Source organism: Myxacorys sp. (genome assembly GCF_059501405.1).
In genome coordinates this window covers 57,672-115,342 of record NZ_JCACCM010000144.1, presented here as the reverse complement: position 1 = coordinate 115,342, position 57,671 = coordinate 57,672, and the positions used below count along the sequence as shown (strand labels likewise).

Annotated in this window: 46 protein-coding genes (1 of these 46 only partly in view); 14 read left to right on the top strand and 32 right to left on the bottom strand. The window is 48.9% G+C overall.

The genetic code is table 11. The annotated features are described in order from the left end of the window. Positions 1-256 precede the first annotated feature (256 nt). Entirely contained in the window at positions 257-2,332 is a 2,076-nt protein-coding gene (locus AC5I6P_RS19690) for a prolyl oligopeptidase family serine peptidase (protein WP_495695483.1), read from the bottom strand. A 24-nt stretch (positions 2,333-2,356) separates the two neighbouring features. After that, positions 2,357-2,536 carry a hypothetical protein gene (locus AC5I6P_RS19685; protein WP_495695482.1) on the bottom strand — a complete coding sequence of 60 codons (180 nt, stop codon included), beginning with the start codon at positions 2,534-2,536 and terminating at the stop codon, positions 2,357-2,359. Positions 2,537-2,627: 91 nt separating this feature from the next. On the opposite strand from AC5I6P_RS19685, the gene AC5I6P_RS19680 reads away from it, so the two are divergent. Then, complete coding sequence (locus AC5I6P_RS19680; RefSeq protein ID WP_495695481.1) at positions 2,628-4,043, top strand: DUF697 domain-containing protein; 1,416 nt, start codon at positions 2,628-2,630, stop codon at positions 4,041-4,043. 246 nt (positions 4,044-4,289) lie between these two features. Here the strand turns inward: AC5I6P_RS19680 and AC5I6P_RS19675 are convergent, their stop codons facing one another. Continuing rightward, complete coding sequence (locus AC5I6P_RS19675; RefSeq protein WP_495695480.1) at positions 4,290-5,171, bottom strand: DUF2267 domain-containing protein; 882 nt, start codon at positions 5,169-5,171, stop codon at positions 4,290-4,292. Between the two features lie 301 nt (positions 5,172-5,472). On the opposite strand from AC5I6P_RS19675, the gene AC5I6P_RS19670 reads away from it, so the two are divergent. Then, positions 5,473-5,931 carry a YbjN domain-containing protein gene (locus AC5I6P_RS19670; RefSeq protein WP_495695479.1) on the top strand — a complete coding sequence of 153 codons (459 nt, stop codon included), beginning with the start codon at positions 5,473-5,475 and terminating at the stop codon, positions 5,929-5,931. An 86-nt stretch (positions 5,932-6,017) separates the two neighbouring features. On the opposite strand, the gene AC5I6P_RS19665 is transcribed toward AC5I6P_RS19670, so the two are convergent. After that, entirely contained in the window at positions 6,018-6,482 is a 465-nt protein-coding gene (locus AC5I6P_RS19665; RefSeq protein ID WP_495695478.1) for an orange carotenoid protein N-terminal domain-containing protein, read from the bottom strand. A 242-nt stretch (positions 6,483-6,724) separates the two neighbouring features. Here AC5I6P_RS19665 and AC5I6P_RS19660 point away from each other — a divergent pair, with 242 nt between their 5' ends. Beyond that, positions 6,725-7,492 (top strand): lipoate--protein ligase family protein, encoded by a 768-nt coding sequence (locus AC5I6P_RS19660; protein WP_495695477.1) that lies wholly within the window; start codon positions 6,725-6,727, stop codon positions 7,490-7,492. A 73-nt stretch (positions 7,493-7,565) separates the two neighbouring features. Then, positions 7,566-9,575: an amylo-alpha-1,6-glucosidase gene (locus AC5I6P_RS19655; RefSeq protein WP_495695476.1), complete on the top strand. Its 2,010-nt coding sequence runs from the start codon at positions 7,566-7,568 to the stop codon at positions 9,573-9,575. 109 nt (positions 9,576-9,684) lie between these two features. On the opposite strand, the gene AC5I6P_RS19650 is transcribed toward AC5I6P_RS19655, so the two are convergent. Both AC5I6P_RS19650 and AC5I6P_RS19645 read right to left on the bottom strand, forming a co-directional pair. Further along, entirely contained in the window at positions 9,685-10,731 is a 1,047-nt protein-coding gene (locus tag AC5I6P_RS19650) for a DnaJ C-terminal domain-containing protein (protein WP_495695475.1), read from the bottom strand. Between the two features lie 316 nt (positions 10,732-11,047). Then, entirely contained in the window at positions 11,048-11,767 is a 720-nt protein-coding gene (locus AC5I6P_RS19645) for a Coq4 family protein (RefSeq protein WP_495695474.1), read from the bottom strand. A gap of 765 nt (positions 11,768-12,532) precedes the next feature. Between AC5I6P_RS19645 and trxA the strand changes: the two genes are divergently transcribed. Continuing rightward, complete coding sequence (trxA, locus tag AC5I6P_RS19640) at positions 12,533-12,850, top strand: thioredoxin (RefSeq protein ID WP_495695473.1); 318 nt, start codon at positions 12,533-12,535, stop codon at positions 12,848-12,850. A gap of 77 nt (positions 12,851-12,927) precedes the next feature. Here the strand turns inward: trxA and AC5I6P_RS19635 are convergent, their stop codons facing one another. The 3 genes from AC5I6P_RS19635 to AC5I6P_RS19625 all read right to left on the bottom strand — a co-directional run bounded on the left by AC5I6P_RS19635 (position 12,928) and on the right by AC5I6P_RS19625 (position 20,412). Beyond that, a complete protein-coding gene (locus AC5I6P_RS19635; RefSeq protein WP_495695472.1) occupies positions 12,928-17,955 on the bottom strand; it encodes a translocation/assembly module TamB domain-containing protein in 5,028 nt (1,675 codons plus the stop codon). A 244-nt stretch (positions 17,956-18,199) separates the two neighbouring features. Next, positions 18,200-19,195 (bottom strand): pentapeptide repeat-containing protein, encoded by a 996-nt coding sequence (locus AC5I6P_RS19630; RefSeq protein ID WP_495695471.1) that lies wholly within the window; start codon positions 19,193-19,195, stop codon positions 18,200-18,202. After that, positions 19,192-20,412, bottom strand: a complete 1,221-nt coding sequence (locus AC5I6P_RS19625; protein WP_495695470.1) for a hypothetical protein — start codon at positions 20,410-20,412, stop codon at positions 19,192-19,194. The genes AC5I6P_RS19630 and AC5I6P_RS19625 overlap by 4 nt, the downstream gene beginning before the upstream one ends. A 383-nt stretch (positions 20,413-20,795) precedes the next feature. On the opposite strand from AC5I6P_RS19625, the gene AC5I6P_RS19620 reads away from it, so the two are divergent. Beyond that, positions 20,796-21,317: a vitamin K epoxide reductase family protein gene (locus tag AC5I6P_RS19620; RefSeq protein ID WP_495695469.1), complete on the top strand. Its 522-nt coding sequence runs from the start codon at positions 20,796-20,798 to the stop codon at positions 21,315-21,317. Between the two features lie 101 nt (positions 21,318-21,418). Here AC5I6P_RS19620 and ccmO read toward each other — a convergent pair whose 3' ends face one another. The 4 genes from ccmO to AC5I6P_RS19600 all read right to left on the bottom strand — a co-directional run bounded on the left by ccmO (position 21,419) and on the right by AC5I6P_RS19600 (position 25,535). Beyond that, positions 21,419-22,294: a beta-carboxysome assembly protein CcmO gene (gene ccmO, locus AC5I6P_RS19615; RefSeq protein WP_495695468.1), complete on the bottom strand. Its 876-nt coding sequence runs from the start codon at positions 22,292-22,294 to the stop codon at positions 21,419-21,421. A gap of 30 nt (positions 22,295-22,324) precedes the next feature. Further along, a complete protein-coding gene (locus tag AC5I6P_RS19610) occupies positions 22,325-22,510 on the bottom strand; it encodes a hypothetical protein (protein WP_495695467.1) in 186 nt (61 codons plus the stop codon). 175 nt (positions 22,511-22,685) lie between these two features. Continuing rightward, positions 22,686-24,506: a mechanosensitive ion channel family protein gene (locus tag AC5I6P_RS19605; RefSeq protein WP_495695466.1), complete on the bottom strand. Its 1,821-nt coding sequence runs from the start codon at positions 24,504-24,506 to the stop codon at positions 22,686-22,688. Between the two features lie 243 nt (positions 24,507-24,749). Next, positions 24,750-25,535 carry an RNA polymerase sigma factor SigF gene (locus tag AC5I6P_RS19600; RefSeq protein ID WP_495695465.1) on the bottom strand — a complete coding sequence of 262 codons (786 nt, stop codon included), beginning with the start codon at positions 25,533-25,535 and terminating at the stop codon, positions 24,750-24,752. 402 nt (positions 25,536-25,937) lie between these two features. Between AC5I6P_RS19600 and AC5I6P_RS19595 the strand changes: the two genes are divergently transcribed. Continuing rightward, a complete protein-coding gene (locus AC5I6P_RS19595; protein ID WP_495695464.1) occupies positions 25,938-26,393 on the top strand; it encodes a hypothetical protein in 456 nt (151 codons plus the stop codon). 202 nt (positions 26,394-26,595) lie between these two features. On the opposite strand, the gene AC5I6P_RS19590 is transcribed toward AC5I6P_RS19595, so the two are convergent. Together AC5I6P_RS19590 and hisA are read right to left on the bottom strand one after the other, a co-directional pair. Continuing rightward, the gene (locus tag AC5I6P_RS19590; RefSeq protein WP_495695463.1) at positions 26,596-27,831 is read right to left on the bottom strand and encodes an LL-diaminopimelate aminotransferase; all 1,236 of its coding nucleotides are present in this window, start codon (positions 27,829-27,831) and stop codon (positions 26,596-26,598) included. Positions 27,832-27,933: 102 nt separating this feature from the next. Continuing rightward, complete coding sequence (gene hisA, locus AC5I6P_RS19585; protein ID WP_495695462.1) at positions 27,934-28,707, bottom strand: 1-(5-phosphoribosyl)-5-[(5-phosphoribosylamino)methylideneamino]imidazole-4-carboxamide isomerase; 774 nt, start codon at positions 28,705-28,707, stop codon at positions 27,934-27,936. Positions 28,708-28,899: 192 nt separating this feature from the next. Here hisA and AC5I6P_RS19580 point away from each other — a divergent pair, with 192 nt between their 5' ends. Beyond that, positions 28,900-29,715, top strand: coding sequence for a hypothetical protein (locus AC5I6P_RS19580; RefSeq protein WP_495695461.1), 816 nt, complete (start codon positions 28,900-28,902; stop codon positions 29,713-29,715). A 219-nt stretch (positions 29,716-29,934) separates the two neighbouring features. On the opposite strand, the gene AC5I6P_RS19575 is transcribed toward AC5I6P_RS19580, so the two are convergent. After that, positions 29,935-30,918, bottom strand: a complete 984-nt coding sequence (locus AC5I6P_RS19575) for a glutathione S-transferase family protein (protein ID WP_495695460.1) — start codon at positions 30,916-30,918, stop codon at positions 29,935-29,937. 110 nt (positions 30,919-31,028) lie between these two features. Continuing rightward, positions 31,029-31,724 carry a pirin family protein gene (locus AC5I6P_RS19570; RefSeq protein WP_495695459.1) on the bottom strand — a complete coding sequence of 232 codons (696 nt, stop codon included), beginning with the start codon at positions 31,722-31,724 and terminating at the stop codon, positions 31,029-31,031. 652 nt (positions 31,725-32,376) lie between these two features. On the opposite strand from AC5I6P_RS19570, the gene AC5I6P_RS19565 reads away from it, so the two are divergent. Beyond that, positions 32,377-33,021 (top strand): M23 family metallopeptidase, encoded by a 645-nt coding sequence (locus tag AC5I6P_RS19565; RefSeq protein ID WP_495695458.1) that lies wholly within the window; start codon positions 32,377-32,379, stop codon positions 33,019-33,021. Positions 33,022-33,127: 106 nt separating this feature from the next. On the opposite strand, the gene AC5I6P_RS19560 is transcribed toward AC5I6P_RS19565, so the two are convergent. Continuing rightward, positions 33,128-34,879 (bottom strand): FecR domain-containing protein, encoded by a 1,752-nt coding sequence (locus tag AC5I6P_RS19560; protein ID WP_495695457.1) that lies wholly within the window; start codon positions 34,877-34,879, stop codon positions 33,128-33,130. A 307-nt stretch (positions 34,880-35,186) separates the two neighbouring features. Between AC5I6P_RS19560 and AC5I6P_RS19555 the strand changes: the two genes are divergently transcribed. Continuing rightward, positions 35,187-36,833, top strand: a complete 1,647-nt coding sequence (locus AC5I6P_RS19555; protein WP_495695456.1) for a hypothetical protein — start codon at positions 35,187-35,189, stop codon at positions 36,831-36,833. 133 nt (positions 36,834-36,966) lie between these two features. On the opposite strand, the gene AC5I6P_RS19550 is transcribed toward AC5I6P_RS19555, so the two are convergent. Beyond that, on the bottom strand, positions 36,967-37,674 hold the full coding sequence (locus tag AC5I6P_RS19550) for a hypothetical protein (protein WP_495695455.1): 708 nt from the start codon (positions 37,672-37,674) through the stop codon (positions 36,967-36,969). A 460-nt stretch (positions 37,675-38,134) separates the two neighbouring features. On the opposite strand from AC5I6P_RS19550, the gene AC5I6P_RS19545 reads away from it, so the two are divergent. Further along, positions 38,135-41,299: an AAA family ATPase gene (locus tag AC5I6P_RS19545; RefSeq protein WP_495695454.1), complete on the top strand. Its 3,165-nt coding sequence runs from the start codon at positions 38,135-38,137 to the stop codon at positions 41,297-41,299. 256 nt (positions 41,300-41,555) lie between these two features. On the opposite strand, the gene AC5I6P_RS19540 is transcribed toward AC5I6P_RS19545, so the two are convergent. Both AC5I6P_RS19540 and AC5I6P_RS19535 read right to left on the bottom strand, forming a co-directional pair. Beyond that, the gene (locus tag AC5I6P_RS19540) at positions 41,556-41,894 is read right to left on the bottom strand and encodes a P-II family nitrogen regulator (RefSeq protein ID WP_495695453.1); all 339 of its coding nucleotides are present in this window, start codon (positions 41,892-41,894) and stop codon (positions 41,556-41,558) included. A gap of 293 nt (positions 41,895-42,187) precedes the next feature. Then, entirely contained in the window at positions 42,188-42,766 is a 579-nt protein-coding gene (locus AC5I6P_RS19535; protein ID WP_495695452.1) for a hypothetical protein, read from the bottom strand. A gap of 408 nt (positions 42,767-43,174) precedes the next feature. Here AC5I6P_RS19535 and queF point away from each other — a divergent pair, with 408 nt between their 5' ends. Further along, positions 43,175-43,570: a preQ(1) synthase gene (queF, locus tag AC5I6P_RS19530; protein ID WP_495695451.1), complete on the top strand. Its 396-nt coding sequence runs from the start codon at positions 43,175-43,177 to the stop codon at positions 43,568-43,570. Between the two features lie 13 nt (positions 43,571-43,583). Here the strand turns inward: queF and AC5I6P_RS19525 are convergent, their stop codons facing one another. The 4 genes from AC5I6P_RS19525 to AC5I6P_RS19510 all read right to left on the bottom strand — a co-directional run bounded on the left by AC5I6P_RS19525 (position 43,584) and on the right by AC5I6P_RS19510 (position 47,254). After that, positions 43,584-43,973 (bottom strand): ribosomal maturation YjgA family protein, encoded by a 390-nt coding sequence (locus AC5I6P_RS19525; RefSeq protein ID WP_495695450.1) that lies wholly within the window; start codon positions 43,971-43,973, stop codon positions 43,584-43,586. Between the two features lie 105 nt (positions 43,974-44,078). After that, positions 44,079-45,632 carry a circadian clock protein KaiC gene (gene kaiC / locus AC5I6P_RS19520; RefSeq protein WP_495695449.1) on the bottom strand — a complete coding sequence of 518 codons (1,554 nt, stop codon included), beginning with the start codon at positions 45,630-45,632 and terminating at the stop codon, positions 44,079-44,081. 127 nt (positions 45,633-45,759) lie between these two features. Further along, positions 45,760-46,074 carry a circadian clock protein KaiB gene (kaiB, locus tag AC5I6P_RS19515; RefSeq protein ID WP_495695448.1) on the bottom strand — a complete coding sequence of 105 codons (315 nt, stop codon included), beginning with the start codon at positions 46,072-46,074 and terminating at the stop codon, positions 45,760-45,762. Between the two features lie 253 nt (positions 46,075-46,327). Then, positions 46,328-47,254 carry a circadian clock protein KaiA gene (locus AC5I6P_RS19510; RefSeq protein ID WP_495695447.1) on the bottom strand — a complete coding sequence of 309 codons (927 nt, stop codon included), beginning with the start codon at positions 47,252-47,254 and terminating at the stop codon, positions 46,328-46,330. A gap of 495 nt (positions 47,255-47,749) precedes the next feature. Between AC5I6P_RS19510 and AC5I6P_RS19505 the strand changes: the two genes are divergently transcribed. Beyond that, a complete protein-coding gene (locus tag AC5I6P_RS19505) occupies positions 47,750-51,028 on the top strand; it encodes an ATP-binding protein (RefSeq protein ID WP_495695446.1) in 3,279 nt (1,092 codons plus the stop codon). A gap of 90 nt (positions 51,029-51,118) precedes the next feature. On the opposite strand, the gene AC5I6P_RS19500 is transcribed toward AC5I6P_RS19505, so the two are convergent. Beyond that, positions 51,119-51,865: a creatininase family protein gene (locus AC5I6P_RS19500; protein ID WP_495695489.1), complete on the bottom strand. Its 747-nt coding sequence runs from the start codon at positions 51,863-51,865 to the stop codon at positions 51,119-51,121. A gap of 148 nt (positions 51,866-52,013) precedes the next feature. Here AC5I6P_RS19500 and btpA point away from each other — a divergent pair, with 148 nt between their 5' ends. Then, on the top strand, positions 52,014-52,862 hold the full coding sequence (gene btpA / locus AC5I6P_RS19495; protein ID WP_495695445.1) for a photosystem I biogenesis protein BtpA: 849 nt from the start codon (positions 52,014-52,016) through the stop codon (positions 52,860-52,862). 29 nt (positions 52,863-52,891) lie between these two features. Here btpA and AC5I6P_RS19490 read toward each other — a convergent pair whose 3' ends face one another. The 6 genes from AC5I6P_RS19490 to AC5I6P_RS19465 form a co-directional block, all read right to left on the bottom strand. Next, entirely contained in the window at positions 52,892-53,125 is a 234-nt protein-coding gene (locus AC5I6P_RS19490; RefSeq protein ID WP_495695444.1) for an IS66 family transposase, read from the bottom strand. 115 nt (positions 53,126-53,240) lie between these two features. Next, complete coding sequence (locus AC5I6P_RS19485) at positions 53,241-53,411, bottom strand: IS66 family transposase (RefSeq protein ID WP_495695443.1); 171 nt, start codon at positions 53,409-53,411, stop codon at positions 53,241-53,243. Between the two features lie 300 nt (positions 53,412-53,711). Then, positions 53,712-54,611, bottom strand: coding sequence for a glycine betaine ABC transporter substrate-binding protein (locus tag AC5I6P_RS19480; RefSeq protein ID WP_495695442.1), 900 nt, complete (start codon positions 54,609-54,611; stop codon positions 53,712-53,714). Next, positions 54,608-55,234: an ABC transporter permease gene (locus AC5I6P_RS19475; RefSeq protein ID WP_495695441.1), complete on the bottom strand. Its 627-nt coding sequence runs from the start codon at positions 55,232-55,234 to the stop codon at positions 54,608-54,610. The genes AC5I6P_RS19480 and AC5I6P_RS19475 overlap by 4 nt, the downstream gene beginning before the upstream one ends. 45 nt (positions 55,235-55,279) lie before the next feature. Continuing rightward, entirely contained in the window at positions 55,280-56,014 is a 735-nt protein-coding gene (locus AC5I6P_RS19470) for an ABC transporter ATP-binding protein (protein WP_495695440.1), read from the bottom strand. A 107-nt stretch (positions 56,015-56,121) separates the two neighbouring features. Continuing rightward, positions 56,122-57,671, bottom strand: the 3' portion of a protein-coding gene (locus tag AC5I6P_RS19465) for an alpha/beta hydrolase (protein ID WP_495695439.1). The gene runs 88 nt beyond the window's last position; 1,550 of the gene's 1,638 nt are visible here — the last part of the coding sequence; its start codon lies off the right edge, out of view — the gene reads right to left on this strand; the stop codon is at positions 56,122-56,124.

Below are 57,671 nucleotides of genomic sequence, written 5' to 3'. Positions count from 1 at the left end.
AACTGAGCGCGATCGCCTTTCTACGATCGCGCTCATTCACTTATCCCAAACCTTGGCTAAACCGTGAATAGGTTTAACTGAGCGCGATCGCCTTTCTACGATCGCGCTCATTCACTTATCCCAAACCTAGTTTGTGGGTATTTCCCCTAGCTACAACTGGATTGTCTTAAACCGTGCTATCACAGCTAGAGGCTTGTAGTCATCGACTTTAGCATTGCAAAATGTTGGATGAACTTAGACGCTTGTCCTTAATAAATCACCCCAGCGTTTCTCTCAAAAACGCCCATTTATCAGCAATTTCTTCGATGACCTTTGCTGTCGGTTTGCCTGCACCATGTCCCGCTTTCGTCTCAATCCGAATTAGAACAGGATTCGTTCCGGTATGCGCCGCTTGTAATGCCGCCGCAAATTTAAAGCTGTGGGCAGGAACAACGCGATCGTCATGATCTGCCGTCGTGATTAGCGTAGCCGGATAATTAGCAGGCTTTAAATTGTGCAGTGGAGAATAGGCGTACAGTGCCTTAAATTCCTCCGGGTCTTCCGGCGAACCGTACTCAGACATCCACGCCCAGCCAATTGTAAACTTGTGAAAGCGCAACATATCCATCACGCCCACAGCGGGTAGGGCGGCTCCAAATAAGTCCGGGCGTTGCGTCATGCACGCGCCCACGAGCAAACCGCCATTACTGCCACCTGCGATCGCGAGTTTAGCAGAAGACGTATAGTTGTTTTGGATCAGCCATTCTGCCGCCGCAATAAAGTCATCAAACACATTCTGTTTTTTGAGCTTTGTGCCCGCCTGATGCCATTCTTCGCCATACTCGCCGCCGCCCCGTAGATTGGCGACTGCATAGACGCCGCCTAGCTCCATCCAGACGAGATTGCCAACCGAAAAGCTTGGTGTCAGAGAAATGTTAAAGCCGCCATAGGCGTAGAGACAGGTGGGATTGTTTCCATCTAGCACCAGTCCCTTTTTGTGGGTGATAAACATAGGGATCTGCGTGCCGTCTTTGCTGCTGTAGAAGACTTGGTGAGTTTCGTAATCCTCTGGATTGAAATCCACTTGCGGCTGACGAAAGACAGTGCTTTCCCCGGTCTCTAAGTTGTAGCGATAGATTGTGTTTGGAGTGGTGAAACTCGTGAAACTGTAAAAGGTTTCTGTATCTTCGCGTTTTCCATCAAATCCTCCGACAGAGCCAATACCCGGTAGTTCGACTTCTCGCACGAATGCGCCGTTGAGGTCAAAAATTTTGATTTGACTGCGGGCGTCTTTGAGGTAGGAAGCGACGAACTGATGGTTAAGAACGCTAATGCCTTGCAGGGTTTCAGTCGCTTGAGGAATGATTTCTTGCCATTGGGCACGATCGGGAGTGGTGGTTGGAATTGCGATCGCGCGTCCTCGCGGCGCGTCCAAATCGGTTTGAAACCAAAACACACTGCCATCGTTGTCAATAAAGCTGAACTCCGCTTCAAATGTGTTGATCAGTTCAACAACCGGAGCCTCTGGGACAGACAACTCTTTGTAAAACACCAGGTTGCGGGAATCTGTGCCCAGCCACACCGAGACGATGAGATAAAGTCCATCTTCGGTGACCCCGCCGCTAAAGCCCCATTCTTTGTGGTCAGACCGTTCGTAAATCAGCAGATCTTCAGATTGATCTGTGCCTAAGCGGTGGTAGTAGAGCTTCTGAAAATAGTTTGCATCTTCCAACTTCGTGGCAGCGTTGGGTTCGTCGTAGCGCGAGTAGAAAAAGCCTTGACCATCATGTGTCCAGGATGCACCCGAAAATTTAATCCATTTCAAGCAGTCTTTTGCATGACCCGACTCGCGGCTGTCGTCTCCTGTTTCGATGTTGCGAACAAACCATTCTTGCCAGTCTGATCCAGACGTCGATAGACCATACGCCATCTGGTGCCCATCCTCACTGATGGCAAATCCGGATAGAGCAACGGTTCCATCGTCTGATAGTTTGTTTGGATCAAGTAAAACTTTCGGTTCATCGTCTAATGAAGTCAGCGTGTAGAGGACGCTCTGATTTTGCAGGCCATCATTTTTGAAATAGAAATAGCGCTTGCCCTGCTTAAACGGAATGCCGTACTTTTCATAGTCCCATAGTTGGGTGAGACGCTGTTGGATCTGCGATCGCTCCGAAAGATTCTGCAAATAGCCAAACGTCAATTGATTTTGTGCCTCGATCCAAGCTTGGCTTTCGTCTGAATCTGGGTCTTCAAGCCACCGATAGGGATCTGCAACCGAGGTTCCGTGATAGGTGTCGGTTTGGTCGGCGGTACGGGTGACAGGATAACGCAGTGACCCAGCAGGATTCGTCATGGCACATCTTCAACGACTACAAATTTAGTTGTAGCGCAGTCGGAGAATTCTGAACATGAGCAACACTTGCGGTTCTCCGACGCTCAAGATGAACGAAGAACCCGCGATCGCGCTATCAGCCAATGTAAGAGTCGGTGCAAGAATCGCGCCTATGAAATCTACTGTTCTTAATTTAGAACAGGCACGGTCACCATTCAACTTCATATCGCAAAGATGCGCCAACTGATAGAGCGGTAAATTGAAGCATTTTAGATGAGAATAGAAATGTGCAGTGCATTCGTTCTTGTGTTGAGCCTTGAATCAGCCCTCTTCTAAAGCCAATCGGTCTAACCCTCAAGAAACGCATCTCAATCGGGCGCGGGGGAGCTTGCGACAAGCGTTTACAAACTACTCGCAGTATCTGCGATCGACAAAAAATGCTGTTTTGCAAGCTACGCTCAAACGCGAATTAGACATCCTTTCGGCCAATCTAAATAAGCTCGATACGTTTGTCGTGCGCATTGCGGTGTTCGGCTTAGTCAGTCGCGGAAAATCGGCGGTGCTGAATGCGCTGATGGACGACAAGGTATTTGAAACAGGCCCAATTAATGGAGTCACGCAGCAGCCGCGCACAATTCGATGGTCGCCTAGAGGGGGCTGGGTGTCACAGCAGAGCGCGATCGCGCCTCAGCAACTCGGCAACGTTCAAATTGAGCTAATTGATACTCCCGGACTTGATGAAGTAGACGGACAAGTGCGGGCAGAGATGGCACAAGAGGTCGCAGCACGCGCTGATTTAATTCTGTTTGTCGTTGCTGGAGACATCACGCGCACAGAATACAAAGCGCTGTGCGATTTGCGGCAGGCTCAGAAGCCAATCATTATTGTGTTTAACAAGATTGATCTGTATCCTGATCAAAGTCGTCAAGCGGTGTATGCCAATCTGCAAAAGCTAGGTGGCAGAACGGGCAGCAGCGAACGACTAGAACAATTGCTGACGCCAGATGAGATTGTTATGGTCGCGGCAGAACCTGCACTGCTCCAAATGCGAGTGGAATATCCCGATGGTCGGATCGCGACTGAATGGGAAACCCCGCCGCCCGACATTGATCAATTGAGGTATAAAATCTTGACGATCTTGAATCGGGAAGGACGATCGCTCTTGGCGCTCAATGCGCTGTCTCAAGCGCGAACGGCTGAAACTCACATGGCACAGCGGATTGTAGAACTCCGCGACGGCGAAGCAGAGGCGCTGATTTGGAAATTTACGCGCTACAAAGCGCTTGCGATCGCGCTCAACCCGATCGCCGTACTTGACCTCATTGGCGGCGCAATTTCGGATGTGGCAATGATTCGTGCCCTCGCCGATTTATATGGTCTACCGATGACGCGCTACGAAGCTGGAAAACTGCTGCAAACGATTTTAGTCAGTTCTGGCAGTTTGCTGCTGGGAGAACTCGGCAGCGGACTTTTGTTTGGACTCGGCAAAAGCGCGTCGGCACTCGCTACTGGAATCGATGGATCAACCAGTTTGTCGGCAATGGCAGGAGCCGCGATCGCGCAAGCCGGAATCGCAGGATACGGGTCTTACTCGGTTGGTCGGGCCGCACAAGTTTATCTAGAACAGGGCTGCACATGGGGAGCGCAAGGCGCAAATACAGTGATTCGCGAAATCCTCAGTCAAGTCGAACCCAACACGATCATCTACCGACTGCGCCAAGAACTGCTGTAAAACTGCGATCGCACCAACTTCAACAGCACTGATGCGATTAGCGCAAAGCGCAACTCTGCAAGACCGCTCCCCAACCTGCTTGGTTCAGGGATGAAGTAACTTGGTGTAACCCCTACTGCTCTTCAATTGGCAACAAACTCTAGAACTGACGAGATGAACGGCTCTACTCATCTGCTACATTTGCTAAGAAATCCGTTGCCAATGAGACTTACAAACTGAGACTTACAAACGGTCTGCAAACTCCGTTTACGCCGTTTCCCAAATGTGCCGAATCTCATCGGGAAGAAAGCCTGCAATTTCCTGAATTCGTTCTTGGGAAAGTTCCTCTTTGGTGGCTGAGAACACCGCCGCCACTACTTCCTCTGGAGGAATAGCGCGAGATAATCCTCCCTCTTGACGAATCCGGAACAGGAACGTATCTGCCTTGATTTTCAACGGCGGACGCACACGGCTTAGAAAGTGAACAATCGGATTGGTGTCTTCCCACAAGTCGGAAACTTCAGTCGCCAGCGGAGTTGCTGTGTAAAGCGTCTTATCGTCGGTGCCTTCCTCGATCGGCACGTGTAATTCTTCAGAAACCTTGTCTACGGCCTCGTTCGTCATCATGTCGCGCATTGTGCGGAACACAACCTCAGTCAGGTCTCTTGCATCATATAAGTCGGAGAGTTCCGCCTTGATCTTGACTTTTTCTAAGAACGGCGTAGCTTCTGTTGGGATCGGGACTGTCTCGCCCTTCTTCTCCGTTAGTGCTTTTGGCGGATTGGCAATCATATCTGCCAGCATCTCCCGCCCCTTCTCAGTCAATTCTGCTTTTTTAAACTCGATCAAATGTGGCAACGGGCCATCGGGCGCACCATAGGTATTCGCAATTCGCAATCCAGACCGTTCGGCATTGACCAGATCGGGCACGTCATCTTGGTTGGCGTAGGCGTTCCCCGAGAATTCAGCATTAATATATTGACGTTGATTTAAGAAATCTAGATGTCCCAAAAACTGGGCTGGTGTCAGTTCAATGCCCGCAAAGTCACCTTCAGTAAATTTGACCGGATCAGCTCCAGGGCCACGATCGCTCTCGTCGATGCGCTTCAGCATGATGTACACGACATCATCACGAATGGAAATCGGCATATAAATCTCCTATAGAGTGTCTTTTAGTTGAGCCAATAGCCTTGCTATCCCATGACTCTCAAAAACTATTGCGCACTGTCTCTATTAGCCTCATCTATCAGGGGGATCATTCCACTCAAAGGAAATTCTGTCAGCGGTCGGATTTATATTTTGCGATGTTAAAAATAAAAATTTTGAATTCAAACTCTCCATTCTTTGCTACAAAGATGAAGAGAAGTGGAACGCTGAGCCGTTACCGCTACAACAAGCGCTACCGTAAATCTCAGTCCCCAACGTAGACAACACATAAACCAGCGTACTTATGGTGAACTATCAATCTGATCCAGACATGACCGAATCATCATCAAGCGAATCGAACGTCATTGAGGTGATCGAAACTGTGATCGACAGCCTCGATCAGAGCGATAGCGCAATGGTGAACGAAACCGATGGCGGACACCTCTGGAAGTTTAAATACGGCAGTGTTGAGGTGTTTGTTCAACTCACAGGCGAGACAGATGAAGACACGTTCACTGTTTGGTCAACGGTATTGCCTCTACCTGCCCAGAACGAACCGCAGTTAATGAAAAAACTGCTAGAAATGAATTGGATGAGTACCTTTGAAGCGTGTTTTGGGATCTTTAACAATCAAATTGTTGTGCTGTCGAGCCGAACCGTTGCAGAACTATCTCCGGGCGAAGTTTCGCGCTTGATTACGGTCGTCGCGACGATCGCAGACGACAATGATGAATCTCTGCAATCTGAGTTTGGTATGACATAGCACAAAGGCGGGGTTGCTCAGTGTCACTTATAGACAACTGAATAACCCCGCCTCAAGCTGATCTAATGGTCTATTAAATCATTACCCTATTGTCCCGCTGGAGCGCCCATTTCCATGACAGCGCTTCTCATGAAGTTGATGCGTTGCTCAAACGACAGCTTAGAAATGGCTTCCGTGAACTTCTCGGTTTCGCTAGGCAACTGGTAGTCAGAAGGCACTTGGATGATTGAGCCATCTTCCATTCCTTGTCCCAACAGCAGCCAGACTTCTAGTCTGCCACTCGAACTGAGGGAAGTGTATTCGCGTCCCCATTCGCTGCTTGCACCACTCACAATGTCTTGCTGCGCTTGCAACTGTTGCTCTTTGGGTAGCTCACGAATGCGATCGCAGTAGGCGTGAGCCGCGACATCAGCGCTGTGAGCAGGGTCAGGGGACAGCTCATCTTTGATATCTAAATAACCAAACCACAGCAATGCGAGTTGCGTATCGACATCGTATTGACGAAATTGCTCTAACGCTTGAGTTGTATCTTGGTCAGTTGCGTAAGTCATAGAGTCCTCCAAAAATCAATTAAAACTCTCTCAGTGATTAGTAATTCCGAGAGGTTCAATCGTTGTTTTTATTTTCTTCACATACCTTAATGACTGCATTTCAATCCTTAACCTAGAAAAAGGTAGAGACCACACATCAAGCGTAAGATAGAGGTATTTGCGGATAGCGGCTCAGAGTAAGGGTTCTAGCCGTCTCTACCAAAAGAGTGAGTATTTTCTTAAGTGTGGATAAATAGCGAAAGATGGAAACGTGGCGGCTCATTCCTCTGATGCAAGCATCGGGACAAGTGCAGATGGCGATCGATAGTTGGCTCTTAGAGCAACATCGATTGGGTAAACATCCACCCACCCTCCGGTTTTACACTTGGTCGCCCGTTACCCTTTCGCTGGGCTATCATCAGCGCCAATATCCAGCCTTCTGGAATCATTTATGGCAAGACTGGAGCATTGCTCTGGTTCGACGTCCCAGTGGAGGACGTGCGGTGCTGCATCAAGGCGACCTCACCTATGCGATCGTCACTTCTGGGCTGTCCGGTAGCCGACTGCAAGCCTACCAAACGATTTCTGAATTTCTGATTCGAGGCTGGCATACGCTCGGCGTTGACCTCCACTATGGGCAGGGGGGACGCGACTATCGGCGCAACCCCAACTGCTTTGGAACGGCGACCGTCGCGGATCTGGTGACTTCTGACGGGGCAAAACTGATTGGCAGCGCCCAACTGCGAAAAGAAGCGGCTATTTTGCAGCACGGTTCAATGCGGCTAGAACCGGATGCCCAGCTTTTCCAGCAGGTGTTTGAGGAAGAGATCAGGATGCCATTGAATTTAGTGGATCTAGCCATAACAGGTGATGTGCTGGTCAACACAGTCATGGATGCTTTGATTGCTAGCGCGATCGCGCAGTTTCAAATTAATCTCGTGGAGCAACCGTTGACCCCATCCGAATGGAATCAAATTGAGGAATCAACTTTCTCATGGCGAAATCAAGCTATATTCAGCAACGCCAACTAGAATTTCAAAGGACGATTGGTAGTCCTGGCGAACGGCGTTAATACTCGATGGATGCAGTACGGGAGCGAATGGGATGGTGATCGATTTTGGGCGCGAAACTTGCGGTGTCTTAGAAACGGCGGAAACGCGAGAATGGTTAGTCACAAATGGGATTGGAGGATTTGCATCAGGTACGATCGCAGGTCTTCTGAGTCGTCGCTACCACGGATTATTAATTGCCGCCCTCAAGCCGCCTCTGCAACGTACCCTGCTGTTAGCCAAGCTAGAAGACTCAGTGCGCTATGGGGAAGATAGTTATCCGTTAACTACGAACCGTTGGTCTGATGGAATGGTTAGACCTAAGGGCTATCAACATATTGAGCGATTTTATTTAGCAGGTACGATTCCGGTTTGGCGCTATGCTTGCGGCGATGCGCTGCTAGAAAAACGCATTTGGATGCAGCAAGGGGAAAACACAACGTATGTTCAATATTATTTACATCGTTCAACGCAGCCGCTAACGCTGGTGTTGAAAACTATGATCAATTATCGTGATTACCACGGTGATACGTCGGGTAATGACTGGCAAATGGATGTTGAATCTGTACCGCATGGCGTTCGCGTATCTGCTTTTCCTCAAGCTGTACCGTTTTATTTGCTGTGTGGTGGCAATATTTCGCTATTTCACGATTGGTATTACGGGTTTGACCTAGCCGCAGAACGATCGCGAGGACTGCGCGATCGCGAGGATCATCTTCATATTGCGACCTTTCAAGCCACGCTAGAACCTGGTCAATCGTTGACGTTGGTTGCGAGTACAGAGGCCACTCCAAATTTAGAGGGAGAAAGCGCCCTGCGATCGCAGCAAGTGTACGAACAGCGCTTGCACGATCGCTGGAAAATTGACTTACAGGGACGGCTGCAAAGCCCTCGCCTTAAACAGGTTGAAAGTAGTCCTCCCTGGATTCGTCATCTCATTCTGGCAGCAGATCAATTCATTGTGAATCGCCCTCAGCCTAACAATCCTAACGGTAAGACGATCATTGCGGGCTATCCCTGGTTCAGTGACTGGGGACGAGATACGATGATTAGCCTACCTGGGCTAACGTTGGCAACAGGACGCACCGAAATTGCGCGATTCATTATTCAAACCTTTGCTCAATCCGTGGATCAAGGAATGTTGCCCAATCGCTTCCCGGATGCCGGAGAACTGCCCGACTACAACACTGTTGATGCGACCCTTTGGTATTTCGTTGCAATTCATCATTACTACATCGCTACTGACGACCAAGATTTAATCGAAGCGTTGTTTCCGGTGTTGGCAGATATTATTGATTGGCATTGTCGTGGCACTCGTTTTGGTATTCATCTTGACGCGGCGGATGGGTTACTGTATGCCGGAGAACCAGGTACGCAACTGACGTGGATGGATGCCAAAGTCGGCGATTGGGTGGTGACGCCGCGGATTGGTAAACCAATTGAGGTGAATGCGCTGTGGTACAATGCGCTCCGCATTTTGGCGAAGTTTGCTCGTCAAATTGGCAAACCTCATCGCGAGTATGATGCGATGGCAGAGCGGACATTAGTGCGATTTTCGCGCTTTTGGAATGAGCCGGTTGGCTACTGCTATGACGTGTTAGATAGCCCAGATGGAGATGATGCCGCGCTGCGTCCAAATCAAATTTTTGCGGTGTCATTGCCCGAAAGCCCGCTGTCTGCGCCTCAGCAAAAAGCCGTTGTAGATGCCTGCTCGCGATCGCTGCTGACCTCTTACGGGCTGCGATCGCTAGACCCGAAACATCCCAATTACAAAGGGCAATATGGCGGTGATCCGGTGCAGCGTGATGGGGCCTACCATCAGGGCACAGTCTGGGCTTGGTTGATTGGGTCGTATGCGATCGCGCACTATCGCGTGTATGACGATGCAATCAAAGCGCGTGAATTTTTAGAACCGATGGCAAATCATCTGTCATCTCATGGTTTGGGAAGCTTGAGTGAGATTTTTGATGGCGATGCGCCGATGGTTCCGAATGGATGTTTTGCTCAAGCGTGGACGGTGGCTGAAGTGTTGCGGGCTTGGTTTGAGATCGGCAAGCCTGGCTAATAAAGCCATACCAGTGCCGTGCCCTTACACAGAGCGATCGCTTAATTGAGGAAAATGCGACTGTGTTAAGGGCGGCAGTGTTAAAGATAGAGAAACGGTATTGATTCGATTACAGCTTCACCGACTTGATATGGCTACGTGGATCATAGCTGCGATGCGTGCGAATGGTTTCATAGGCTTCGCGCTCGATCGCGGTTAGCTCTTTTGGAGGTGCGATCGTAATTTTCACCATTTGATCGCTGCGCTCTCCTTTGAGATTACGCCAGCCTTTCCCTCGCAGGCGTAACGATTGCCCTGAGCGAATTCCAGCAGGCACATTGACCTTGACGCTGCCATCGGGGGTTGGCACATCGATTTGAGTCCCTAACACGGCTTCATCCGGTGCGATCGGGACTTCACACACCAAGTTGTCGCCATCAAACTGAAAGAATGCATGAGGAATCAAGTCAACGGTAAGGTAGAGATCTCCGCGTTGACTTGTGTAGTGCGGGCTAAAGCGTCCTTTACCACGAACTCGAATTCGATTGCCTGCCTTGGTACCTGCCGGAATGCGAACCGTGATGTTGTCTTCACTGCCAATTTGCAGCCGTTTCTCAACGCCGTTAAAGGCTTCAGAAAATGTGAGTTTGATCGAGGCTTCGGTGTCAAGACTTACGCCTGCTGAGGCGCGATTGGCTCTGCCAAAATCCGAGGGATCGCCGCGTGTCCCTCCATCAAATCCACCACCGCCCGGAGTCCGAAATCCACCACCGAACGGATCAGCAGTCCGTCCGTAGCCGCCTGCCGATTTGCCGAGCAAATCGTTGATAAAATCCTCGAAGCTGCCGTAGCGTCCAAACTCGAACTCATCAAATCCTGCCGAGCCTCCCGTGTTAAACGGCGATCGTCCGCCGGAGGGACGCCCTGCGCCTGCTTGTTCGGCTTGACGCCAGTATTGTCCAAACTGATCGTATTTCTTCCGCTTGTCGGGATCAGAGAGGACTTCGTTGGCTTCGTTGATTTCTTTGAAACGAGCTTCTGCGACCTTATCCCCTGGATTAACGTCAGGGTGATACTGCCGCGCCAGTTTCCGAAAGGCCTTTTTAATCTCATCGGCACTGGCGGTTTTGCTCACACCCAGAAGGGAATAGTAATCTTTGAAATTGGTTGCAGCCACTCGCTCATCCCCTCGCAAAATTAGTCATTATTTTAAAGTCACGCACTCTAAGTTTAGAAGCTAATTCAGAATGCCCAACCTGATTGCTCCTCTAGGCTACCAAAATGTCTCTGTGACTAGGGTAGGTTAGATAGCGAAAATACCGTAATTTGGGGTGGTGTTGATAACCCATCACTGGAAGTCAGCGGATTGGCAGCAGTAATGGAGCGCTGAAATGGCTGAGGGAACGATCGCCGCGCTCCGTTTAGGGCGAGAAGCTCGGTAACAAAAATAATTGGTTTAGGCTGTTAAATCTAGTGCCCATGACGTTAAAACTCTAGCTAGAAGCCGCAACGCACTTGTTAGACAATGATTCTGCAATAGATTCTGAAATAGTACTAGGCAAAACGTTCCACTTTGCCTGCAAATCTATCAACGGAATGTCCCAAAGGGTATTCCATTGCACACCGAAGAGAGGCTGAGCTTGTTTGCCTATCCGCCATCCTTCAGTTAAGGCATCCATTAACTGTTCGGCTAAATCTAAATCCTCAACAGTTGTCTTTAGTAAGTTTTTAGCCAGCATCGCGAATGAGAACCGTGAAGCTCGCAATTGTGCTGCCACAAACGCTTGTAATTTGGTCTCGCCTGCCATACTGATATCCGCATTAATGACAACGTGCCAAATATCGTGGACTTCGGTGAGATGCACAATTAAGTAGTCATACTCATCCTCAACGATTTGGCTTTGAATCGGAGTTAAGCCATTGCGGAGTAGATGATCTGAGTAGGCATAGCCTAAGGTTTCTTGGGGCAAAGCATGAAGTTGCTGAAGGTCTATAGCACCTAGGAGCAAACGGTTTTGAATAGCATTCTTAGCTAAAGGATGAGCGGAGAGCAATTCTACTGTTCGTCTAAACCCTGCTTCATCATTAATAGCATTCGCTAGATTCCAGATTGCCTGAAAATCACCGTAGGGAGCTTTCAGTATCTGCATAAAGCGCTCAAACACCTGCATCTTCCATTGTGAATGCTGCTCAGCCGAGTCTTTGGTGTTCATAGATCCTCCTCACCTCAATGGTTTCATAACTTTGTAACGCTCTCGTTGAGGTGGTAACTTGGTTCTAATGCACCATGATAGTAATGTCTCTAAGCCCTTGCAAATCTTAACAAGCCACTTCAAGACAACAACTTTTCAGTATTCTGAACACTGGCCTAGATCATTCAGTACCCAGATACTTAGCATCCTTCCCAATCTCCGATCGCACGTCTCATCCTTGCGGTTCCCCCGGAGTTGCGCCCTACGCTAATCACTCTCCTCACAAAGTTCGCCCTTCACTTGTCGAGATCCAAATGCGGCTATCTCGATCTCACCATCCTGTATCGAGTTTCGCATTGACGCTACTCAATTCCCTCAATTCCACATCGAGTTTGCGCAAAACGTTCCTTGATACAACTTCGCTGTATTGAGTTCGTGCAAAGCCCTCCTTGATACAACTTGGTGATATCGAGTTCACGCAAAAATTTCCTCGATACAACTTGGTGATATCGAGGAAGCGTATCGCGAACTCGATACAGCATCTCGGTACTTGATAACACGTTCACACGTCGCGATTACCCGTAGGGGAACTTGCTTCGCAAACCACAGGCTAAGATTCCCCTTTACCATTAATCTTTACCATTAATTAAGTTGGAGAACGGCTCAGTTTTCTTGATACTGCAATCATTTTTCGGCGATCGCAGTAACAAATCTCCATCTTTCAAACAAGCCGAATTGCAGAACACGCGCTAGTGTTGGAGAGTACGTCATTTAAGGGTCGGACAAATGGCAACAAAGCAGCAATTCAATAGCTTTCAGGAACTAATCGCCAGTTCGGATATGCCAATTCTGGTAGACTTTTATGCTCCCTGGTGCGGTCCCTGTCAAATGATGGCAGGCTTTTTAGACCAAGCCAACGAGCAGTTGAAAGACAAAATTAAAGTTGTCAAGATCAACGTCGATAACTATCCTGATCTAGCCTCTCAGTACCAGATTTTTGCATTGCCTACTTTAGTCTTGTTCAAAAAAGGGCAGCCTGCTCATCGGATTGAAGGCGTTATCCGACCTCAACAGCTAGTCGAACGGATACAATCCCATTTATAAGTTGGTTGTAATTCGCAATTCAGTCAGAATCGAACCCAAAACCTAACGATCGCTACGATTGATTGCGAATTACCTGCTTAAAACCGAGTTTCATATTCAAAAATGGCCCGACTGTCGCCAGAAAAATCGGTTGAACCCCGAAAGAGTAACCCATCGTTGATGCGATAGCGAATTCCAAACTGGGTTGGTTGATCGGAAGTGAGAACGCGAAGCGCCGACGCCGACAGACGACCTGTGATATCAACGCCGACCTCTGCGGCTAAACCAAGGGTCGATTCGCGACGGCGATCGCTGCGCTGGAGCGTTGGAAAGAGTCGAAATTCGCTCAGCCCGATCGCATTACCAATAAAGCCTTGAATGTTGGTTAGCAGCGCAGAACCCGCAAGATTCGCGATACCCAACGTACTATCGCCGCGACCCAGAGTATTGACAAAGCCACCGCCAATCAAGCCAATGATCTCGCCACGGCTTCGACCGGGACTGCTCGTAAGGTCTAAGTTTTCAAACAGTTGACTCGCCCGCCCGGTCGCTTTTGCTTGAATTCGCACGGTTTGCAATGATCCTAAGCCAGTTGCTAGCAGCGAATCATCTCTGACTTCAGAAGAAATATTAGTGGTGGAAATGCGGTTTCGCGTCACTTCCGGAACGGACGCAATGAGGCGGACATCGAGTGTAGGATCAAGCCCCTGCGATCTCGTGAACGTTGCTGTCTGTGGATAGCCCCGCGCTAACACAAATTGGGTAGTAAATAAATTGACCTGTCCGGCTTTCAGTGCAATTGTCCCTTCGGGTTCGGGATTGTTAAGTGTGCCGTTGACGAATAGGTTTCCCCGCGCCAAAAAATTGATGATGGGAGGACTGACAACGCGGACGCGATCGCCTAACACCAGCTTGAGATTGTTAAATTCTAACGGCTGTTGTAATGAGGCTCCGCTTGCTTCATTGCCGCTTGCTTCATCAGGAGAGGAGTCGCCTGCGGTCAGAGAGGCGGTATTGTCAGGAATTAAGACCTGTCCGTCCGTCAACCGGACTTCCCCGCTTAATTGAGGCGCAAAGGCAGTTCCTCCCGCAGAAACATTACCGTTGACGGCCCCTCGATAGAGTCCTTTGAGGTTAATCGCCAATCGATCTAACGAGACCCCTAAGAGATTAGCAGCGTCCGGATCAGACGAATCTAATGTGCCAAATATGGGAAGCACGCCTTGAGCCGATACTTGACCCTGGCTATACTGTCCGTTGAGCGATTGAACCCGGATGCGATCGCGATCAAATTGAATCGAACCCGTCACGCCAGTTAATGGATCAGGTAACGCTTGCGCTGCAATCGTTGCATTGCTAAAGGTAGCGGTTCCCGTTGCTATAGGTTGAAGCAAGCGACCCGTTACTTGCAGTTGAACTGCGCCCTGTCCGCCTTGCCAGGCGATTTGCGGCGTCAACAGATTGAAAAACGCTAACCCTTCATTTTTGACATCAAGTTTGAGATCGATTTGATCGCTTTCGGGAAACGTCGTTGCAAACGGCAAACGATACGGAATGCTACCCTCGATCTGAATCGGTTCCGGTCCTGCAATGGCAATCGTACTGCTCACACTTAAGCGAGCATTTGTGTAGTTAAAATTGCCTGTTGCAGATTGAATTTGAGTTCCATTGACAAATCCATCCGTGAGGTTTACTTCTCCTAGAGCAAAAGGATTATCGCGCCGTCCTTGAATAAAGGCAGAAGCATTGAGCCTACCGCTAATACCTAAGGGCAAGGGATAAATTCGGTTAATCTCATCAACGGGTAGATTGGCGATCGTCAATTGTCCTGACTGCTGTTCGCCGCCAAACTGTCCGCGCAGCGTGATTGCTGCTTCACCTGACCGCAGTTGCAACGGCGATAAATTGACGACTCCATTTTCTAACGTGCCTTTCGCGATCGCTTGTTCGGCTGTGAAAATGCGGTTTGGATCGCGTTGCACTTGTCCGTTAACTACGTCGGCAAAAGATGGGTAGGGACGCCATTCAATGTTTTTTCCACTCAGATCAAACTCCGCCTGAACTCCCGATTGCAGCGAGGCAGAAAAATCAATCGTGCCGTTAAATTCGCCGCGAACATCGGTTAGCTCTGGAATGGTCTGCTCTTGGCGAGCCGTTGCCCGCTGCCGGAGCAACGCAATAATTTCTGAAAACCGTTTGAGCTGGTCGTCTAGCGATCGCTCTGGTGTTCCTACAGCAGCGGTTTTCAAATCAGCAGCCCTCCCATAAGTGGGCGATTGAAGGCCACGGGACAGATCGCTAATTTGAGAGATTTGTAGAGTTTGCAGAATGTCTTCGAGTCTGCCTTGAGAGACCACAACTTGTCCATCAAATTGGGGTTGCGATCGCAGATCTAGATTTCCTGACAGCGCGTATTGGCTGCTGTCTCTTCTGACGATCGTTTCGTCAAACTGAAACACATTGTTGCGATTAACAAAGCGAGTGCTAATTCGCTCTCCTCTAAACGTTCCGAGGTGGGGATTGTCTACGGCTAACGCTCCATTCACCACGCGCAGTTGATCTAAATCAATGTTGAAATTTCCTGAAAGCTGCCCACCAAAACCACCCAAAGCGGCTGTATTAACCCCTGGAAGAATAAAGCCATCCAGTTCTAGTTGTCGAACGTTAACCGCAAACAAATTATTTGCCGTCGCTCTGCCGATGACCGTTGCGCTACCTCGTTGCACATCGAGCGAAATCGGTCGATACGCCGGATTCAGCGCTAGTGCGATCGCATCGCGAGTGCCTGCTACTTGGACGTTAAATCCTCCAGTTGGATTTAGTTGTAAATTGCCGCGCAAGATCGGATCAAAAGCAATCCCGTTTAGCGATAGTCCCCGCACCGTTGTACTTCCGACCACTCTGGGAGCCGCAGGCGTTCCGGTGAGGCGTCCAGTCAGATCAACGGCTCCGCTCAGTTGGGTTACAGGGGGACGAGGAATGGGGAGATTGACGAGAGCATAGCCTGTAGTGCGGATGTCGAGATCGAGCGCGGTGATTTCAAGCCGTGGCTCGAGGCGAGTAAAGAGCGTGCCGTTAGCGCTAAATCCGGGAGCTGTGGCTTGCTGAACATTAATATTGCGACCATTCCAGGCGATTTGAGCTGCGATCGGGTCAGTGATTAGAGAAATGCCTTCAGACAATCGCACTCGTCCATTAGCGCGAATATTTGAGGGACTGAAGGAATTCACAGTTCCGGTCACGTTCAGATTTCCGGTTAACTGACCGCGCAAGTCTGGAGAAAATTGTTTTAGCCCAATGCTTGCGATTTGCGTATCGGCCTTCCACTGTCCTCGAATAGCATTGATCTTAGCGTTGATGTTGCCAATGCCTTCAGTGAGTCTAGCCTGTCCATTAATTTGAATATCAGCAAGGTTAAATGAACTCAATCGCCCTGCTAACTTAAAGTTTCCGCTTACCCGCCCGGCTACCGATCGAACAAACTGAGCTGCTCGAATACCCGATGCTCCAACCGTTGCTTCCCAGCGCTGCCCAACGGTTTGTCCAGTTGCGGTTACGGTTCCGTCTGCCACTTGCAAAACGGTGTTGCGTAGCGTAGCGTTTCCGTTAGCGATCGCAATTTCTCCAGTGCCCGGATAGGTTGCTTCAGGGGCTTGCCACTGCGCGATCGTTTGCACATTATCTAACGTGCCGCTAATTTGCGCTTGAGTGTTGACACGACCAACGGTAATGGAAGGAGACGCATTATAGAGTTTTGCGATCTGATCTCCTGGCAAATTCTCACCCCGGACGTTGAACGCGATTGTTCGAGACGTGCCCAGATTCAGAACACCATCTCCACTGAGCTGTCCGCCTACCGTAGGCGTTGCTCGCAGGTTAGAAATAGCGAGATTCTGAGTTTGGGTATTGAGTCGAAAATCTGTGATCGCTTGAGTCAAGGTGAATCTATCAACCTTGGTTGGTTTTGCACTGCGAACATTGCCGGACACAATGGGTTGATCGATCGCTCCAGTCAATTTTACGTCTGCATTGACGACTCCGGAGGTCGCCACCGGAAGCTGAACCTTAAAGGTATTTACAAAATCTGCGATCGCTAAGTTTCTGACAGTTGCAGCGAGATCAAATCCTTTTTGAGTATCTATTTTGCCATTGGCAATCAATGGAATTTTTCCTAACGTTCCTGTTGTGTTCTCTAGAGTAATTACTGTGTCATTAACTTGTAAGTTTCCCGTTGCCCTAGTCAATGTTTGTGGCAACTGAGGAACTTGTAGTGCTACATCTTTAAACTGGGCTGTACCTTTTACAATAGAGCGAGCCTTTGGACGGAGAATAACGTTGAAGTTTCCGTTTCCTCGTCCTTGCGTCAGATCGATCGGCAACTTCACTAATCGATCGATTTCTGCGACTAAAAAGTTTTGTCCTCTAACGTTGAAATTAAAATTTGCGCCCTGATTATTGAGCAGTTCGCCCTTGAGATTAAACTTACCGCCTGTGGTCGATTGTCCGTCTAAGTCAAACGCGATCCGGCGGCTGCGATCGAAGATGTTGGCGTCACCGCTTATGCGGTTTAGATTGACAGAAATTCTCTTTTTCCCAAGTTCTGGAAACGGAGCTAACTCCAGTGTGGCATCTTCAAATCGAAGTGATTTCAGTTCTGTGGTGACAGTTCCCGTATCCGTTTGGGCAGAAATTTGTGTTTCAATCCATGCTCCATCTTTATCTTGATCCAGATAGAGATTCGGTTTAATTAATGTGACATCTAGATCTAATTTACGGGTCAATATCACTTGCCATAAGTTAAATCCAACCTTGACTGACTCAATCGCCGCGCGATCACGATCGGTCGCTGTTGCTGGAATGTCGCTTTTGCCAAATCGTAAACTCGCCAGCGAAACGCCCTCGATCTTACCTAACCGAACCGGACGATCGAGCGATTTACTCAGACTCGCTTCGACTATCGGCGCAAGTTTCTGCGTGATAAAGAACCACCCATAGACCATACCACCTACGATCGTAAGCAATCCAACGAGGACAAGCGGAACGCCGACGCGACTGAGCAACACGAGCCACAAGCGTTTACTAGAAGGATTTCGGGGATTATTTTTAGGTTCGGGCGATGGAGTCATCTACACGAAGACACAAAAGAGCCAATATATAGTTAGCACACCCCCGAATTTCTGAGCCGAAGAATTTCTAAAAGATGTCAAAAATAAAGCACGTGGACAAGTCTCCAACAGAGTATAAATCGCGATCGTCATCTCCAACACGGCAACCATAGTCTCTGCTAGCGCAAAAATCTAGATTGATGAAGCGCGATCGCGCCGCTGTTAAAATTGTTACCTCTCCAGCCGTGTTCCGATCTGCCCCTCGTCATGCCTCCACGCTTCCATCAGGCAGCGTTGTCCCTGTTAAGATTGCTCCCCCTAGTAGAGCGCTACTGAGTTCTGCTTTGGCAAGATTCGCGCGGGTGAGGTTTGCACCTTGAAGATTTGCCCGACCCAAGTACGCTTCAATCAAAACCGCTTCGACTAAGTGGGCATTTTTCAAGTTGGCGCGACTCAGGTCAGCTTGGTTCAGTCGGACTCGGTAAAGATTGGCGTGCTGCAAGCTCGTTTTGTGCAAGTTGGCAGCGTTGAGGGTCGCATCTGCTAAATCTGCGTCATTCAGATTGGCGTCACTCAGCCTTGCGCGATTAAGCTTTGCGTCGCGCAAGCTCGCTTGACTGAGATTTGCTCCGCTCAAGTTGGCGTCAGTTAGAAACGCGCCGTTCAAGCGAGTTTCACTCAGGTTGGCTTGGCTCAGATCGACTTCTCGCAAATTGGCCTCATTCAAATTCGCCCCTGCAAGATTGGCTCGACTGAGATCGGCTCCTGCTAGGTTTGCCCCGCGCAGATCAGCCCCGCGCAAATCCGTTCCTCGTAAGTTTGAGCCGTCGTAGCAGCGTTTCTCTTCCCGGAAGTTTGCCCCTTTTAGACAGGCTCCCCGCAAGTCGGCTCCGCTCAAATTGACGTTACGCAAGTCTGCCCCGATCAAATTTGCATCCAGTAGTACGGCTAGACCTAAATCAGCCCCTCGTAAATCGGCGTTGTAGAGAACGGCTCCTTGTAAGTCAGCATCTCGCAAGTTTGCGTTGAGTAAGTCGGCTTGGCTCAGGTTTGCCCCACACAGTTTTGTGCCCAGCAAATTTGCCGAGGTTAAGTTCGATCGATTGAGGTATGCCAAGACCAGAGTCGCGTTGTGGAGATCAGCATGGCTCAAATCCACTCCAATGAGGTCTGCTCCCATTAAGTTTGCGCTACTTAGATTTTGTTTAGAGAAATTAGTTTCCCCTGCTTCATAGCGTTGTAGTAATTCTTCAGCGTTCATATAGTTCTCCCCAAAATTTCCTGGCGACCCTTTGGATCTTCGCGGAGCGAATCGCGGCTTTGATGTGGTTCTGGAGACGCAGAAGGTTGGGCCACAACTTGAGTGGGACTGGCACAGGTGATATCGGCAGCACTGCCTGACTGCAAAGCGTGCTGAATTTGCTGCTGTAGCACACTATAGTTTGGCTTTAGCGCCTTGACTAGCGCCTGTCCAACGTCGAGATACTCGTTGCCACCTCCTAGTTCAGACGGATCACTAAACTGTTGCGCCATCTCTTGGAGCCTGTGTTGCAGATCTTCTAGTGCCGTGCGGTTTGAGGTGCACTCTGTGCTAACCGCTTGACTCAATATTGTTCGCAGTAACCCTTCTAAACTGTAGAGCTTAAGGTTGGACCAATCCTGCGATCGAAACTCAAACCGATAGTAAGCCAGCGAAAACAGCAAAATTTTAGCGCGGAGCGGATTGGTGTACTTGAAAATCTCTAACCGCAGATCAAATAAATCGATGGGGAGCGGCTTTGATGGGGAATAGGCTTCCGCTGTTGGGGCTAAATCCGTTGCTGTCGGCCTGGGCGGTTTTGCAGGAGGGATCTCGATGGAATACAACGGCTCGATCACCTGCAAAATGGCTTCTGCAATCAGGGCATACTCGATCGGCTTATTCAAGGTTTTGACGGCGGCGGCTAATCCAACTCGGAGGCAGTCAAGCGTGGCGTATGCTTTTGTTAGCTCCTGAAGCAAATCTGTTAGCAACGTTTGCTCAATGACATAAGGATTCGCTTCCCAATATTTTCGACACACACAAATCAATAGTTTCTTAATGCGGCTGAGATTGGCATCAGATTCCAAAAGGTGTGCAATTTTTGCGTGAGGGGTTACAGGCTGTGATGAGCTGACAATCTGCGTCGTTGCCTCACTGTCAGAACCGCTCGTCACGTAAAGCACGGATAGCTCAGTGGTGATGAACTGTGCAACAACCTGATATTCAGCGGATTTGTTCAGCATGCCGACTAGATGATTGAGATGCGATCGCAGTCGCTCTAAAGTCGGATAGCGCTGGCGAAGTTCGTCTACTAATTCTTCCAAATCAATAGCACTTAAACGAGCAGAATCGTTCTCCCACCAGTCTTTGCAGGCATAGAGCATTAATTTCTTAATCCGAACGGCATGGGTGTCGCGTTCAAATTGATGAGCAATTAGGGCAGATGCATCCGACATCAAACCATACGGAAACTACAGGCGTAGAGTGCCCTTTTAGAGGGAGGTTCTCACGGAGGGAAAAATTGAGGGATGCAGAATGTCTTACAGCAACGTTTTAGTAAAAAATAACTTGTAAAAAACAACTTGTAAGTAAAACAACGGTCTACTACCGACAGGGTGGCAAACGGCTATCCGCTAATTACTCGCACGATGAAGTTTACGAGAGTAAACCTGTCGCTTGAAAAAGGTGTGTTTGTAGTTCAAAACTCCTTCTAGCGTTAGGTGTTCCATAGGGTTTCCATCTCCACCATGAAAGGGAACTGCCCCCATGTGCAGAATGCTGCCATAAGTGTAACGGCGGATGGCAGTGCCAACTTAAACACCAGGAGACAAAACAGCTAATGGAGCCACGACAGCTTAGCGAAGAACTGCGTAAAGGGCAGAGCGACGACCTCACTCGCCGCCGCTTAATTGTTGGACTATCTACGTTGGGAGGAGCGATGGGACAAATCGTCACACTCTATCAAACTGGAGTGATCAGTGACTTACCCGATCCTCCCATCCCCATTTTTGATTCAAGCAAAGTGGATGCTTCTAACTACGCCTACAGCCGCTTTAATTCGCCAGATGGTCCGCTGATGATACTCAATTACGCAATTACCGCTTGGCTTGCGAGCGCAGGGGGTAAGGATCGAGCGCGGAATACTCCCTGGCTACCGATCGCGATGGCAGGCAAAACGCTGATGGACTCGGTGCTGTCTGCGGAGCTAGCGCGCGAGGAGTGGAGCGAGAACGAAGCCCTCTGCGCCTACTGCCAAGTCGCAACGCTGGCCTCCTTTGCCTCCTTCGCTCTCGCGATACCCGAAGCATTGGCAGCAACTCGGTATTGGCTTGGAAAGCGCGATTCAGTCAAAAATTCGTAAGCCAAAAATTCGTAAGCAATAGACGAGGGATGAAATCAGCTCTGATCCTTTTTTCATCCCTCGTCTATTGCTTAATGCAGCACTAGATTAAGCAACGCCCGTTATTCCTCAGGGAATTGGAGGGGTTCGTTTTCGACGATCGGTTCAATAACAGGTTCAGCAATAGGTTCAGCAATAGGTTCGGCAATAGGTTCGGCTGCTGGCTCAGGGAATTCTACTGCTCGTGCTTCGGGGAGTTGTTTGTCTTGGGAAAGAGGAGCCGCTAAGGGGATAGGCGCTTTCTGAAGCTCTGGAAGGGCGACTAGCTCTCGCTCTACTTCGCGAACTTGAATTGGAATTTGGAGTGGCTGTAGTTCTTCGAGCCAGCATTTCGCAAGTGGTAAGGTCTGATCTAGATCTTCTAGAGCGCGTGGAATCACCATCACAGAGTGCAGTTCTCCGATGCGATCGGCTTCTTGCATGCCCACATCGACTGCCATCGCCACATTCGCAACCGTTCCTCGAATAATCGCAGTACACAGCCCTGCGCCAATCGAGTGGTACGCTGTGAACGTCACATCAGCAGATTTGAGCATGGCATCTGCCGCGCCGACCATCGCTGGAAATCCGCGCGTTTCTAGAAGTCCCACTGCTAAGTTTCGGAACCGATTGCCTTCTTGACCCAACGCGAGTTGTGCAAGCTTACTGCCAATCGGCAACACGGCTTCTAAATTTGCCATGGGTCGAGCAATCACAATCGTTGAAACCTCTTGCCCAAATTGCTCGGCAGTGTCTTTGCCCACGTCGATCGCTAATCGCACATCAGAAATGCCACCCCGAACAACGGCCGTACAAAAGCCGCCGCCAATCATTTCATAGCCGACAAGCGTTACCCCGGCTGACTTCAGCATCATGTCTGCCGTCCCTACGATCGCAGGGAAACTTTGGGTCGAAATGAGACCAAGGGCGGTATCGGTAAAGCGGTCTGAGCGATTCATCAGCAAGGGAGAGGTGAGGGTGATCTAATCTTAACGTTGGATCTTCTCAAAAATCCGACCAAAGATCTTTAGGGCTTCGGAAGTTTGCTTCTGAGCCGAGGTGTGAACGCAGGCCAAAATACTCCATTGAAGGGTTGGAATATTTAGATATTGTGCAACTGATAAAAGCTCCAGAAGTGATGAAAAATTGTGACCCATCGTAACGAGGACTGCCATCACATTATCTCGCACAGTGCTGCTCTAGAACGATGCGAACCGCTACAGAGGCCCTCAAATACGTCAACACCTCCTCAATTCATGAACATTATTGTCGCTGTCCCGACCAATGACTCGAGGTTGACCTCTTGAAACAGAGCGTTGAAACAAAGTCATGACCCTAGCTTCCGTTTTATCAATTGTTACTTAACGAGTTTGTTTTCTTACTCAGCGGATTCAAGCTGCCATCTCGCTCGCCTCTATTTTCCTTTTTTTCCTTGTCTTCTGGAGATTCATGGAGTGAGAAAATTTGCTGCGGTACTCCGATTTCAATCCCTTCTGAATCTAAAGCCAACTTCAAGCGACGGCGAAACTCGCGTCCTACGTTCCACTGTTGTAGTGGCTGCGTTTTAATCCAGACTCGAATCGTGATGCCATTACTACTAAAATCCTCGACTCCTAGTACCTCCGGTGGCTCTACAATTTTCTCCTGCCAGTCCTGAGCTTGGCTCAATTCAGTGCCGATCTCTTGAATCAACTGTATGGCACGATCCAAGTTGGTGTCAGATGAAATTACGATCGACAAATCTACCCGTGACCAATCTTTCGACAAATTTTCTACAACAGTGATAGTACTATTTGGAATGGTAATTAAGCGCCCTTCTGCGTTGCGTAACTGCGTGATTCTCAAATTAAGCGATTCAACTAAGCCACTGACTTTACCAACCTGAATGATGTCACCTACAGCGTACTGATCTTCTAATAAAATTAAAAACCCATTAATCACATCTTTGATCAAACTTTGAGAGGCTAGCGAAATTCCTAAACCAACAATTCCTGCTCCTGCTAGTAGTGGGATAATTTGGATGCCAATTGAAGATAAAACTAGTAGAATTGCAATACTAATGAGTACGATCGCAGCTAAACTTTTCGCTACTTTAGAAAAGGTAGACAATCGGAGAAAAACTCGCTGAGAGTCTTTTAGAGAAATAAAATCGCCTTTTTCTAATACGCGAAATAATCGATCGATCAATACATCGCTGACTCGCATCAAAACATAAGTCACTAATATAATCGTGACCACTCTTAATGGCGTCGATAGCACAATTGGCTGTAGCCAACGAGTGTAAGGAAACAATCCTAATAGCACGAACCCGCCGCTACTCCAAATCACCGCTTGTCCAAGTTTTAGGAGACGACGTTGGACATCCTTGAAGTTACGCTGCTGCCGCTTCATCATCTGTTGCTGCACAATCAGATGCGTTTCATGAGGAGATAATTCTTGAGTCGAGGGAACAGGTGGGATCTCTGAGGTAATGCGATCGCGCTGCTCTTTGAGCCGTCGCTGAACGTGAGCCAAGGCTCGACTCGCAATAGCTAGGCTAAGCACAATCCCCAGCGCCACAAGAACCTGCCGACTCAAAAAATCAGACTGCCGTTCTTGCCGCGATCGCAGCAATGCCGACCGAATAATTTGGGTTAACTCTTCGGCATAAGCAGATGGCTCTTGCCCTTGCAATTGAGCATCTAGGGTTGTTACCGTCATCAGATACTGGCCATTCACTGAAATGACCGGCAGATTGCTGCTCGAATCGATCGTTGAACTCACTTTCAATTTGGCTTCGTCGAGGTTCCGTTTCGCAATTCGGTTGAGTGTCGCTTCAATTCCCTCAATGCGAACTCGCAGCGGCATTGTTGAATTATTTTGAGTCGAGTTATTTTGAGTCGAATCGCGAACAACGGACGATGCGATCGTAAATAACCGATAACCATCCAAGCGCACCTCTCCCTTCTGCACTTCGGCGTCAGGTATCAGCGAATTACCGAGACGCTTCGGTAACTCAAGCGGCGACGCCAGTTTAGGCAGACTTGGAATAGGTGAGGCAGGTTCTTGTGCAGCAGGCTCTTGTGCGAAAGTAGGCTGGCTCAGGAATAATACTAGACTTAGCCCAATTGAGAGACCAACAGCGAGGTTGTTCCGTCGTACTTTTCTAGTGAAGCTCCTGCAAAACCGCACATCCATTCCTCCTAACTTAGTCAATAACTTAGTCAATATTAGTCAACACTGTTCTGTCGCAATCATGATTCGGTCTTCCGATTCGTCTTCATTGTTACCGTACATCCACTTTGTCTGCAACCCAAAAAAAGGTCTGCAAGCCCCAAAAAAGGAAGCCGGACTGAAGAATCTTCAATCCGGCAAAACTCGATAGACTTTAGATGATGGACACAAAGGCTCTGCTAGAGCGCTTCTTGGTCAAACTTAAGGATCAGATTGCAGTACCTGAGGCTGAAGCAACCCGACCATCTGCTGAATGCCGCGATGAATGCGACGAGTCACTGTCATCGGGCTAACTCCGATCTGTTCGGCGACTTCTTTACGAGACAGGTCGTGCAAAAAAACATATTCGATCGCTTGCCGAGTTTTATCTTCTAGCTGGTTCATTGCCTTCTGCAACTGCTGACGATCTTCTTCGAGATGTTGCAGGGCTTGATAGCGAGCATCGGGCAAGGTATCGCCGAGCGTCATGGGAGAATCAAGCTGTTGGCACACGGTTGCGTCTAAACTCAAGGGCAAACGGTTCTTGGCAGCTAACTTGCTCTCTCGCCATTCGTTGAGCGTTACACCTAGTACCGTTGCAATCTCGTCGTCGGTCGGTTGGCGACCGTTTGCTTCGGATAGCTGTTCACGAACGCGCTGTCCTTCTTTATTGAGTTGTTGCCAACGGCGGGGAATCTTAACAGTACCAGCGCGATCGCGCAAGAAGTGCAGCATTTCACCCCGAATGTAAGGAACGGCAAAGGAGCTAAAAGCGCAGCCTTGATTGGGGTTAAATCGCTCAATGGCGCGAATCAAACCGAGATAGCCAATCTGCTCTAGATCTTCGTAGGGTTCTGCACATTGGTGACTAACCCGGTGAGCGATTTTCCGAACTAAGCCAGCATTCATCTGCACTAACTGGTTTCTGACTCGAACCGAGGGGTTTTGGTGATAGGAGACCAGTAATTCCATACCACGAGAGCGGAGAGAAGATTGAGTTGCCATCATCTGTACAAAGGTCCGTCGTTCACATCAGCGTTGAGCTTATTGTCGATTTAAGCCCTAGGAGAAACCATCGTCGATTTACGGTACTGAGCAAAGCTTCTTCTAGGTATGTTCGGCAGAAACACGGAAAGTCGTTTGCCTTTGTAGTGAGATGTTTTCAACTTTCTTTGTGTGTGATACAGATCATTGAAATCCTTTGAAAGTATGGTTAAATATGGGGCTAATTTAAGCAGGCCAAAGGGTTTTGAGCTTCGGGTTTGAAAAAAGTGAGTGTGAAATATCGTCGCCAAAATCCTCATCCGATTGAACGATTTTGAAGTTGCTCCCTAGAGAGAGGGAAAGAAATTGTGCCTTTTTTACTGTGTTGTGTAGTGTTCAAAAAGTAGAAAAAAGAAATTTGTAAATATGGCAACTCAAAGCGGAAGTAAAGCTCAGCACGATGAGAATGTTTCCAAAGAAGCGAAGCAACATCAGGCAGAAGCGACTGAGCAAAACAATGCGCCTGACCTCGAATCCGCCGCTGAACTTCTACACGGTGATGTTACTGAGGTAGAATCCGACGTGGCGATCGATGCGATCGAAGAGTGGGTGGACTTCCTCAAGGGTCACAAGGAAGACGGTATCAAAGACCTGTCGGCGAGCTTGAAGGAACTGAAAAAGCTTTTGAAGGGCAAGAGGTCAGAAGCAACCGAAATTGCTGAGGTGCTGCACAAATTGGGCGAGCAGACCAATGCGATCGGTGACGAAGCTGAGCGGGGCGTGAAAGGTCCTCTGCACAAGCTTGGTAAAGGGTTGATTGCAGCAGGTAGCAAGATCGAGAAAATCGCCGAAAAAGCGGGCAAAGGGTCTGAAACAAAATAAGTCAATCTTCTAATTCTTGAACCGCTTGGAACAGCGCTTAGTTGCTCCAAGCGGTTCAGTTTTAGTAAACCCTTTGTCTACATCGACGCTTGCAATCAAGCGGCGAGCTGATCACCGATCGTCTGGATTCCCTCAATTCTTAGCTGTTTAACCAGGACACAGAATTTTCTAACGAGAAAGTTGACCTACATCTTAAACTTCCCTACACCTTAAACTTCTCTGTGATCCGCTTCATCACTTCATTTACATTCTCGCGACTGTTGAACGCTGAAATGCGGAAGTACCCTTCACCCGCTGCGCCAAAGCCCGAACCTGGAGTGCCAACAACATGGCAAGTGTTTAGCAATTTATCGAAGAAATCCCAACTCGACAAACTGTTAGGTGTTTGTACCCAGACATAAGGCGCATTTGTACCGCCGTAAACTTTAATTCCCGCGGCTGTTAATTGTTCGCGAATAATTTTAGCGTTCTCCATGTAGAAGGTTACCAGTGCTTTTGTTTGCGCTTGACCTTCAGGAGAGTAAACGGCTTCGGCTCCGCGTTGCACGATGTAAGACACGCCATTAAATTTGGTGGATTGACGGCGGTTCCAGAGCTTCCACAACTCAACATCAGATCCGTCGGCAGCTTTGGCAGTGAGAGTTTTTGGTACGACGGTCAAGGCGCAGCGCGTTCCGGTAAAGCCTGCATTTTTGGAGAACGATCGAAACTCGATCGCACAGTCTCTTGCGCCTTCAATCTCGTAGATCGAGTGCGGCAAACTTGGATCAGTGATAAACGCTTCGTAAGCCGCATCAAAGAAGATAATCGAGCCGTTTGCGTTGGCGTAGTCAACCCACGCTTTGAGATGCTCTTTGGTTGCCGTTGCGCCTGTCGGATTGTTGGGAAAGCAAAGGTAAATGAGATCTACTTTCTGTGAGGGGATTTGCGCCGTGAACTGGTTCTCCGCCGTAATCGGTAAATAGACTAAGCCACCAAACTCACCTTTCTCGTTTGCCTCGCCCGTATGTCCTGCCATTACATTCGTATCGACATACACCGGATAAACCGGATCGGTGACAGCAATCGTGTTGCGATCGCCAAAGATGTCGAGCATATTTCCGGTATCGCATTTCGAGCCATCGGAAATAAAAATTTCTGACGCATCAATGTCGCAACCACGAGCCTGAAAATCGTGGGTTGCGATCGCGCTTCTAAGCCATTCATACCCCTGCTCTGGACCGTAGCCTTTAAAGTTAGCGCGATCGCCCATTTCTTCGACTGCCTTGATCATCGCCGTGCGGCAAGCTTCGGGCAGTGGCTCAGTCACGTCACCAATTCCTAACCGAATGATTGGCGCATCGGGATGGTCGGCGGCAAAGGCGTTAACACGACGGGCAATCTCAGGAAAAAGATAGCCCGCTTTGAGCTTCAGGTAATTGTCGTTGATGGTTGCCATAGATTGTGATTTGCGAGGTCGTTAGACAGTTTACTGCGAAAGCCCTTTCTCTGTAGGGCTAACTCAGTGGCAGCGGATTTATAGCGAATATTACTGAAATACTTAAGCGATCGCGGAGGAACCGAAGTCTGGTGGAATGTCTTGCCAACGTCCTTGACCTACCGCCCGCACGGCTTCTTTTAGCGATACATCCCCTGTGTAGATGGCTCGACCGACGATCGCGCCCGTCACGCCTTGCGGTTCTAGCGCTAATAAACTCAGCAGATCGGTCATCGAACTGACGCCGCCCGAAGCAATGACTGGAATGTCTACCACAGAAGCGATTTCTCGGAGCGCCTCTAGATTTGGGCCTTGAAGCGTACCATCGCGGTGAATGTCGGTGTAGATGATGGCGGCAGCTCCCAGTTTTGCCATGCGATCGCCCAGATCCGTTGCCAATACTTCTGAAGTTTCTAGCCAACCTTTGGTCGCTACTTTGCCGTTGCGGGCATCAATGCCGACGATGATCTGTTCTGGAAATTGGGTGCAAAGCTCCGTGACTAGTTCAGGTTGCTCGACAGCAACCGTTCCGAGAATCGCCCAACGCACTCCAGTGGCGAGCAGATCGGCAACACTGCTGCGATCTCGCAACCCGCCGCCGACTTCTACGGGGATATCTACCGCTTGCACAATCGCCCGAATCGCGTCTAAATTGACTGGACGCCCCGCCTTTGCGCCATCGAGGTCAACAAGATGTAGCCGAGTCGCCCCGTCTTCTACCCACTGCCGAGCTACCGCCACCGGGTCGTCGTGAAAGACCTGTGACTGATTATAATCTCCTTGGTATAACCGTACGCATTTACCGTCTAGTAGATCGATCGCAGGAATAACGTCCATAGAATGAGCAATTCTAAAATGAGCAATTAGGGTATAGCGTACAAGGAATTATGGCTCGTGTTGAGTTGCGGTTCCTGCGGAGTTGCGCTCTGCGCTAATCGAAAGTCTTCTTGCAAAAAATGCTAAATGAGATGAAATAAAGCTGGCTCTAGGGTGTAGGGTTTAGAGATAGAGCGATCTGAGGAAACACACATGGTAGCGCGTCGGCAGCAAAAACCGTTGGCAAATCTCTCCAAGCAAGCGCCTAAGGAGCAAGCGCCCAAAGAGAAAGCTCCTAAAGCTCAAGCACCTGAAGATCAAGTGATTGAGGCAGAAGTCGTTCCAGAAAAAGAAGGTGCTCCAACCCCAGAAACGCCTGCCATAAAAGATGCTTCACCCCAAAAAGAAACCTCAACAAAAGACGTTTCAGCAGAAGATGTTTCAAAACTCGAATCAAAAATTGCCGAATTAAAGGGTTCTTTAGAAAAAGCTCAGACAACAGAAAAAACGCTGCAGAGTGCGATCGAACAGTTGCAAACCCAGTTAGATGCGCAAACAAAGACAACTGAGAAACTACAAAAAAGTCTAGAGAAGTCTAGCGCAGTTCAGACCGAGCTAGAGGAGGCACAAAAAGCAGCAGTGCGCCTCGCAGAAGCTAATCAAAAGTTGATTGACGAAAACAAAGCACTTAAGGAAGCGCAACTAGCTGAGCAAACAAAAACTGAGAAACTCCAAAAAAGTCTAGAGAAGTCTAGCGCAGTTCAGACCGAGCTAGAGGAGGCACAAAAAGCAGCAGTGCGCCTCGCAGAAGCCAATCAAAAGTTGATCGACGAAAACAAAGCGCTTAAGGAAGCGCAAAAGCCAGAACCAAAATCAGAGAAACTAGCAACATCGCAATCTAGGTCATCCCAATCGGCTTTAAGTCCTCAGGAGGACGTTCTTCGTCGGCGACAAACGGCAGCGCTCTCTCATCCAGTATTTCCGGGCAGCCCACAGCAGACTGATTTAGATATTGGTTGGGCAGATTGAAATTCGATCGTTCTGTTAGCTACTAAGCTTTTTTCATCAAATGCTGGGCAAACCGGAATACTTTCTCAATGAAAATGGAATTGCTACCGCTATGGCAATTCCGGTGGACTATTCATCAAGGGAAGAAATCAAGAGTTTGCCATTAGCAATCAAGCTAAAGAGACATTTGATGTGAGCGCTGCGGAGATGTCAGAATCACAGAACCGATAGTCCGAGAAACTAAGCCGCGCGAGATTGCAGCGTGAAGCGATCGCGGTTGTGCTGCTCTTCAAAATCAATGATTGGCCCTTTCGGCACAATCTGATTTGGGTTTACTTGGGTCTGGCTGATGTAATAGTGGCGCTTAATGTGGTCTAAGTTGCACGTCACTTTGATGTCTGGATGCTGATACAGATCTTTCAGATAGTTCCAGAGATTCGGGTAATCAACAAGCCGTCGTAAATTGCATTTGAAGTGACCGTGATACACCGAGTCAAATCGGTAGAGGGTTGTGAACATACAGATATCTGCCTCGGTCATTTGGTCGCCACACAAATAACGCTGTTTATCGAGAACGGTTTCCCATCGATCTAGATGGTCAAATAGTTCTGTCACTGCTTTTTCATAGGCTTTCTGAGATGTAGCAAATCCCGAGCGATAAACACCATTGTTAATTGGAGTATAAATTGCGTCTATCGTCTCATCTATTTTCTGTTGAAGTTCACGTGGATAAAAATCTATTTTTTTCGTTGCTAATTCTGCAAACTCTACGTCAAACATCCGAATAATTTCACGAGATTCGTTATTGACGATCGTTTGTTTTTGCTTGTCCCACAATACTGGAACTGTAATGCGCCCCGTGTATTTTGGATCGGCTTTGAGATAAATTTCTTGCAAACATTGGGCGTGATTGACCGAATCGGGAACTGCGCCCGCCTCGTCAGAAAACATCCAGCCCTTGTCGCTGAGAATTGGATCGACAACCGACATGCCAATCGCCTCAGTTAAGCCTTTTAGCGATCGCATAATCAGCGTGCGATGCGCCCACGGGCACGCCAACGACACATAAAGATGATATCGTCCTGCCTCTGGCTTAAATTCGCTAGAGCCGTCGGTTGTTACCCAATCCCGAAACACGGTTGGAGTGCGGTTAAATGCGCCCCCTTGATCCCGTTCGTTCCACTCGGTCGTCCACTTCCCTTCGATCATTCTGCCTAATGCCATAATTTCCCCTGGTAGTAGTAATAACAATCGTGATTTTGATACGCCAGTAATAAAACTCTCTTAAGTAGGTAGGGAGCAGCAGAGAATATATATTCTCTGCCGCAACTGCGTTATGCCAAGTCAAACACTAAAACCTCTGTGTCTTCTTGACCCACAAGTTCTAGCGTTTCTTCGTCATCCAACGCCGCTCCATCGCCTTGATTTAGCAGATGACCATTCAGCGAAACCGAACCGCGTACTACCTGAACCCACGCATGACGATGATCAAGCGCATGATTGACCTGTTCACCATTTTGCAAAATAGTGCTGTAAAGATTGACATCCTGGTGAATTGTGACCGAGCCATCTCGTCCGTCCTGAGATGCAATCAGCCGTAGTTTGCCGCTCTTTTCCGCTTGGCTATACTCTTTCTGCTCGTACCCAGGCTCTAAATCGCGTTGAGATGGCAGCAGCCAAATTTGCAGCAGGTGAACATTTTCAGATTTGGAGTGATTGTACTCGCTGTGGGTCACTCCCGTTCCAGCGGTCATACGCTGCACTTCGCCAGGGCGAATGATGGAACTGTTGCCCATGCTATCGCGATGCTCTAACGCGCCCTCCAAGACGTAAGTAATGATCTCCATATCGCGGTGAGCGTGCGTCGGAAATCCTTTGCTTGGTGTGACGCGGTCTTCGTTGATCACACGCAGGCTCCGAAATCCCATGTGATTCGGGTCGTAGTAATTGGCAAACGAAAAGGTGTGGTAAGTGTTCAACCAGCCGTGATCTGCGTGTCCCCGCGCGATCGCTTTTCGTAGAGTAATCATAAGTGAACCCTATGTTTGGATCTAGAATGTACTAACTCGTACTTTCTGACCTAAAGATAGCATCTACACTGTTCTAGTGCAAACAATTAATCGAGCAATGTTAAAACCTCATGACAATTATCGGCAGCCTCTTAAACTCCGCGAAGCTGATGCTTCTAGAGCTAGCGCTAACCCAAATGATGAAACTGATTGAAAGATCCGATTTGCTTTTGGCACTCCGTGGAATCGCGTAAGGGCTCGAAGTACTTCTCTATTATTTCGAGATTAGTACCGACGGAATTCGCTATTTGGGAAGGCAACATTAGCCATTTGAATGAATTTTTGCTTGACCAATATTTTTCTCAAAATTGAAGCCTACTACTCCAAATAAAAATCGTGCAATCACGTATTCTATCTGTGGTTCCCGTGCGGTTCAATTTGACGAAATAAGCGATTCATTTAATAAAGATTTTACAAAGCATCCGCAAAACAACGGAATTAGTGATATTGGAAACGCAGGAAATCACGGGGGTTTTAGAAAAAGTTTGTGATTAAATTAGGCGATGGTTAAGTTGCTACAGAAGCCGGTCTTTGTATCCTGCTATACCACTTAGACTCACTTCTACGGCAGTCCAGTAGTTCTACCCGAATATCCTTAACGATGGGAAGTAAGATGAAGCCAGTTAAACCGTCTCTGATCCGATTTGGCGCTGTAGTGAAACGCCTAATGTTGCTTGCAGGAGTTAGCTGTTTAAGCTCAGTTGCTCTAGGATCGAGTCAAAATATCGTTGCCGCTCTAGAAACCGGATCGCAGCGTCTAGCGTGGCAAGGTGCTTCGTTTCCGGTGGAAAATTTTCAGGGGTATACCTCTGCATTTGGGTATCGTCGGTCTCCTGATGGGTCTTACAATCGGGAGTTTCACCGGGGTTTAGATATGGCAGCCCCCCAAGGTAGTTATATCCGCAGTTGGTGGGCGGGTAAGGTCATCGAGATCTCTGACAATAGTGCCTGTGGAACCTCGGTTGTGGTTCAGTCTGGCGATTGGATGCATATCTACTGCCACATGCAGGGGCGCATCGAACGAGATAGTGGGGGCAGGCGCTATATCAGCGATCGCGCAGGCGGTCTTCAGATTTGGGAAAACCAAGCGATCGCGGCTGGTGCACGAATTGGTCGAGTCGGTATGACTGGTCGTACTACCGGACCTCATTTGCATTGGGGCTTGAAATATACAGGTCAATGGGTTGACCCTGCTATGGTGCTGCGAGCGATGTATGCAGAGCAGGGCAGCCAGTCTGTGTCGAGTAGACCTCGGTAATCTGGAATCAAACCGCTTCATTAGTAAACGCCTAAATGCCTCTCCTATCGTTTTGGTAGGAGAGGCATTTCTGTCGTTACTCTTATCCTAATCCGGGGTTTCTCGATTAAGGGTTTGTTTGAGCTGGCTGCAAATTAGGAGCCGGAGGATTTACATCTACATTCACTTTCACAGCAGGCAGGGTTTCAACTGCAATAGGAACGACCGGAATTTGTGAACTAGGTGCCTCTACAGGTTGGCTGGGCAAAGCTTGAGTCGGGGCTAGATTTGGAGATGTCACAGGTTGCGGATTAGGAGGAGATGTCACAGGGGTAGAAGGAGGGGTAACCGGATTAGAAGGAGGGGTAACCGGATTAGAAGGAGGGGTAACCGGATTCGGAGCATTACCTCCTGCACCAGGGTTAGCTGCACTAGGATCTTTTGTGGCTGCTTGTCCTCCAGTAGATTCTAGTTGCTGACGCGGATTAGGAGGAGATGTCACAGGTTGCGGATTAGGAGGAGATGTCACAGGGGCAGAAGGGGGAGTAACCGGATTCGGAGCATTACCTCCTGCACCAGGGTTAGCATTACCAGGATTAGCATTACCTCCTGCACCAGGGTTAGCATTACCAGGATTAGCATTACCTCCTCCTGCGCCAGGGTTAGCATTACCTCCTGCACCAGGGTTAGCTGCACTAGGATCTTTTGTGGCTGCTTGTCCTCCAGTAGATTCTAGTTGCTGACGCGGAGGAGTTTGAACTGGGTTAGGGCTTGGGTTTACGACAGGAGGTTGAGGAGACGGATTTACGACAGGAGGTTGAGGAGACGGATTTACAACAGGAGGTTGAGGAGATGGTGAAGGGCTGACTATCGGCTGCGGGGTTGGATCACCTGGGTTAGGCTGAATTAATGTAGGTGGTGATGCAGAAGAGCCCGGCTTAGCTTCCTGAGCCGGGGTTTGAGTGGGCTGTGGGCTTGCCGGTGTAGTAGGTGGTGTTTTATCCGTCGGTTGAGCCGGTTCGCTGGGTGGAGTTTTTCCAACCGTTGCACCCGGAATCTGCGGCACGTTCGTGTTTGCAACGGTACTCAAATTGCCATTATTAAACAGGGGTGTTGAACTAGGCGATAGTTTCGTATTGCTAGGATTCTCGATCGTGGCGATCGGGTCAAGCGGCTTTTGTTGCCGTAAGGCATCTGCGGTCTCTCGCTGAACTGCCGCGATCGCAGGATCAGGACTAATTCTTTCTTTAAGCGGTAAATCTAGACCGCGCACCATATCACTGGTTTCGTAAAACGTTGGAATATCAAATCTGTAGCGCCGAATAAATCCAGTCTGATCGACAATTGCCATCTGTCCAGCTTCCAACGCCTGCTTCTCTCCATTAGCCGCCGTGATCTCCATCGGCCCAGCAGGATTGTTGGTGAGCGCTCCAACTAAGGTGGTTTTGGTTTTCTCGTCATAGCGCACAAACAGGGCTGATCCCCTGACGCCCGCCGATGCATTGGGCGTATCAATTCGGGTACTGCCTTGACCCGGCTTAATTAATAACAGTACGGTGCCATTGTTAAGGCGGAAGTTTCGCGTTCCTGGCGTAAATCTAAATAGCGCAAGTTCGCCAACTCTAGCGTAAGATCCATCATTAAAGCGTAGTCCTGCCCGCGATCGCTTAGATGTCCAAAGGGCATCTTCGGGAAGCATCTTGTCTCTCACTGAGGCATTCCGCAACCCCTGGTTTCTAGGCTGCAAGCGTACTTGACGAATGACCTCACGGATTTCAGCAGATTTGAGCGTTGTCTCAGCACGAACTGGCAGCGAAAATAATGCGGCACTCATTCCATAAAAGGCAGCCGTGACGGTTAGGAACAGTTTGGAGGACATAGACGCTCCTATGACAGAGAGAGGACAAAGCAAACCGAAAGTGGACTCATTCAACGCAGGTTTGCCGATTAAACTTTACAGGAACTCGGCCTATAGCGAGTAACCTATTTGGGTGAGAATACAGAACTGCATCTTTACGGATACTTTACATCTGATTCTAGAGCCTTGGGTGCCTCACTATATAGCTTTAAGAACTCTTCATAAAGAATTAGGTGAACGTACTCTGTATCACTGGTATATGCAAGAGTTATAGAAATGTTCCGGAAATCGTTCGTTATTCCTTGCTGAAGTAAAGCAAGAGTGCTCCATGACAGGCTGTGATCAAATTTCTCGTAATAAGCTCCTCCCGTTTCTATGGCTCTCGCAAAGTGTCTCTCAGGGGCGGAGACAACAGCAAGTGAACCAGTTTAGCTTTCATAGCTTAGGACAATTTGTATTTTGGGTCAGCTTAGGAGTTTCAACCCCTGTTTGGTCTGCGCCGATGCCGCTGTCTCAGCAAATTCCGCAAAATCGTGCAGAGAAGCTAGGCACGCTTGAAGTGCGCCTAGCGCCAAAGGCGCAAGCTCCGAAGGACATAGCGCAAAGCCCAACTTTCAAAAAGCTGGAGTTGTTCAACTCTGAGGCCAATCGCGTAGGAGGGGCTAAAGAGCTGGTTGAGAAGACACAGAGTGAGGAGGTACAGAGCCAAATTCCCAGTTCATTTAGTCAGACTAGAATCGTTTCGCAAGGAATTCTGAATCAGCCACTACAGAATCCGCTTCAGCCTTCACCGTGTTGGCAATCCTTGAGTCGATCGCGCTGCTCGTTTCAAGCGAGCCAGGCGCGATTGAAGCAAACCAATTCTGACGGTGCAAACGCCCTGCAAGCGGCGCAAGCTCTCGATCCAGAATTAGGAATCTTGCGAGTCGCACCGGAGACCGAGCGATCGCAAAATGAACTGGGAACGTTGCAAGTCGCACCAGAGACCGCACAAAACAGCGAGCTAGGAACGTTGCGAGTTGAGCCAGGGATGGACGACGAGCTAGGAACGTTGCGAGTCGCACCGGAGACGGCACAGCCAGATGAACTGGGAACCCTTGCGCCCCCTGATCTTAATGCTCAGTCAATTGATGGAGCCGCCGATCCAGAATTAGGAATATTAAGGTTGCAAGAAGACACCGTTCCACAACTTCCAGAACTGCCATCTCCTACCAAGCAAGCCTCTGTTTTCTTGCTGTCACGAATCGATTATTTTCGTACCACCAATGTTTTCTCGGGCATCGATCCCACCGATGATGGGCTAATCCGCTCAGGGGTGACGCTGTTTTATGCTCCCCGACTGGGACCTAAGACATTTTTGGTTACATCGATCGATGCAAACTTGATTCGCTACACGACTCTTGGATCGACTCGTGCTACTCGCGCTAATAGCCAAGGCTTTCTCAACTATGACGAACTCCGGTTTCGAGCGGGCATTTTTCATCAACTGACCCCTCGCATGTCGGGGGAAATCGGCTGGAGTAATCAACAACTCTTTACAGCAAAAGAAGGATTGCAAACGATCTTTAGCGGCGATCGCTTCTTAGGTGAAAATGCCCTCCGCATCGAGTTGAACCGCCAAGATCAAATTGCTCGAAAGCTGACGCTAAATACGTATTATCAGTTTCGCCTAAATTTTTCTGACCCTAACGATCGCAGCCGCCTGATCAATTCGCTGACAACATCTTTGAGCTACGACATTACCCCGAAGCTTCAAACCGCGATCGACTATCAAGTTGCGTGGTCACACTTCACTCAGCAGTCGCGAAATGATGTATTTAACCAGCTTGTGGGGCGTCTGAGCTATACGCTCAATCGGAGCAGCCAAGTCAATGTGTTTACAGGATTTAGCTTTGGCAATTCCTCTGAGCGTAATATTGATTTTAATGGGTTTGTTTTTGGGGCAGGGCTGGTATTTAACGTGCCACTGTTCTAGGGTGAGCTTCTCACGGTGTGAAGACAAGTATGCAGAACGGAGGGTAGATCAAGCATTTGTCTACCCTCCGTTCATCAATAGTCAGTCAAGTTTTATTAACTACTCCCCCGCCTCCAGCACAAGGCTTTAGACATCACGATCTGTAAGGGTTCAATGTTAACGACGAGTTGAGGCGCACACGCAAATCCTGTGGATTGACGACAACCACCTCATTTCGGTTGCGTCCAAGGAGCAGACCACCTAATGCACCTGCACCCGTTCCGATCAAGACTTTACCCAGCGTGATCCTCTTGTTGCCAGTGATGCCTGAAATGATGGCAGCGGCACCAGAACCAAGTGCTGCCCCTTTTAAAAGAGAATCGGTGCTCACTCCTCGGCGGATCGTTTCTCGGCGAGTTTCGACATTAGAAATCGCATCAATTTCTTGACGAGTTCCATTCGGGAAAATCAAGGTTCTAGCGAAAAATTGCGTTCCGCCCCCAGTCGGTCGGAATTCTCCTTCTACTTTGCTGCCTGAGGGAATCAAGATCGTGCGATCGCGGTCATTGCCGCGAACGTTCACCGGCAGCGTCAAGGTTGCCTTCAGCGTTTCATTTGGAGCAACCAAAATTTTCTCCTGGTCATAGCTCATCGGCAGCGTTGTCCCGGCAGGAATGGTGGTTCTTCCAGAGTAAACAGGTGGGGTTGAGCTTGGAGAGGGTGGGAAGAGTTGTGCCAGCGTCATGGGTGCGGGCGTGGCGGTAGCAGAACCCATCAGCGCGATCGGTGCGACAGCAGTAGAAGACATGCCGACGGTCAACGCAAGAGCAGTACTGGTTTGAAGTTTTTTCAGGTTCAGCATATAGATCCTTAAGTCAGTCTGGTGGCGATTAGATCTATTGACTCTGGGGAAGAGACAGGAGTTCCTTATTATTTTAAAGAAATGAAAACTTGGATCTTCCTAAATTGAAGGGATGAGGGATAAAGGAGAAGAGACGCTTGCGGCAACGCTAACGCCAACAAGCAAGAAGCTAGACTGAATTCATTCCTGCTGCGCGTCTTGACAAAGTAGTAGAAGCAAGTAGCAAAAGACCAAGCACAATTAAAAATACTATTTCAGTCAATCTAATATTGAAAGGCAAATCCAAAATCTCTTACAAATCAACCCTTTTAGCGATTACACTCAATAAATAAGAGTGCTGGTGTACTTTCGTGCATCTGTACTGAGTCTCGTCCTCTAAGGACATCGGCACTGGGGCTTTGGTCAAGGGTGACTGGATTCTCCACATCCCCCACCCTACACTCCATCTCGCATCTCTCTTATGATTCCGCAGTCCCTCACGCTGAGAAATTTCCTGAGTTATCTCGACGCAACGCTCGATTTTCGAGGGCTGCACACAGCGTGCGTTTGCGGTGCGAATGGAGCAGGCAAATCGTCTCTGCTAGAGGCAATTTCTTGGGCAATTTGGGGCGAGAGCCGGGCAACTTCAGAAGACGATGTTATTCATGTTGGGGCAAAAGAAGCAAAGGTCGAGTTCATTTTTAGCATTCATCAGCAAACCTATCGCATTTTGCGATCGCGTCACCGCTCCCAAGGCGTTTCTCTAGAATTTCAGTCTCAAGATTCCACGGGTACACACTTCCGCTCCCTCACCGCGAAAACGGTTCGAGCGACACAGCAACTCATTTTTGATCATCTCAAGCTGGACTACGACACCTTCGTCAACTCAGCCTATCTTCGTCAAGGGCGCGCTGATGAATTCATGCTTAAGCGCCCTGCCGAGCGCAAGCAGATTTTGGCAGACCTACTCAAGTTGCAGCAGTACGACGACCTTGCTGAACAAGCAAAAGATCAGTCGCGCCAGTTCAAAGGACAAGTCGAACTGCTAGAGCGAAATTTGACTCGCGTTGAAGATCAGTTGCAACAGCGAGACGCGATCGCGCAAGAACGCACCCAGCTAGAACTTGCGCTCCAGCACCTCCAAGCAGAACAAGCCGCGAGAGCAGAACACCTCCAGCACCTCCAAGCGCGTCAGCATCAGCGACAGCACTATCAACAGCAATTGACGTGGCAACAGCAACAGCAACGCCACCTGACGCAAGATTGCCAACGGTTGCAAAAAGAGCTTGCTCAAGCCGAGCAGCAACGGCAGAGTTTAGGAATGCTGTTAGGTCAAGAAGGCGCGATCGTAGCGGGTTATGAACATTGGCAAACCCTACAAGCCCAAGAAGAAACTCTCGCTGCCAAATCGCAAGCCCATCAAATTGCTCAATCTCAACGACAACACTACCAGCAGCAGCAAACCGAAAAATTAAATACGTTGCACAGCCAGCTTCAGCAGCTTCAAACCCAAGATGCCGCCCTTGAGGAGCAACTCCAAGACATTGAACGTACGCTGACCAAAGAAGCAGATATTGCCGCCGGAGTAGAGCAGCTACAGCAGGCAAGAGCGCAACTGCAAACGCTCGATCAACGTCAACTGCAAGCCATGCCACTGATACAACGGCGACAGCAATTGCAGGCAACCCTCGATCGCGCCTCAACCCGGCTGGCAACGCGGTTAGAAGAACTCCGAACCTCTCTCCAGCAATTGCAGGCTCAGCAGCAGCGTCAACCCAACCTGCAACGGGCGGCTGTGGAAGTTGCCACTCGCATTGAAGCGTTAGAAAAATTGCAGGCGTATCAAGATCAAGTCCGCGATAAAGGACTTGAGCGACGTGCATTCATGGAACGACTTCAAGCGCAACAACGGGGCTACGAAACTCAGATTGCCGAAATTGACCATAAGATTCGACTGTTGCAAGCAGAAAATGTCATTGTTGAACCTGTTGTCTCTCGATCTGGTGAGGCGGGTGAGAGCGAATTGCTGGAGTTGCGCTCTGAGCTAACTTCGACGTTAACCCAGGCCGCAACAGTCACGAAATCTAAGCCGTCATCCTTCGTTCAATCTCAAAACTTTCCGCCCTGCCCCTTGTGCAGTCGTCCTTTGGATGAGCATCACTGGCAGCTAGTTCAACAAAAGCATCACGAGGAGAAACAGGAGGTGTTGGCGCAATTGTGGGTCGTTCGCGAACAACTCACCGTTTCTGAACGAGAAATCCAAGTGTTGCGGCAAGAGTACCTGGAGATTGATCAAAAACTTAAACAGTATGGGCAAAATTTAGAACGGCGCGGACAATTGCAAGAGCAATTGCAAACCACAGTAGAAGCCCAAAAAAAATTAGAACAACTGAATGCAGAAGCAATTCAAGTTGACTCAACCTTAAAGTCTAGAGCGTTTGAGCAGGAGTTACAGCAAGAGCTAGAATTGCTCGATCAAAGCCTGCACCAGATCAGCTACGATGAGCGCGACCATGCTTTAGCTCGTGGAGCAGTTGATCGCTGGCGATGGGCAGAAATCAAATTTGTTGAGATTAAGCAAGCTCGAAAACGCCAGGAACAGATTGCCAAGCGGCAGCCGGAACTGCGATCGCAAATCTCCATCCTCGAACAGCAGATCGAGGCGCTAAACCATCATCTCGCGATCGCGCTGGCTGATCGCGATCGACAGCTTGCGGAAATTGGCTACAACCTCAACCAACACAATGCGATTCGCACGGCATTGCGTAACGCTCAATCGTGGCAGCTTCGCTATCAAGAACTGTGCCAAGCCCAACAGCACTATCCTCAAGTGCAGCAACGACTTCAAGAACTCGCTCAAACGCTGCATGTCCGCAAAACCGATCTGACGACAATCATCCATCAGTGTCAAGAATTGGTTCACCTTCTGGAGCAAACCCCCGATCTGACACCCCACATTCAAACGTTGGAACAGCAAATTCAACAACAGCGACTTCAGCTTGACCAACAGATTGTTCAACTCGGGCGAGTTCAGCAGCAGCAACAGCAGCAAGAGGCGCTGAGTCAGGAGTATGAAACGTTAGTTGCTCAACTGCAAACTGCTCGTCAGCAGAGCCGCGTTTATGGAGAACTCGCGCAAGCATTCGGCAAAAACGGGATTCAGGCGTTGATGATTGAGAACGTTTTGCCGCAGCTCGAAGCTGCCACCAATCAAATTTTGTCTCGCCTTAGTGCCAATCAGTTACATGTCCAGTTTGTGACTCAGCGTGCCCGAAATGCCAAGTCTAAAATTACAAAGGCAATGGAGACACTCGATATTCTGATTGCCGATGCTCACGGAACTCGGCCCTATGAAACCTATTCGGGTGGTGAAGCGTTTCGAGTTAATTTTGCGGTGCGGCTAGCGTTGGCGCGGTTATTGTCGCAGAGATCGGGTACAGCGCTGCAAATGCTGATTGTCGATGAAGGGTTTGGCAATCAAGACCAAGACGGCTGCGATCGCTTGATTGCGGCTATTAATGCGATCGCGCCTGAATTCGCCTGTATTCTCACCATTACTCACATGCCTTACTTCCGCGAAGCCTTCCAAGCTCGCATCGAAGTCACGAAAACTCAAAACGGCTCACAGATTGCCTTGTGTTTGTAAACCTATTCGATGTAAGCACTCAAAACACGGATGATTCGTTAATGCTTCAGAAGGTGCTTAAAAGACGAGTTTTAAAGCGATCTTTTGGGGCTTGAAGCGATCGCAAATACTTCTATAGTCTTGAACCATCCGCTCCGCTTCACATTCATATCGATCTTGATCGCAAGCAAAGTAACCTTCAACTAAAAAAAGGCAACTCCAGTGTGGAATTGCCTGTAATGTCTGGAACAGTAAATCGATAAAAATTCAGAAGAAACTAAACTGCCTCGAAGTTCTTCTCTCCCGTCCGAATCCGAACGACTTGATCAACTGGACTAATGAAGATCTTTCCATCTCCAATTTCTCCAGTTCTTGCCGCCACGATGATTTTGTCTACCACCATGTCTACTTGTTCATCTTCGATCACAATTTCAACTTTAAGTTTCTGTAAAAACTCGACCGTATACTCCGAGCCACGATAACGCTCTGTTTGACCTTTCTGCCGTCCGAATCCTCGGACTTCAGAAACCGTCATACCCACGATTCCGGCATTGACTAGAGCAATCTTGACTTCATCAAGTTTAAACGGGCGAATAATAGCCTCAACCTTTTTCAAGCGCCTACACTCCTTATGTTTCCGCTATATCAACAGCATGACTCTATCTATCATCGTTACATAGATTAAGTTTGTAACAAGTAATACATTTTATTCCAATGTAGGAGTCACGCTGTCACACCTAATCCTAAAGTGTCCCACAATCGCACCGCGATTTGCTTAAAAAACTATTTCAGGGTCACTACTCCGTATTTCGTTTTATCACGAAATCATTGAGATACTTCGCAATTCTCTCAAACAAATGTGATCCGTGGAAGTTTCGCAAAACCAATCGCGGCACTTTAATCTATTCGTTATTTTGAAGCCGGAGACGGCAGCAGCGGACGTACGATCAAGAAGCCTGCACCAAAGGCAGTCACCACAATTAACGCGATCGCAACCCCTAACCACCATCCACTTAACTGGTTACCTGATGACTCCGACTCTGGCAAAAGCTTGCGGCGGGGCTTGCTGTCTTGCTCGATCACCAGCGTTTCAGGAGGAAACGGAGAATCGAGATTGGGCAACTTAGATAGCATCGGCGCGCGCGGAGTTACTGGGGCGGCGATTGGAGCGATCTCTAATTGAGGTAGTGTTTCAAAGCGAGACGGCGTTAAACTTTCCTCAACAACTGAGTTTCCAGCAGAGGTGCGCGAAACACTTTGAGCCGCTTGGCGCAAATTCAGCGCGGACTGGACGGCTTTCTCAATTTCTTGATGCAAGTGCCGATTTTGCTGGGTCAACTGCTGATTTTGCTGCTTTATCTCGTCTAGAGCGGCTTTGGTCGCTTGCAGTTCGGCAGTCACTTCTCGGTAGAGTGAGATTGGAACTGAAGGAGCATAGGAAGGTGAGGACGAGGGAACTGCCTGTCCAGCGTTAGTTACATTTCGCATGGGGTTTGAATTCATTGGGTTCGGATCAACGTAGAAGTGAAGTTCAAAGTTGGGTTAAATCGCTAGAGGCAGTTCCACAATCGTTATGCCTGGTCATGTCTTACGTTTTTCTGCCATAAGAATAGCTGCAATTACACCAAGCAATGCGCTAATAGTCAAGGTTTTTCTGAGAAAAGTAATGTTTTTCCGTAAAACTGAGGATCTTGAGGTCGCTAGTTTGATGAGAGGGGATCACTATCAGAGATCTGGAGAAGGAAATCGGTTGTGTTCTGTAGATTCAAATTGGTTTTTATTCAACGTTTTGCAAGTGAAGAAGGGCTAACGGCTTCGCTTATGGCTAGATTCTTATGGTTAGAGCAGAATTGATAGAATCAAAACACTGAACTATATAGACCAGGCTGGCTAGACATGTCTCAAACTCAAGAAACGCAGGTAAAGTACGGAGAACGGCTGATTGAAGAAGGCAACTTAATTACGTTCCCCAATCCTCGAGCGGGACGTCGCTATACCATCAACATTACGCTGCCTGAATTTACCTGCAAGTGTCCGTTTTCTGGCTATCCTGATTTTGCGACGATCTATGTCACCTACACGCCCGATCAGCGTGTGGTTGAACTGAAAGCGATTAAGCTGTACATCAATAGCTACCGCGATCGCTATATCTCCCACGAAGAAGCCGCCAACCAAATTTTAGATGACATCGTAGCGGCTTGCGATCCGCTCGAAATCACAGTGAAAGCAGACTATACACCGCGGGGCAACGTTCACACCGTCGTCGAAGTGACGCACAGCAAAGCGGTCTAAGCTATTCTTAAGTTTAAGCCATCCTTTGCCAGCGGCGCAGTCCCTCTAGCCACAGCCACCCCATCACACTGCCGATGAAGTAGGGCGGAAAATCTGACCAGGAAAAGGTATTGCCAAGCACAAGCCGTCCGGGAAGGGTGGCGCGAAGGGCTTGAAGCCATGATGGTTGCCAGAGTTGCAGCACCTCGATCGCACAGGTGGCAAGACTGACTGCGATCGCAATTCTCAATGGCGGTATTTTGGGATAGAGAAGCTGAACCAGCAAAATCCAAAACACTTCATAGGCAAGGCTGCCCAGAGCGTCGTGAAGACTGTTAGGCAGCCAACCCTGGGAAAATCGAACCCCATACCCAACTGGAATAATGAACAAAATGCTGACCAGCAATGCAACGCGGTAGGGCATAAGACGCGCAATTAGAAACGTAGAGTCGGCGTTCGTACTTAATCGATTAAAGTCCAGCGACTAAAATTCAGTGATTAAAGTTAAGCCAAGATTAGCCGCCCTAAATCATAACGTGCCCTCTTTCAATCCTTTTGTGATCCGCGCCAAATCCGATTTTTCGTCCACCGCAACTCGTGTCGGAGAGCCGCTAATGATGCGCTCGAAGTTGCGGAACGAATCTTTAATCTCAGGGCCTTGAGCGCTAATCGTGTACTCGCGAATGCCCTTATCGTGCCAAGAGCCACGCATCTTAAACACATTCAGCGCCCGCGACATTTCCCCTCGAATTTCGACATATTGCAGCATCAAGATTGTATCGGTGATCGTCGAAATGTGGGTGTCGGTGATCGAATGCGATCCCATAAATTGATCGGTTGTGTTGGTGAAGAATCCTGTAATTTCTTCTTGTTTGGCAAAGCCAGTCACACCAATCACAAATTGACGGAAGGCATTGTTGCTTACTCCCCGTGCTAAGGCAGACAACGAATCGATCGCAATCCGGGACGGCTTAAACTCAGCAATCTCTGACTTGATAATCTGCAAATGATCCTCTAGTCCCGCCGATTCAGGATAGGCGCAAATGATCTTGAGCAACCCTTTCTGCTCTAAGTCCTCAAAATCAATGCCCCACGAGTAGGCGTTACGCGACAGTTGAGCGCGCGATTCTTCGTAGGCAAACAGGATTGCGCGATCGCCGCGTTGACAGGCCTCTTGCAAAAACTTGCTCACCAGCAGGGTCTTGCCCGTCCCGGTTGCGCCCGTTGCCAAAATAATCGAGTCTTTGAAAAAACCGCCGCCACACATTTGATCTAGGGTCGTGACTCCCGACGACACCCGCACGTTTGACGATCGCTGGGTTAATCTCATCGCGCCTAGCGGGAAGATATTGATGCCGTCGTTGGTGATCGTGAATGGATACTCCCCTTTCATGTGGGTTGTTCCGCGCAGTTTGAGAATTTCAATCGTGCGGCGACGACGTTCTCCTTCTAAAACATTGCGCACGATCGCAACATTATCAGAGACAAATTCTTCGACGCCAAACCGAGCGACCGGACCGTACTCTTCCACCCGTTCGGTCGTCATGATCGTGGTTGCGCCAACTTGCTTTAGGCGTGCCACCAAGCGAAAAATTTCTCGGCGCACCACCGATGCGGCATCATACTGCTGAAACACGGCTGTAACCGAGTCGATCGATACACGCCGCGCTTTGTACTTGCGAATTGCGTATTGAATCCGTTCAATCAGGGCAGACAGATCAAAACTGCCGACCACATCTTGCCCTTCTGGGTCAGGAGACGCATCTAAGATAAACAGCTTACCTTCATCGATCAACTGTTGCAGATCCCATCCAAAGCTAAGTGCGTTTTTAATCACGTCGGCTGGAGACTCTTCAAACGTGACAAAGATCCCCGGCTCATCAAATTGAGTAATTCCGTGATAGAGAAACTGAACGGCAAATAAGGTTTTTCCAGTTCCAGACGTGCCACTAACGAGAGTTGTTCGTCCAACGGGCAAACCTCCATGACTGATGTCATCGAAGCCCTCAATCATTGTCTGGATCTTTTGAACGCCTACCATTTCTAACGAACTGCGAGGATCGGTCTGATTAATCGAATTCATAAGAGTAGTTATCAAGCATGCGGAGCGAGGCTCCTAAAATTGAAGGCTAGACCTGTTACATTTTTACATTGAATCACCTAAAAAACTTGATAAATCAGGGCTTTGCTTCCAATATATCGGCAGTATGTTACCGTTCCATTTCCTCTTCGCGCAATTCTTCGTACAAGAGATCAAGACCGATCAATACTTTTTCTCGATCAGAGAGATCTCCAATGATTCTGCGCACAGGTGGAGGCAAAATTTTGGCTAATGTGGGCGTTGCCAGGATCTTATCTTCTTCCGCAAGTTGAGGGTTTTTAAGTACATCAATGACTTTCAGGGCGTAGACGCCTTGAAACTCTTTTTCAAGGATGTTGTTTAGGGTTTTTAAGGCACGAATTGAGTTCGGCGTGTTCCCTGCAACGTACAGTTTTAGAACGTAGGTTTTCCGTAGTGAACTCATAATTGACCCTTATTTTTTGAGCGCTTTAGAAGATACGCAAAAAATCATTTTGGAGGATAGATAGCAGATAAAAATCACTAAGAATTGTAGATTAATTTACCTCCGGTGCGTCAGGTATGCTCAGCAAAAGCCTTGAATTTAATTGAATTGCGATCGATCATGCGATCGACATAAAGATACAAGCTCTGAATCAAAGGCTGGGCAGGCGCTAATTCGGATTTGCGTTATTAAGCCCCAAAGATACAGAGGAAATTTACGATTCGCGAGGAACTGATCGTCGATACATCTCACACAAATGCGCGATCGTATCGATCAGCGTTAACCGATAATCGAGCAACACCTCCTCACTCCGGCCTTCTAATTTTAGCTGCTTAGAAAACTCGTCCATAAAGTCCATGTGAATCTCTACAATTTGCGCCACTGGAATATCCGCAAAAAAGGCAGCATTAACAAAATTATCAACCTTTTGGTTGAGATCAACGTCTTCTGTAAAATACGTCAAAATAATTTCTCGATAGTCTTTTCGCAACTGAGCTAACAGCGCATGGCGCTCTGTCGGAGGTAGATGACGCAAAAAATCTTGGGGATTTCGCTTGTAGTAGACGCCCAAATATCCCAATCGCTCTTTCAGTTTGTCGGTGAGCCGCCGCTGTTGCAGCATGAGAAAATTTTGGGTTGTTAACTCTCGGGTCAGGTCAAGGCCTGCGGTGCTATCGGGTAAACGGCAGGACGGAGAGAGATTCAAAAATGCTGCGATCGCAGAATCAATGTACTCCGTGATCTGCTTTAGCTGATCGAGTGGCACTCGAATCTCAGCCGTGTGGTAGATCGGGGCAACAGACGTCACTCCGGTCTTACTGGCTTCCGGGTCGGTGACAGTGTCGGGGTCAAGAATCACCGTTGGCAAGAGCGTTGCCTGAGCGTGCAGCCAGTCGATCAGCTGAGGAAGGGGTTGTCCATCTTGCAAGATCAAACAGTCAAGCTGCTGCTTCTCGCGCTCGATTAAGTCAAAGAAGGCGGCTTGCGAGTCGGGTTGCACAACCTTGTAGCGCTCATCATCGAACATTGACACCAGCGATCCTTCGGAGCTTGGTGAAGCCAATCGGGCCAATGCTAGAGAGTTAACAAAAATACAGATAAATAGTCGCGGACGAATGCCGGAAGGGGATGAAGCGGTCAAGGCTGACTAACCCTGCGAAATGACATAAAACAATCTAAGAATAAATCTTAAACAGTGAGAGTAAGGAATGCAATGGAACAAACTCAATCACTCAGGTCAGAGAGCATCTTAATGATTGGCATCATAAGGATTTGGACTACGCTATGATGGAGAGTCTCAAAAACAATCTGCTGAAAGACTTCTTAATGATTATTTAAACCTTATCGTACATTGTTCATTATAATGACAAGAGGAGATAACCTTGATCAGAAGTTCGGAAGTAAGTGGTTCTCCTAATATATAAAAAACTTGATTTCAGGCCTTGCCTTCAAGTAGTTTCGGCAACAAGGCTCTGCAAAAGACACAGTAATTTAAGGCTTAGCCAATTATCTTAGTAATAGTATTTCTGGTGACGATACCTAATTCTTTTAATTGCACAGATAATTGCACAGAGTTGACAACTGACTAACATGTAAGCGTTGACGCTCTTGATGGTTAGCTCCATGGCAGGTCTCAATGGTTATGCTCAATGCTAAGTTCCGTGAGTTTATTGAACCTGCCCCCGTTTGTTCCGCCTCGGCAGGCATTTCGATCGCGGCTGAACTGGTTCACCAGCAGGCGTGCGATCGCATCGTAATGATTGACGACTCGAAGTATCCTGTTGGTTTAGTCCATCTCCACCAACTGCTGCCTTTCTTGAGAGCAGATTGCGTCCACCAACCCCTTTCAACGCTACTTAACACTGGCTCGCTGCCCTGTGTTATGCAGGATCAGATGCTAAGCGATTATGCTGCAGAACTGGAGTATTCTCCGGTGCGATTTTGGGCAGTCATCGATTGCGATCGCAACTATTTGGGCATTGTCGATATTTTCTACCTGCGGAAGTTCTTAGCGATCTCGACCTCAGACGACCGAGATGATAGCTTGAGAACTGATCTTGACGCGGTTCTCGCCTGCGACTTTGAAAGAATTCCCCTAGAGTGCAATGAAGACACCGGAGCGGGTGCAACATTAACGACACTGACCAACATTTCTGAGTCACAAATTCCTGAGTCGCGGCATCAGCTTCAACCAGAAGGCCTACCAGAAGCCGCCGAATTGCCTGCTGATATGGTGCGCCTGAAGCGGCAGTTGCGCTGGCAGATCGATCAGCTCCGGACTCAGGTTCAAACGCGTTCTCTGGTCGCTTCGACTAAAGCATCGCTTTCGACGAGCTTAGCAGAGCCAGTCGCGGCGCTGCGATCGCTGATGCAATTTTTAGAGCGCTTACCGTTGCCGCTCATGCTGCAAACGACCGCAGGCGATGTCGTGGCTCGAAACATACACTGGCAACAGCAGTTGGGCGATTTAGTCGATCCGGGCTGGGTGCAACGCGAAGCCGCCGCCATTTTAGAATATGCGATGCCGCCGCCCGAAGCCGACGTCAACCGACAGTCGTTAGAAAATACGGTCGGGCATTTGGATGAGGAGGAACTGCCTCTGGCGGTGGGTTCGTGCCAGGTAGGTGCCACTCCCAATACCTGTATTTGCATTTGCCCATTAAAGAGTGGACAAGAAAGGACTCTACAGTTTATCAAGATTCCGCTAGGTGACTTACTATCGGGGCGGAAGTTAGAGATATTCTCAGCTGTCCCATCTTGGTCAGAGTTGCCGTTTAGGCTGGCGACGCTGGACGGAGTGCAACCCGGAATGCGCCTGTCATCTCCCGCCTTGCCCGAAGAAGATTTGTGGCTTGTGCTAGCACAGGATGTCACCGAGCAACATCATCTGGCTAGAGAATTAGCGGCTAAAAATGCAGATTTGGTTCACCTCAATCGGTTGAAGGATGAGTTTTTAGCCTGCATCAGCCACGAGTTGAGAACGCCTCTCACAGCAGTACTGGGCTTATCGGGTTTGCTCAAAGACCAGTTGTCTGGTTCGCTAAATGAGCGACAGGTGCGCTATGCCAACCTGATTCACAAAAGCGGGCGGCATTTGATGACGATCGTGAATGACATTCTCGATCTAACCCGCATAGAAAGCGGGCAATTAGAGTTAGCCCTAGAGCCAGTAACCATCGCAACCGTGTGCGATCGCGCCTTTGAGCAAGCCCAGAACCTCTGTTTTGAAGAACACGAATCAGACGCGAATTCAGGGAGTCCTGCCTTTAGCTACACGATCGAACCAGGGCTAGAAACATTGGTGGCAGACGAATTGCGGCTGCGTCAAATGCTGGTTCACCTCCTCTCCAATGCGTTGAAGTTCACCGAGGCTTCGGGGCTCATCGGGCTGGATGTGAGCTTATGGGAAGGCTGGATTGCCTTTACCGTATGGGATACAGGAATTGGAATTCCGGCAGAAAAACAACATCTTATTTTTCAGAAATTCCAGCAGCTTGAGAACCCGTTGACGCGACGGTTTGAAGGGGCAGGACTCGGACTTGTGCTGACGCAACGCTTAGCGCGGCTTCACGGCGGCGATATTTCCTTTACCTCTGAAGAACATCAGGGCAGCCAATTTACGCTGTTGCTGCCGCTGACGCACCCGCAGCCGACTCGAACCATTGGCGGAACGACCCATCGCCCGACTCAAAATCGGTTGGTGCTGATTGTAGAAGCCGTGGTGCAATCGCTCGAAAACTTGGCTCAGCAACTAGGTGAACTCGGCTATCGCTTCGTCGTCGCGCGTTCGGGAACCGAAGCGGTCGAAAAAGCTCGTCGCTTGCAGCCCTGCGCGGTGTTTCTCAATCCGCTTTTACCGACCCTATCGGGGTGGGATGTGCTGACGCTTTTAAAAGCCGATGCCCAAACGCGAGGCATTCCTGTGATTGTCATGGGGACTCGCAACGATCGCACCTCTGCCTACCGCAATCAGGCAGACGGGTTTTTAAGCTTGCCCATTGCTAAAAAGCCGCTTAAGCAGATTCTCAGCCAGTTTACTGAAGCAGCGTCTATTGAGTCCTCTGAGCCTGAGACAAACTTGGTTGTGCTGCGAATCAGTCCGACTCGGTACGCTGATCTGCATCGGTCACGCCATGAAGCGGTGATCGATCTCAATGCGCTGCTGCATAGCCACAACTACCGCGTTCTCGAAGCCGATGATTTAGAGCAAGCGGAGCTACTCGCTCAGGTTTGGAAGCCCAATGTCGTTGTGCTTGATCCAGTGATGCCCGATCCAGCGGCATATTTAAAGCGGTTGGGTGAGCAATCGTTTCTTTCCTCCTTGCCCCTCGTGACGCTCGATACTGCCACCACTCAAGCGGCGAACCAGGTGTCTGGCTTGACCGTCTTTCCGTGCCTAGCGCCCCTCGTTGAGCCATCGGTTTCTGCTGAACAGTCAGAAACGTCGGCATTACTTCAGGTGATTCAGGTTGCGGCAGGGTTTGCGTGGCGTCCGTTGGTGTTGGCGCTCGATGCGGCGAGGTTAGGCAATGTGAAGGACGCCCATCCCAAAGAGTCGGAATGGCTGCAAGCGCTGATACAGTATCTGCAAACGGCTGGGTTTCGGGGAATGGTGGCGCGATCGCACTCCGAAGCGCTACAAAAACTTCAAACTAGAAGCGTCGATTTGCTGCTGGTCTATTGGCATGAAACTGATTTGGACGGCTCTAGCCGAGATGTCCTGAATGCGATCGAACAGTTGCCTTACAAGCCGCCTGTTCTCGTGATCGATCATTACTCAACGGCAGATGGCATTCGGTCCAGCCAGTTAGAGGATGAGATTTTTGCGCTGTTAAATAGCCTTTCTACCCACACTCTTCCGCCGTTGCCGATGGAAGAATTGCTAAGCCAAATTAACCAAATTTTGACGAATTGAGTTTGGCTCTACGTAGGTTTCACTCTCTGCCTTCCTGGAGTGGGTAATATTGTGGACCTGTTGATCACTACAACACTACCGGTTGTCAAATTATGCGGCGGCCAGAAACTTGAGGTAGGCTTCACTCATTTCCTCAACCGCTAACTGGTAGAACTGCTGCCCGTGTTCTGGAGTCGCTAGGGCAGGATTTGACCCCATTCGTCCATCAGGGTATCGCTGACGAAAATCGACAGCGCTATAAATTCGGTGGTCTTTTGATACAGCTTCACTGAGGGGCGCATGTTTAATGGATGCTGGATAAACGTACTGCGTTAGCGCTACTTCACTCGGCGTTGCGTGAGAGCCTTCCTGGTCGCCGTATAATTCTTTCGCTAGCTTATAAACTGAACTGCCCATATACCAATTACTGACTTGACATTGAATCAAGTGGCTGTGGGGAATGCCGATTTCTGCTAGATGAGCGTAGGTTTCAGAAAAGGCGGCTTTTAAAGTCGCGACATTTCCGCCGTGTCCATTGATGAAGAAGAATTTGTGAAAGCCAGCTTTTGCTAAAGAAGTGAGGTAGTCACGAATTAGCAGAATCATCGTGCTGGGGCGGAGGCTAATACTTCCCGGAAAAGCGGTATGATGGAGCGCCATGCCAACCTGAATGGTCGGTGCAACGAGGGCTTGGGTGGCGTCTCCAACTCCATGCGCGATCGCTTCTGCACAAATTGCATCCGTCCCTATCAACCCGGTAGGGCCATGCTGTTCGGTTGATCCGATCGGAAAAATAATGCCTCTGGAGTGTTCGAGATAGGTCTCGACTTCTTGCCAGGTACTGAGGTGGAGTAACATAGTCAACGTGTCTAAAATCAGAGGTTAGCAGTTTATGAAGATGGTGGGGTCTCCTCGGGTACGCTAAGACGTTATCATTTTCAGTAGTGATGTTGCTCAGAAAGCCGATTGTTTAGGCCTTCTACTATTTAGGCATTGTTTAGGCATTGTGGACTTAAACCAAGTATTCAAAACTCCGAATCCCGTCATTGGCGTCGTGCATTTGCTGCCGTTGCCGACTTCTCCGCGTTGGGGAGGCAGTCTCAAAGCGGTGATCGATCGAGCAGAGCAAGAAGCAACGGCTCTCGCGGCAGGTGGCGTCGATGGCATGATTGTTGAAAACTTTTTTGATGCGCCCTTTCCCAAGGATCAAGTTGACCCTGCGGTGGTGAGCGCGATGACGGTTGTGGTGCAACGGCTAATGAACCTTGTGACGCTGCCAATTGGGCTGAATGTGCTGCGGAATGATGCCCGCAGTGCACTTGCGATCGCGTCCTGCGTGCAGGCTCAATTCATCCGCGTCAACGTTTGGACGGGCATTATGGCAACCGATCAGGGCTTGATCGAGGGACGCGCTCACGAGCTAATGCGCTATCGTCGCGAGTTGGGCAGCGATGTCAAAATTATGGCAGATGTGCTGGTCAAACATGCTCGCCCTCTGGGATCGGTGAATTTGACGACAGCAGTACAAGATACGATCGAACGCGGCTTAGCCGATGCCGTGATTCTGTCTGGATGGGCGACGGGTAACCCGACGAGTCGAGAGGATCTTGAACTCGCTAGCGCTGCTGCCAACGGAACTCCGGTGTTTATCGGCAGTGGAGCCGACTGGGAAAACATTTCTGACCTGATGCACGCGGCAGATGGGGTGATTGTGTCGAGTTCGCTCAAGCGCCAAGGCAAGCGCGAAAATCCGATCGATCCAATTCGAGTCAGTCGGTTTGTCGAGGCGGCGCGGCGGAGTGTCCCGTTAGAGAACCCTAAGAAGTCTATTTCTTCAGTCAAGATGCATTCGTAGAGTTTAAGAAATAGGTAAAACGTAATTACTCAACCCAGTAGCCAATCGGTCTGTTGTGAGGTAAGGGCACGGGAAATAGCATCAAAGGCAGAGATGCCCTGACGCTTTGCCGTGTTGACCAGTGAGCGAACTTGAGCGAATAACTCCGCCCCCCAGTCCGAGCGGAACTCGTTGGTCACTTTGCGAAAGACACCACTCCAACGCAACGCCTGCTCACTGGAATTATTAGTCGGCGGAATCGGCTCATCGGTCAAACACAGCAACAGATGAGCGTGAATCTTCTAATAGCGTTTGAGCAACCTTTGTCCCTCGACCGATTTGGGGTTCAGATTCAAAATCTCCCGCAGTGAGCTGGATGCGCTGCTTGGGCTGAATAAATCAGACACCCAAACTTGGCGGTTGATGCCCCGCTACCACGCTATCAATGACCGTTTTGCCACGACTGGGACGAATCACATGCAAACACACCTGGTCGTTTTGAAACACCCATTCCCACTGGTTTTTCCCATTCACTCGTGCTCCTGTCTCATCACTACCAACCAATGGCAAAAGCTTATCATCTTCTGTCGAAGGTGAGCTTAAGTCAACCTAGTTGAGCAATTACTCTTGTTCTTCTCTACCTGCACCACAACCCAAAAAATATCCCGCTAGTCTCACAGGAAGTTAGCGGGAATGGATTTGTAGGAAGAGGGTTGGAACGCCTACTGCTACATTGACGGTACTGCAAAGATTCGGCTGCTGGGAGGAATGCGATCGACGGAAGGAGCGCTGTTCGGTCGCGGTGAACCAACCGGAGAAGATTGATCAGCTTGAGAGAATAGTGCTACGACTCGCTACGGGAAGCAAATCCTAAACGGCACTACCCAAATTTGATTGCAAAAACTCTTTCACCACTTGTTTCACATCCTCTTTTTTGCCATCCACGCGATAATTCAACTCGCGCATTTTCTGTTCAGAAAGTTTGCCACCAAGTTGATCGAGAACTTGACGCAAGTCGGGATGTTTTTGAAACAGGTCTTGACGCGCCACGGCAGCAGCTTGGTAAGGCGGAAAATAGCGCTTATCGTCTTCAAGCACTACTAGATCTTGCGCCGACAGCAATCCATCGGTTGTGTTACCTGCAACGAGGTCTACTTGTTTGTCTTGAAGCGCCCGGTAGAGCAGACCAAGATCTAACACTTTGGGTTGCCCTGCAAATTTCAGATTGTACGTTTTTGATAGACCCGGAAAGCCATCTTCGCGATTGAGAAATTCAAATCCAAATCCGGCCGTCCATTTTGGGGTTTGTGCTGCCGCCTGAGAAAGCGTTTTTAATTTGTATTGACGGGCATCTGCACCACGAATTACCATCGCAAATCCATTGTTGAAGCCAAAGGGTACGCTCCATGCCAGTTTAAACCGTCGAACATATTCATCTTTTACGGTCTCAAAAACCTGCTTTGGATCTGTGATGACAGGTAGCTTCAGAATCGTTGTATAAGCCGTTCCAGAATATTCTGGGTACAGATCAATCTGTCCATTTACGATGCCGTTGTGACAGACAAAGGTTCCACCGAGATTAAACTTTCGCTCGACTTGTAACTTTGTTTTGCTCTCAATCTGCTGCGCTAGGATTTCTCCTAAAATAACTTGTTCAGTGAAATTCTTAGTACCGATGACAATCTTATCTTGTGTCGGTTGGCAAGCCGCGATCGCACTGAGCAATCCCATCATCAGCAAGAACAACGCTACAAACTTTTTAACCTTCATTTCTTCACCGTAAGACGACGTTCAACCCAACCCAGAATAAAATCAGCGACGAGTGCTAAAATCGCTGCCGGAACCGCTCCCGCGAGGATAAGTTGATTATCCACCACAGCGACTCCCCGAAAAATAAACGTCCCTAACCCTCCTGCCCCCACAGCCGCCGCGATCGTTGCGAGTCCGATACTAATCACAGTTGCTACACGCACGCCTGCCAAAATCACGCCCAGAGCCAACGGCAGTTCGACCTGTAGCAGGAGTTGTCTGTCGGTCATGCCTAGCCCTCGTCCTGCTTCTCGAATGGCTGGATCGACGCTCATAATCCCAACGTATGTGTTGCGAATAATCGGCAGTAGAGAGTAGAGAATGAGCGCGACGATCGCGGTTCGCGCTCCGATGCCACCAATGATTGGAACGGGTAATAGAAGTCCAAACAGTGCCAAACTTGGAATGGTTTGCATCACGTTTGCGAATCCTAAAATCGGTGTTCTCAGTTGAGGTTTACGCGTGATCAAAATGCCAAGCGGAAGGCCGATTAGAATTGCGATCGCAGTCGCCACTAACACTAACGTTAAATGTTCTCCGGTAGATTGCAAAATTTCGTTGGCGTAACGAGTGAGAAAATCCATTCGGCTAATCCATTGAACTTAAATCCATTAAACCTAGAAGGGAGCTTAAGGGTACTCCGATTTGCGAGTGCTGAGAAACGCTTGGGCTTCGGGATGCTGCGATCGCGCAAAGTCGTGTGGGGTCGCCAGTTCTACTAATTGTCCCGCCTGCATTAAGCCAATCTGAGAACCGAGAGTAAAGGCTTCTCCAATATCGTGAGTCACGAAGACAACAGTTTTGCCTAACTGTTGCTGCAAGCGTTTGAACTCCCGCTGAAGTTCGACTCGCGTAATCGGATCAAGCGCGCCGAATGGCTCGTCCATCAGCAGAAGTGGCGGGTCGGCAGCTAAAGCTCTGGCAACTCCCACGCGCTGGCGCTGCCCACCAGAAAGCTCGTGAGGATAACGACGGGCAAATTGAGCCGGATCTAACCCAACAAGATGAAGTAATTCGTCTACTCTCGATTTGATGCGCTGGGAAGGCCATTTCTCTAGCGCCGGAACAACGCCAACGTTGCGCTCAATGGTCAAGTGAGGAAATAGACCGACCTCCTGAATCACGTATCCAATTCGCCGCCGTAGGTGAATCGGATTCCACGTTTGGGTGGAAACGCCTTCAACTTGGATTTCACCTGCTGTTGGGGTTAGCAAATGATTGATTAATCGCAAGGTTGTTGTTTTGCCGCAGCCGCTTCTCCCCAATAATACTAATGTCTCACCCTGATCAATGCTAAAACTTAGGTCAGAGAGTAAGGGGCGGCGTTCTAGAGAGTAGTAGACGTGACGGAACTCAACAACCATAGTCTGTCATTCATGATTCGTGAATTTGGTAAGCCGATCTCGGATATTAGGTCGAATATTAGATGGAGTGACCCAACGGATTGACACAGTTTTTAGATGAGTCGTGGCTAATATCCGTTGCGATCTCGCTCCTTACCTAAAATATCCACTTCATAACGCTCTGCCGCTAATAGCACTTGAATGCCTCGTTCCTGGCAGCGTTGGGAGAGAGCTTCAACTTGAGCCACAGTCGCGGCGCTTGAGGAATCTAGTTCGGGCTGCAACGCATCTAAGCATCCCTTAAACCCTAAGCACGCTAACCCGTAAATTAGCCGTTTGCTTAGATCAGCATGTTGGTTATAAATATAGCCGCCGTGCGTATCTAAATTTTTAGTCGAAACGATTCGGGAAAAGTAGCTGCCAACTCGCTTATTGGGCTTACCCTTGGCGTAGCTCACAATGCCCACTTCTTTACCTGTTTTCTTGTTGATCTCGGTGTAGTCTGTGCAGTCAAAACAGGTAAATAGTTCTGCGATCGATTTGCCGCCCGCACTTACCATATCTTGCCGACGCGAGAGCGGAATGTTTCTACTAATTGACAAATAATCTAGATAATTGGGGCGCTTAACATTAACGCTGCACACTGTTTCCAGATTGACAATGCCGAACTTCATCTTGTAGCGCTTTCCTAAATTGTTCTGAACGGTCTGAGCACATACAAAGATATTGCCGAGCCGATAGCCCCCTTCCCGCGTTCTGGCCGGAAAACTAAAGTAGTTGGCGATCGTTGAAGCTAATTTGAGAACAGTGTCGTGTTTGTTGACAAACAAGTAAGCTTCCTCAAATCGACGCAGGGAGGAGCGCAAGGTATTTCCGCGACCTGAAATAATGGTATCGGCTGGGATATCAGGCGCAATTAACACCAGTTTGCTCAGCCGAAAGACGTTGCCAATGTCGGGCGAGGGCGTCTTATTTTGCGCGTTCATGCTAAGGCTGCCAATCGACTCTCGATCAAACACGTCCGATAGAATGCGTACGGCCTCGGTGACAACAAACGCGCCCATACTATGGCCAATAAACGAAAGCCGAATGCGCTTGTTCTTCCAGTAGTCCACTCCTGCGTCCGGCTGAGGTGATGCCGCCTCAACGATCGCGAGATCGAGTTGACGCACAAGCTCAACCAAATCAGGCACGCCGTAATAATTTGCCCGCCACGTATCTCTGAAATAAACGGTGAGTCTCAACACAATGAGTGTTGCAATAAACAGAATAATTGGAACGGTCAAAAACAGAAAAATTTTCAGAGAAGCGACAGATAAGCTGCACAGGCTAACGAAAATGCTAACTGCTAGAAAGATTCCCATTAGCAATGGAATTGAGTTCAACGTATAACGCAGTTTGTTCCAAAAGCTGCCCGATTCATCGTTGTTAAATTTCTCCGATGACCATCGATACCCAATCACGACTAATCCTTCCGGAACGCGATCGCGATACTGATCGCGCAAATATTCACACGCAGTTGTATACCAGGTATTTGCCCCGTTACGATCGGTGTTGTAACCATGAGTCAGAACTAAAACTTGCGCATCACTCTCGTGTTTTCTAAGATGTTGAGCAATATCGCTCATTGCCGTATTAGGTTCCCCCGACACATCTTCTTCGATCCGATCCTCAACAT

Bases quoted from the DNA above. Each gene is read 5' to 3' on its own strand.
- AC5I6P_RS19690 (WP_495695483.1), bottom strand. From the start codon at position 2,332: ATGACGAATCCTGCTGGGTCACTGCGTTATCCTGTCACCCGTACCGCC.
- AC5I6P_RS19685 (WP_495695482.1), bottom strand. From the start codon at position 2,536: ATGAAGTTGAATGGTGACCGTGCCTGTTCTAAATTAAGAACAGTAGAT.
- AC5I6P_RS19675 (WP_495695480.1), bottom strand. From the start codon at position 5,171: ATGCCGATTTCCATTCGTGATGATGTCGTGTACATCATGCTGAAGCGC.
- AC5I6P_RS19670 (WP_495695479.1), top strand. From the start codon at position 5,473: ATGGTGAACTATCAATCTGATCCAGACATGACCGAATCATCATCAAGC.
- AC5I6P_RS19665 (WP_495695478.1), bottom strand. From the start codon at position 6,482: ATGACTTACGCAACTGACCAAGATACAACTCAAGCGTTAGAGCAATTT.
- AC5I6P_RS19660 (WP_495695477.1), top strand. From the start codon at position 6,725: ATGGAAACGTGGCGGCTCATTCCTCTGATGCAAGCATCGGGACAAGTG.
- AC5I6P_RS19655 (WP_495695476.1), top strand. From the start codon at position 7,566: ATGGTGATCGATTTTGGGCGCGAAACTTGCGGTGTCTTAGAAACGGCG.
- AC5I6P_RS19645 (WP_495695474.1), bottom strand. From the start codon at position 11,767: ATGAACACCAAAGACTCGGCTGAGCAGCATTCACAATGGAAGATGCAG.
- trxA (WP_495695473.1), top strand. From the start codon at position 12,533: ATGGCAACAAAGCAGCAATTCAATAGCTTTCAGGAACTAATCGCCAGT.
- AC5I6P_RS19635 (WP_495695472.1), bottom strand. From the start codon at position 17,955: ATGACTCCATCGCCCGAACCTAAAAATAATCCCCGAAATCCTTCTAGT.
- AC5I6P_RS19630 (WP_495695471.1), bottom strand. From the start codon at position 19,195: ATGAACGCTGAAGAATTACTACAACGCTATGAAGCAGGGGAAACTAAT.
- AC5I6P_RS19625 (WP_495695470.1), bottom strand. From the start codon at position 20,412: ATGTCGGATGCATCTGCCCTAATTGCTCATCAATTTGAACGCGACACC.
- AC5I6P_RS19620 (WP_495695469.1), top strand. From the start codon at position 20,796: ATGGAGCCACGACAGCTTAGCGAAGAACTGCGTAAAGGGCAGAGCGAC.
- ccmO (WP_495695468.1), bottom strand. From the start codon at position 22,294: ATGAATCGCTCAGACCGCTTTACCGATACCGCCCTTGGTCTCATTTCG.
- AC5I6P_RS19610 (WP_495695467.1), bottom strand. From the start codon at position 22,510: ATGGCAGTCCTCGTTACGATGGGTCACAATTTTTCATCACTTCTGGAG.
- AC5I6P_RS19600 (WP_495695465.1), bottom strand. From the start codon at position 25,535: ATGATGGCAACTCAATCTTCTCTCCGCTCTCGTGGTATGGAATTACTG.
- AC5I6P_RS19595 (WP_495695464.1), top strand. From the start codon at position 25,938: ATGGCAACTCAAAGCGGAAGTAAAGCTCAGCACGATGAGAATGTTTCC.
- AC5I6P_RS19590 (WP_495695463.1), bottom strand. From the start codon at position 27,831: ATGGCAACCATCAACGACAATTACCTGAAGCTCAAAGCGGGCTATCTT.
- hisA (WP_495695462.1), bottom strand. From the start codon at position 28,707: ATGGACGTTATTCCTGCGATCGATCTACTAGACGGTAAATGCGTACGG.
- AC5I6P_RS19580 (WP_495695461.1), top strand. From the start codon at position 28,900: ATGGTAGCGCGTCGGCAGCAAAAACCGTTGGCAAATCTCTCCAAGCAA.
- AC5I6P_RS19575 (WP_495695460.1), bottom strand. From the start codon at position 30,918: ATGGCATTAGGCAGAATGATCGAAGGGAAGTGGACGACCGAGTGGAAC.
- AC5I6P_RS19570 (WP_495695459.1), bottom strand. From the start codon at position 31,724: ATGATTACTCTACGAAAAGCGATCGCGCGGGGACACGCAGATCACGGC.
- AC5I6P_RS19565 (WP_495695458.1), top strand. From the start codon at position 32,377: ATGAAGCCAGTTAAACCGTCTCTGATCCGATTTGGCGCTGTAGTGAAA.
- AC5I6P_RS19560 (WP_495695457.1), bottom strand. From the start codon at position 34,879: ATGTCCTCCAAACTGTTCCTAACCGTCACGGCTGCCTTTTATGGAATG.
- AC5I6P_RS19555 (WP_495695456.1), top strand. From the start codon at position 35,187: ATGACAGGCTGTGATCAAATTTCTCGTAATAAGCTCCTCCCGTTTCTA.
- AC5I6P_RS19550 (WP_495695455.1), bottom strand. From the start codon at position 37,674: ATGCTGAACCTGAAAAAACTTCAAACCAGTACTGCTCTTGCGTTGACC.
- AC5I6P_RS19545 (WP_495695454.1), top strand. From the start codon at position 38,135: ATGATTCCGCAGTCCCTCACGCTGAGAAATTTCCTGAGTTATCTCGAC.
- AC5I6P_RS19535 (WP_495695452.1), bottom strand. From the start codon at position 42,766: ATGCGAAATGTAACTAACGCTGGACAGGCAGTTCCCTCGTCCTCACCT.
- queF (WP_495695451.1), top strand. From the start codon at position 43,175: ATGTCTCAAACTCAAGAAACGCAGGTAAAGTACGGAGAACGGCTGATT.
- AC5I6P_RS19525 (WP_495695450.1), bottom strand. From the start codon at position 43,973: ATGCCCTACCGCGTTGCATTGCTGGTCAGCATTTTGTTCATTATTCCA.
- kaiC (WP_495695449.1), bottom strand. From the start codon at position 45,632: ATGAATTCGATTAATCAGACCGATCCTCGCAGTTCGTTAGAAATGGTA.
- kaiB (WP_495695448.1), bottom strand. From the start codon at position 46,074: ATGAGTTCACTACGGAAAACCTACGTTCTAAAACTGTACGTTGCAGGG.
- AC5I6P_RS19505 (WP_495695446.1), top strand. From the start codon at position 47,750: ATGGTTATGCTCAATGCTAAGTTCCGTGAGTTTATTGAACCTGCCCCC.
- AC5I6P_RS19500 (WP_495695489.1), bottom strand. From the start codon at position 51,865: ATGTTACTCCACCTCAGTACCTGGCAAGAAGTCGAGACCTATCTCGAA.
- AC5I6P_RS19480 (WP_495695442.1), bottom strand. From the start codon at position 54,611: ATGAAGGTTAAAAAGTTTGTAGCGTTGTTCTTGCTGATGATGGGATTG.
- AC5I6P_RS19475 (WP_495695441.1), bottom strand. From the start codon at position 55,234: ATGGATTTTCTCACTCGTTACGCCAACGAAATTTTGCAATCTACCGGA.
- AC5I6P_RS19470 (WP_495695440.1), bottom strand. From the start codon at position 56,014: ATGGTTGTTGAGTTCCGTCACGTCTACTACTCTCTAGAACGCCGCCCC.